General features: G+C 71.3%; 50 protein-coding genes and 2 pseudogenes (1 of these 52 only partly in view). 26 read left to right on the top strand and 26 right to left on the bottom strand.

Annotated elements, in window-relative coordinates:
* A pseudogene (locus ACWD5D_RS23650) lies at positions 1-124 on the bottom strand (two-component sensor histidine kinase) (its annotated part extends 195 nt beyond the left edge of the window); the annotation flags it as partial.
* Here ACWD5D_RS23650 and ACWD5D_RS23645 point away from each other — a divergent pair.
* On the top strand, positions 66-362 hold the full coding sequence (locus ACWD5D_RS23645) for a type II toxin-antitoxin system RelE family toxin (RefSeq protein WP_451374820.1): 297 nt from the start codon (positions 66-68) through the stop codon (positions 360-362). The pseudogene ACWD5D_RS23650 and the gene ACWD5D_RS23645 overlap by 59 nt on opposite strands.
* A 6-nt stretch (positions 363-368) precedes the next feature.
* On the opposite strand, the gene ACWD5D_RS23640 is transcribed toward ACWD5D_RS23645, so the two are convergent.
* Positions 369-941 (bottom strand): cob(I)yrinic acid a,c-diamide adenosyltransferase, encoded by a 573-nt coding sequence (locus ACWD5D_RS23640; RefSeq protein ID WP_451374723.1) that lies wholly within the window; start codon positions 939-941, stop codon positions 369-371.
* Between the two features lie 286 nt (positions 942-1,227).
* Here ACWD5D_RS23640 and ACWD5D_RS23635 point away from each other — a divergent pair, with 286 nt between their 5' ends.
* The 3 genes from ACWD5D_RS23635 (at position 1,228) to ACWD5D_RS23625 (ending at position 5,389) form a co-directional block, all read left to right on the top strand.
* Positions 1,228-2,076 (top strand): 3-hydroxyacyl-CoA dehydrogenase family protein, encoded by an 849-nt coding sequence (locus tag ACWD5D_RS23635; protein ID WP_451374722.1) that lies wholly within the window; start codon positions 1,228-1,230, stop codon positions 2,074-2,076.
* A gap of 157 nt (positions 2,077-2,233) precedes the next feature.
* Positions 2,234-2,557: an STAS domain-containing protein gene (locus ACWD5D_RS23630; RefSeq protein WP_366012458.1), complete on the top strand. Its 324-nt coding sequence runs from the start codon at positions 2,234-2,236 to the stop codon at positions 2,555-2,557.
* Between the two features lie 342 nt (positions 2,558-2,899).
* The gene (locus ACWD5D_RS23625) at positions 2,900-5,389 is read left to right on the top strand and encodes an ATP-binding protein (protein WP_451374721.1); all 2,490 of its coding nucleotides are present in this window, start codon (positions 2,900-2,902) and stop codon (positions 5,387-5,389) included.
* Positions 5,390-5,461: 72 nt separating this feature from the next.
* Here the strand turns inward: ACWD5D_RS23625 and nucS are convergent, their stop codons facing one another.
* Positions 5,462-6,133: an endonuclease NucS gene (nucS, locus tag ACWD5D_RS23620; RefSeq protein WP_451374720.1), complete on the bottom strand. Its 672-nt coding sequence runs from the start codon at positions 6,131-6,133 to the stop codon at positions 5,462-5,464.
* 298 nt (positions 6,134-6,431) lie between these two features.
* On the opposite strand from nucS, the gene ACWD5D_RS23615 reads away from it, so the two are divergent.
* Positions 6,432-6,824 carry an SCO5389 family protein gene (locus ACWD5D_RS23615; protein WP_451374719.1) on the top strand — a complete coding sequence of 131 codons (393 nt, stop codon included), beginning with the start codon at positions 6,432-6,434 and terminating at the stop codon, positions 6,822-6,824.
* Between the two features lie 109 nt (positions 6,825-6,933).
* Here the strand turns inward: ACWD5D_RS23615 and ACWD5D_RS23610 are convergent, their stop codons facing one another.
* On the bottom strand, positions 6,934-7,962 hold the full coding sequence (locus tag ACWD5D_RS23610) for an LLM class flavin-dependent oxidoreductase (RefSeq protein WP_451374718.1): 1,029 nt from the start codon (positions 7,960-7,962) through the stop codon (positions 6,934-6,936).
* Between the two features lie 222 nt (positions 7,963-8,184).
* On the opposite strand from ACWD5D_RS23610, the gene ACWD5D_RS23605 reads away from it, so the two are divergent.
* Complete coding sequence (locus ACWD5D_RS23605; protein WP_451374717.1) at positions 8,185-8,517, top strand: ATP/GTP-binding protein; 333 nt, start codon at positions 8,185-8,187, stop codon at positions 8,515-8,517.
* A 13-nt stretch (positions 8,518-8,530) separates the two neighbouring features.
* Here ACWD5D_RS23605 and ACWD5D_RS23600 read toward each other — a convergent pair whose 3' ends face one another.
* The 7 genes from ACWD5D_RS23600 to mce form a co-directional block, all read right to left on the bottom strand.
* A complete protein-coding gene (locus tag ACWD5D_RS23600) occupies positions 8,531-9,415 on the bottom strand; it encodes an ABC transporter permease (protein WP_451374716.1) in 885 nt (294 codons plus the stop codon).
* Positions 9,412-10,650 carry an ABC transporter ATP-binding protein gene (locus ACWD5D_RS23595; protein WP_451374715.1) on the bottom strand — a complete coding sequence of 413 codons (1,239 nt, stop codon included), beginning with the start codon at positions 10,648-10,650 and terminating at the stop codon, positions 9,412-9,414. Before ACWD5D_RS23595 ends, ACWD5D_RS23600 begins: the two co-directional genes overlap by 4 nt.
* A gap of 169 nt (positions 10,651-10,819) precedes the next feature.
* Positions 10,820-11,593, bottom strand: a complete 774-nt coding sequence (locus tag ACWD5D_RS23590) for an ABC transporter permease (RefSeq protein WP_451374714.1) — start codon at positions 11,591-11,593, stop codon at positions 10,820-10,822.
* 3 nt (positions 11,594-11,596) lie between these two features.
* A complete protein-coding gene (locus tag ACWD5D_RS23585; protein WP_451374713.1) occupies positions 11,597-12,550 on the bottom strand; it encodes an ATP-binding cassette domain-containing protein in 954 nt (317 codons plus the stop codon).
* An 82-nt stretch (positions 12,551-12,632) separates the two neighbouring features.
* Positions 12,633-13,568, bottom strand: coding sequence for a cellulose-binding protein (locus ACWD5D_RS23580; RefSeq protein WP_451374712.1), 936 nt, complete (start codon positions 13,566-13,568; stop codon positions 12,633-12,635).
* A gap of 183 nt (positions 13,569-13,751) precedes the next feature.
* Positions 13,752-17,600 carry a polarized growth protein Scy gene (gene scy, locus ACWD5D_RS23575; protein ID WP_451374711.1) on the bottom strand — a complete coding sequence of 1,283 codons (3,849 nt, stop codon included), beginning with the start codon at positions 17,598-17,600 and terminating at the stop codon, positions 13,752-13,754.
* A 209-nt stretch (positions 17,601-17,809) separates the two neighbouring features.
* A complete protein-coding gene (mce, locus tag ACWD5D_RS23570; protein ID WP_451374710.1) occupies positions 17,810-18,250 on the bottom strand; it encodes a methylmalonyl-CoA epimerase in 441 nt (146 codons plus the stop codon).
* A gap of 149 nt (positions 18,251-18,399) precedes the next feature.
* Here mce and ACWD5D_RS23565 point away from each other — a divergent pair, with 149 nt between their 5' ends.
* Both ACWD5D_RS23565 and meaB read left to right on the top strand, forming a co-directional pair.
* Positions 18,400-19,599 (top strand): acetyl-CoA C-acetyltransferase, encoded by a 1,200-nt coding sequence (locus ACWD5D_RS23565; RefSeq protein WP_451374709.1) that lies wholly within the window; start codon positions 18,400-18,402, stop codon positions 19,597-19,599.
* A 51-nt stretch (positions 19,600-19,650) separates the two neighbouring features.
* Entirely contained in the window at positions 19,651-20,607 is a 957-nt protein-coding gene (meaB, locus tag ACWD5D_RS23560) for a methylmalonyl Co-A mutase-associated GTPase MeaB (protein ID WP_451374708.1), read from the top strand.
* Between the two features lie 367 nt (positions 20,608-20,974).
* On the opposite strand, the gene ACWD5D_RS23555 is transcribed toward meaB, so the two are convergent.
* From ACWD5D_RS23555 to ACWD5D_RS23540, 4 genes are all read right to left on the bottom strand, one after another.
* Positions 20,975-21,451 carry a MarR family winged helix-turn-helix transcriptional regulator gene (locus tag ACWD5D_RS23555; protein ID WP_451374707.1) on the bottom strand — a complete coding sequence of 159 codons (477 nt, stop codon included), beginning with the start codon at positions 21,449-21,451 and terminating at the stop codon, positions 20,975-20,977.
* A gap of 92 nt (positions 21,452-21,543) precedes the next feature.
* Positions 21,544-22,350, bottom strand: a complete 807-nt coding sequence (locus tag ACWD5D_RS23550; protein WP_451374706.1) for an AIM24 family protein — start codon at positions 22,348-22,350, stop codon at positions 21,544-21,546.
* Positions 22,347-22,997 carry an AIM24 family protein gene (locus ACWD5D_RS23545; protein WP_451374705.1) on the bottom strand — a complete coding sequence of 217 codons (651 nt, stop codon included), beginning with the start codon at positions 22,995-22,997 and terminating at the stop codon, positions 22,347-22,349. The genes ACWD5D_RS23550 and ACWD5D_RS23545 overlap by 4 nt, the downstream gene beginning before the upstream one ends.
* Position 22,998: 1 nt before the next feature.
* On the bottom strand, positions 22,999-23,631 hold the full coding sequence (locus ACWD5D_RS23540; RefSeq protein WP_451374819.1) for an AIM24 family protein: 633 nt from the start codon (positions 23,629-23,631) through the stop codon (positions 22,999-23,001).
* A gap of 160 nt (positions 23,632-23,791) precedes the next feature.
* On the opposite strand from ACWD5D_RS23540, the gene ACWD5D_RS23535 reads away from it, so the two are divergent.
* From ACWD5D_RS23535 to ACWD5D_RS23500, 8 genes are all read left to right on the top strand, one after another.
* Positions 23,792-24,136 (top strand): DUF3817 domain-containing protein, encoded by a 345-nt coding sequence (locus ACWD5D_RS23535; protein ID WP_451374704.1) that lies wholly within the window; start codon positions 23,792-23,794, stop codon positions 24,134-24,136.
* A complete protein-coding gene (locus tag ACWD5D_RS23530) occupies positions 24,133-24,426 on the top strand; it encodes an MTH1187 family thiamine-binding protein (RefSeq protein ID WP_451374703.1) in 294 nt (97 codons plus the stop codon). Before ACWD5D_RS23535 ends, ACWD5D_RS23530 begins: the two co-directional genes overlap by 4 nt.
* 148 nt (positions 24,427-24,574) lie before the next feature.
* Positions 24,575-25,324: a hypothetical protein gene (locus ACWD5D_RS23525; protein WP_451374702.1), complete on the top strand. Its 750-nt coding sequence runs from the start codon at positions 24,575-24,577 to the stop codon at positions 25,322-25,324.
* Positions 25,324-26,010, top strand: a complete 687-nt coding sequence (locus tag ACWD5D_RS23520; RefSeq protein WP_451374701.1) for a DUF4166 domain-containing protein — start codon at positions 25,324-25,326, stop codon at positions 26,008-26,010. Before ACWD5D_RS23525 ends, ACWD5D_RS23520 begins: the two co-directional genes overlap by 1 nt.
* Positions 26,007-26,708 carry a TetR/AcrR family transcriptional regulator gene (locus ACWD5D_RS23515; RefSeq protein ID WP_451374700.1) on the top strand — a complete coding sequence of 234 codons (702 nt, stop codon included), beginning with the start codon at positions 26,007-26,009 and terminating at the stop codon, positions 26,706-26,708. The genes ACWD5D_RS23520 and ACWD5D_RS23515 overlap by 4 nt, the downstream gene beginning before the upstream one ends.
* 240 nt (positions 26,709-26,948) lie before the next feature.
* Positions 26,949-27,458, top strand: coding sequence for a MarR family winged helix-turn-helix transcriptional regulator (locus ACWD5D_RS23510; protein ID WP_451374699.1), 510 nt, complete (start codon positions 26,949-26,951; stop codon positions 27,456-27,458).
* Positions 27,459-27,501: 43 nt separating this feature from the next.
* Positions 27,502-27,840: a DUF3817 domain-containing protein gene (locus ACWD5D_RS23505; RefSeq protein WP_451374698.1), complete on the top strand. Its 339-nt coding sequence runs from the start codon at positions 27,502-27,504 to the stop codon at positions 27,838-27,840.
* An 85-nt stretch (positions 27,841-27,925) separates the two neighbouring features.
* Positions 27,926-29,626 (top strand): acyl-CoA mutase large subunit family protein, encoded by a 1,701-nt coding sequence (locus tag ACWD5D_RS23500; RefSeq protein ID WP_451374697.1) that lies wholly within the window; start codon positions 27,926-27,928, stop codon positions 29,624-29,626.
* A gap of 245 nt (positions 29,627-29,871) precedes the next feature.
* Here ACWD5D_RS23500 and ACWD5D_RS23495 read toward each other — a convergent pair.
* Positions 29,872-30,504: pseudogene (locus tag ACWD5D_RS23495) on the bottom strand (TetR/AcrR family transcriptional regulator); the annotation flags it as partial.
* A gap of 218 nt (positions 30,505-30,722) precedes the next feature.
* On the opposite strand from ACWD5D_RS23495, the gene ACWD5D_RS23490 reads away from it, so the two are divergent.
* From ACWD5D_RS23490 to ACWD5D_RS23475, 4 genes are all read left to right on the top strand, one after another.
* A complete protein-coding gene (locus ACWD5D_RS23490; RefSeq protein WP_451374696.1) occupies positions 30,723-31,691 on the top strand; it encodes a tetratricopeptide repeat protein in 969 nt (322 codons plus the stop codon).
* Positions 31,692-32,313: 622 nt separating this feature from the next.
* Positions 32,314-32,952: a DUF6230 family protein gene (locus tag ACWD5D_RS23485; protein WP_451374695.1), complete on the top strand. Its 639-nt coding sequence runs from the start codon at positions 32,314-32,316 to the stop codon at positions 32,950-32,952.
* Positions 32,953-33,069: 117 nt separating this feature from the next.
* A complete protein-coding gene (locus ACWD5D_RS23480) occupies positions 33,070-33,660 on the top strand; it encodes a DUF6114 domain-containing protein (RefSeq protein ID WP_451374694.1) in 591 nt (196 codons plus the stop codon).
* Positions 33,650-34,999 (top strand): hypothetical protein, encoded by a 1,350-nt coding sequence (locus tag ACWD5D_RS23475; protein ID WP_451374693.1) that lies wholly within the window; start codon positions 33,650-33,652, stop codon positions 34,997-34,999. Before ACWD5D_RS23480 ends, ACWD5D_RS23475 begins: the two co-directional genes overlap by 11 nt.
* A 92-nt stretch (positions 35,000-35,091) precedes the next feature.
* Here the strand turns inward: ACWD5D_RS23475 and pyk are convergent, their stop codons facing one another.
* The 3 genes from pyk to pta all read right to left on the bottom strand — a co-directional run bounded on the left by pyk (position 35,092) and on the right by pta (position 39,920).
* A complete protein-coding gene (gene pyk, locus ACWD5D_RS23470) occupies positions 35,092-36,522 on the bottom strand; it encodes a pyruvate kinase (RefSeq protein WP_451374692.1) in 1,431 nt (476 codons plus the stop codon).
* Between the two features lie 99 nt (positions 36,523-36,621).
* Complete coding sequence (locus tag ACWD5D_RS23465; RefSeq protein ID WP_451374691.1) at positions 36,622-37,833, bottom strand: acetate kinase; 1,212 nt, start codon at positions 37,831-37,833, stop codon at positions 36,622-36,624.
* Positions 37,830-39,920, bottom strand: a complete 2,091-nt coding sequence (gene pta, locus ACWD5D_RS23460; protein ID WP_451374690.1) for a phosphate acetyltransferase — start codon at positions 39,918-39,920, stop codon at positions 37,830-37,832. Before pta ends, ACWD5D_RS23465 begins: the two co-directional genes overlap by 4 nt.
* 225 nt (positions 39,921-40,145) lie before the next feature.
* On the opposite strand from pta, the gene ACWD5D_RS23455 reads away from it, so the two are divergent.
* Positions 40,146-41,171, top strand: coding sequence for an ATP-dependent 6-phosphofructokinase (locus tag ACWD5D_RS23455; RefSeq protein WP_451374689.1), 1,026 nt, complete (start codon positions 40,146-40,148; stop codon positions 41,169-41,171).
* On the opposite strand, the gene ACWD5D_RS23450 is transcribed toward ACWD5D_RS23455, so the two are convergent.
* The 4 genes from ACWD5D_RS23450 to ACWD5D_RS23435 all read right to left on the bottom strand — a co-directional run bounded on the left by ACWD5D_RS23450 (position 41,168) and on the right by ACWD5D_RS23435 (position 45,965).
* Complete coding sequence (locus ACWD5D_RS23450; protein ID WP_451374688.1) at positions 41,168-41,872, bottom strand: XRE family transcriptional regulator; 705 nt, start codon at positions 41,870-41,872, stop codon at positions 41,168-41,170. The two genes, ACWD5D_RS23455 and ACWD5D_RS23450, sit on opposite strands and share 4 nt — an antisense overlap.
* Positions 41,873-42,043: 171 nt before the next feature.
* Entirely contained in the window at positions 42,044-43,264 is a 1,221-nt protein-coding gene (locus ACWD5D_RS23445) for a cytochrome P450 family protein (protein WP_451374687.1), read from the bottom strand.
* Positions 43,265-43,632: 368 nt separating this feature from the next.
* Complete coding sequence (locus ACWD5D_RS23440; protein WP_451374686.1) at positions 43,633-44,331, bottom strand: response regulator; 699 nt, start codon at positions 44,329-44,331, stop codon at positions 43,633-43,635.
* Complete coding sequence (locus tag ACWD5D_RS23435) at positions 44,328-45,965, bottom strand: sensor histidine kinase (RefSeq protein WP_451374685.1); 1,638 nt, start codon at positions 45,963-45,965, stop codon at positions 44,328-44,330. The genes ACWD5D_RS23440 and ACWD5D_RS23435 overlap by 4 nt, the downstream gene beginning before the upstream one ends.
* A 125-nt stretch (positions 45,966-46,090) precedes the next feature.
* Here ACWD5D_RS23435 and ACWD5D_RS23430 point away from each other — a divergent pair, with 125 nt between their 5' ends.
* From ACWD5D_RS23430 to ACWD5D_RS23410, 5 genes are all read left to right on the top strand, one after another.
* Positions 46,091-47,482 (top strand): cation:dicarboxylate symporter family transporter, encoded by a 1,392-nt coding sequence (locus ACWD5D_RS23430; protein WP_451374684.1) that lies wholly within the window; start codon positions 46,091-46,093, stop codon positions 47,480-47,482.
* A 113-nt stretch (positions 47,483-47,595) separates the two neighbouring features.
* Positions 47,596-48,360, top strand: a complete 765-nt coding sequence (locus tag ACWD5D_RS23425) for a DUF2127 domain-containing protein (RefSeq protein ID WP_451374683.1) — start codon at positions 47,596-47,598, stop codon at positions 48,358-48,360.
* Between the two features lie 79 nt (positions 48,361-48,439).
* Entirely contained in the window at positions 48,440-48,904 is a 465-nt protein-coding gene (locus ACWD5D_RS23420; protein ID WP_451374682.1) for a MerR family transcriptional regulator, read from the top strand.
* A gap of 14 nt (positions 48,905-48,918) precedes the next feature.
* Complete coding sequence (gene trxA, locus ACWD5D_RS23415) at positions 48,919-49,233, top strand: thioredoxin (protein WP_451374818.1); 315 nt, start codon at positions 48,919-48,921, stop codon at positions 49,231-49,233.
* Positions 49,234-49,402: 169 nt separating this feature from the next.
* On the top strand, positions 49,403-51,676 hold the full coding sequence (locus tag ACWD5D_RS23410; RefSeq protein WP_451374681.1) for a HelD family protein: 2,274 nt from the start codon (positions 49,403-49,405) through the stop codon (positions 51,674-51,676).
* Positions 51,677-51,770: 94 nt separating this feature from the next.
* Here the strand turns inward: ACWD5D_RS23410 and glgB are convergent, their stop codons facing one another.
* The 3 genes from glgB to ACWD5D_RS23395 all read right to left on the bottom strand — a co-directional run.
* A complete protein-coding gene (gene glgB / locus ACWD5D_RS23405; RefSeq protein WP_451374680.1) occupies positions 51,771-54,323 on the bottom strand; it encodes a 1,4-alpha-glucan branching enzyme in 2,553 nt (850 codons plus the stop codon).
* Positions 54,320-55,738 carry a maltokinase N-terminal cap-like domain-containing protein gene (locus ACWD5D_RS23400; RefSeq protein ID WP_451374679.1) on the bottom strand — a complete coding sequence of 473 codons (1,419 nt, stop codon included), beginning with the start codon at positions 55,736-55,738 and terminating at the stop codon, positions 54,320-54,322. The genes glgB and ACWD5D_RS23400 overlap by 4 nt, the downstream gene beginning before the upstream one ends.
* Positions 55,739-55,831: 93 nt before the next feature.
* Positions 55,832-56,373, bottom strand: a 542-nt coding sequence (locus ACWD5D_RS23395; RefSeq protein WP_451374678.1) for an alpha-glucosidase C-terminal domain-containing protein, incomplete at its 5' end; no start/stop codon positions are given.

Raw genomic sequence — 56,373 nt, 5'->3', positions numbered from 1 at the left:
GATCGCGCCACACGGCGGCGGGCACCACCCCGCCGAGCACCGTCAGCATCCCGGTGATCCAGGGTATGCGCCGGGCGGAGGCGGGACGGCCGTACGGGACGGCCGCGTACATCAGGTCCGTGTACCGCCGCCGGCTCCGGACGATCGACCGGACGACAGCGCTGCGTATCCTCCACGCGCTCAGCCGCCTGGGTGACGACCCCTACCGTGACGACGCCGACGTCAAGAAGCTGTCCGGACACGACGGCTTGTCCCGTCTGTGTGTCGGCGCGTACCGGATCGCCTACCTGATCGACGACGGCAAGCTCGTCATCCTCGTGGTCGAGGTAGGGCACCGCAGGGACGTCTACCGGCGTTTGTGACGAGGGCTAACGCTCCCCGCCCGGCACCCACAGCACGTCCCCGACCTCCTTGTTGGCGATCCGCGCCAGGATGAACAGCAGGTCGGACAGGCGGTTGAGGTAGGTCGCGGTGAGGGGGTTCATCGTCTCGCCGTGGACCTCCAGGGCCGCCCAGGTGGAGCGCTCGGCCCGGCGTACGACCGTGCAGGCCTGGTGCAGCAGGGCCGCGCCCGGCGTCCCTCCGGGCAGGATGAAGGAGCGCAGCTTCTCCAGCTGCTCGTTGAAGCGGTCGCAGTCCGCCTCCAGCCGGTCGACGTAGAACTGCTCGACCCGCAGGGGTGGGAACTCCGGGTTCTCGACCACCGGCGTCGACAGGTCCGCGCCCACGTCGAACAGGTCGTTCTGGACCCGGGTGAGCACCGCGACGACCTGCTCGTCCAGCCCGCCCAGCGCGAGCGCGGTACCGATCACCGCGTTGGCCTCGTTGCTGTCCGCGTACGCGGAGATCCGCAGATCGGTCTTGGCGACCCGGCTCATGTCGCCGAGGCTGGTGGTGCCCTTGTCGCCGGTCCTCGTGTAGATGCGCGTCAGATTGACCATGTGACCAGCGTAGTTACATCCCGGCCGGGCGGAACACCCACCTCGGTGTCAGCCGCTCCGGAAAGCACCAACCGGCCCGGGCCCGCACGGAATTCGCCCCTCGGCCCGCGTGGCCGCGATCCCGCCCCGGCTGCCCGCGGGAGGGGTGCCGAGCCCGCCGCACGGGACGTGACCGGTGTCTCACGCCCTGAGACCGTGACACGCATTACTTACGGTCCTCAAGAAGTCGCGTGAGCGCTAGGGTCCGCCGAAGAGGCAACCGTAAACAGCGCGTAAGGGGAGTCGAGTGGCACGGAAGCTTGCCGTCATCGGGGCCGGACTCATGGGATCCGGGATCGCTCAGGTCGCCGCGCAGGCGGGCTGGGAAGTCGTTCTGCGGGACGTCACCGACGAGGCGCTCGAACGTGGCACCGACGGCATCAAGGCCTCGTACGACAAGTTCGTGAGCAAGGGGAGGATGACGGCCGAGGACGCCGAAGCCTCCCTGGCCCGCATCACCGCGACCACCGACCTGGACGCCGCCGCCGACGCCGACATCGTCGTGGAGGCCGTCTTCGAGAAGCTGGAGGTCAAGCACGAGATCTTCCGCGCGCTCGACAAGATCGTGCGCCCGGACGCCGTGCTCGCCTCCAACACCTCCGCCATCCCGATCACCAAGATCGCGGCGGCCACCGAGCACCCCGAGCGGGTCGTCGGTGTGCACTTCTTCTCGCCGGTCCCGATGATGCAGCTCGTCGAGCTCGTCCGCGGCTACAAGACCAGCGACGAAACCCTCGCCACCGCACGGGAGTTCGCCGAGTCCGTCGGCAAGACCTGCATCGTCGTCAACCGCGACGTCGCCGGGTTCGTGACCACCCGGCTCATCTCCGCGCTCGTCGTCGAGGCCACCAAGCTGTACGAGTCCGGTGTCGCGACGGCCGAGGACATCGACCTCGCCTGCAAGCTGGGCTTCGGGCACGCCATGGGCCCGCTGGCCACCGCGGACCTCACCGGCGTGGACATCCTGCTGCACGCCACCAGCAACATCTACACCGAGTCCCAGGACGAGAAGTTCGCCCCGCCGGAGCTGATGCGCCGGATGGTGGACGCCGGTGACATCGGCCGCAAGAGCGGGCAGGGCTTCTACACGTACTGATCCGCACAGGTTCGGACACCCACCCCGGGAGTGTCACTCCCGGGGGTGAATTCGGTATCGGTTCGCTTACAAGCAGCAACCGCTCTGCCACTCGCACAGTCAGACGTTGCACAGCACCGTCACGGAGTACGCCACACGCACTCAACGGGGAGCGCATATGTACATCAGGGGCGACCACGCCGAGCTGGTCGTCGGGGGCCGCCTCGACGTGCGCAGCGCCGCGGACGCCCGTACGGCCCTGCACTCGGCCGTCGACACCGGAGTCGGCGACCTGGTGCTCGACCTGTCCGAACTGGACTCCTGGGACGCCACCGGGCTCGGGGTGATCATGGGTGCCCACCGGCGGGCCGGCCGCTGCGGGCGCCGCCTGGTGCTGCGCGGGGTCCCGCTGCAGATGCAGCGCCTCCTCGTCGCCACCCGGCTGCACCGCATCCTCGCCATCGAGGGCGGCATCGGGGTCGAGTCGCTGCCCCGGGTGTGATCGCCGCGCAGCGGTGATCCGGCCACCGAGTGGTCCCGACGCCGGCCGGTGCCGCCGTCGCGCGGACGACGGGGGTGGACCGGGTGACGGGGGTGGACCGGGCGACGGGGAAGACGGGGACACAGCCGCCGAACCGTGCGTCGAGGGCAATCCTCGCCGGACCGTGACGTCTCGGGCCGCGCGGCACCCCGCCCTGTCGTGGATACTGTGCCAAGGTTTAGGGTTCGGTCGCCCGCTGCCCTGCAACCCTCGAGCGGGCCCGGACCATAAGCGACAGCGCGGTGTGCAGCCGGCCGGGAGGGGTCGACACCAGGCACACAACGCTTTTGGGGGCTTGAATCAATGGACCCGATGACTCCGGGACCCGAGGAGCACGGCCAGGCGTCGCACCGCCGCCCGGCCCGGGAATCTCTCACCTCCGACTTCGGCCAGAGCAGCACGCCGGGCCCCGCCCGCACGGTGGCGGTGGTCTCCGGCGACTTCCTGCTGACCGTCAACCCCGTGGACGGCAGCGAGATCGAGCCCTGCCCGCCGCACCGGCGCACCGAAGGGCACCGCAAGCGCACCGCCGAGGAGCGCGCCGAGGCCGAGCGTGCCGCCCGCCCGCCCGTGCCGCCCGGCCCGTCCCGGCCCGCGCTGTCCCTGCTGGAACGCCAGGACGAACGCGAGCGCCTGGTCCGGCTGCTGGCCCGCGGCCGCTCCGTCCGCCTCACCGGCCCCGGCGGCTCCGGCCGCAGCGCCCTGCTCGACCTCGTCGCCGAGGACTGCGTGGACCTCGCCCCCGACGGTGTGGTCCGGCTCTCCGGCTTCCACCGCACCGCCGAGGACCTCCTCCAGGACCTCTTCCACACCGTCTACGACGCCGAGCACCACCGCCCCGGACCGGACGAACTGCTCGGCCTGGTCCAGGCGATCGGCGCCGTCGTGGTGGTGGACGACATCGAGTTCGGCGCAGGCGCCCTCGAGGAGCTGCTCGACGCCACCCCCGAGTGCGCGTTCCTGTTCGGCGCCACCCCGGACGTCCCCGCGCCCTCCGCCGAGTCCGAGATCGAGGAGGTCTTCCTCGGCGGCCTGGACCGTGCGGCCGGCGTGGAGATCCTGGAGCGGGTCGTCGGCCGGGTCCTCACCGAGGAGGAGGCCAACTGGGCCGGCGACCTGTGGTTCGAGTCCGAGGGCCTGCCCCTGCGCTTCGTCCAGGCCGGCGCGCTGCTGCGCCAGCACGACCTGCTGCGCGCCAGCACCGGGGCGGTGGACGAGTACGGCGTCTTCGAGGACGTACGGCCCGCCGCCGACGCGGGGTTCGAGGTGCCGTACGACGCGCCCTTCGCCGCCGGCGGGGCCCCGGAGGTCCCGCTGCCCTCCCTCGGGGATGCCGCCGCGCCCGCCCCGCTGCTCGCCTCCCGGCTCAGCACCAGTGCGCGCGACACGCTGCGCTTCGCCGTCGCCCTCGGCGGTGAGGTGCCGCACCAGGCGCATCTGCCGGCGCTGATCGGCGACACCCACGCGGACGCCGCGCTCGGCGAACTCGCCGGCTGCGGACTGGTCTCCCCGGTCGGCTCCCGCTACCGCCTCGCGGCCGGTGTGCGCACCCAGCTGGAGGCCGCCGGGTACGACAGCGACGCGGCCGAGCGGGCTCTCACCGCGGCCCGGCACTACGCCTGGTGGGCCGGGCACCCCTCGGTGACCCCCGAGCGGGTGTCCGCCGAGGCGGACGCGGTGCTGGCCGCGCTCGCGATGGTGGTGCCGGCGACGACGGCTCCCGTCGAGGGCGAGGAGGCCCCCGCGGTGCACCTGGCCCGTACGGCCGCGCCCGCCTTCGCCGCGGGGCTGCACTGGGGCGCGTGGGAGCGTGCGCTGCGCTCCGGTGCGGAGGCCTCCCGGCTGGCCGGCGAGGTGTCCGAACAGGCTTATTTCCACCACGAGTTGGGCATTCTCGCGCTGTGCGGCGGCCAACTGGACCGGGCGCGTGCCGAACTGGAGGCCGCGAACGGGCTGCGGGGTGCGCTCGCCGACAAGCGGGGTGCCGTGTCGGGCCGGCGCGCCCTGGCCCTGGTCGCCGACCTCGCGGGGGACGTGCCCGGTGTGGTGTCGTCCTCGCCGGACGACGTGCCCGCCGCGCGCCTCGCCCAGCCCGCGTCACCGCCGGGCGGCTCTTCCTTCCCGGCGTACGACGCCTCCTTCCCGGCGTACGGCGCCGACGAGACCCTGGTCTCGTCCAGGACTCCGGCCGCCGAGTCCCGGGGCGGGATCCGCCGCATGGCCCGGCGCAACCTGGTGGCGGCCGGGTCGGGTGCGCTGCTGGTCGCCGTACTGGGCACGGTGATCACCCTCGGCATGACGTCCCACGAGAGCGTGGACAAGGACCCGGCCGGCAACGTCGACGCCACGCCGTCGGCCTCCCAGGGCCCGGGCGACGGCACACCCGGCACCGATCCGGCCGGTACCGGCGGCAACCCCGGCGGCACCGGCACGGCCTCCGGCAGCCCGACCAGCCCCGGCCCGGACGGCACGACGGACGCCCCGAGCCCGACCGCCCCGTCGGCGAGCCCTTCCGCCACGCGGAGCACGGGCGGCGGAGCCACGACGCCGACCCCCTCCACGTCGAGGCCGACCCACCCGAGCACGCCGCCTGCGACCGGAACGCCCTCGTCGACCCCGCACCCCAGCTCGTCGTCCTCCTCCTCCAGCCCGCCGAGTTCTTCTCCCCCGCCGTCGTCGAGCCAGTCCTCCTCCCCGGCCAGCAGCACCTCGGCCAGCGGCCCGGCCTCCGGCTCCCCGGCGGCGTCGAGCAGCTCGGCGGGCGCACCGTCCGCCGGCGGACCGGTGATGTAGGGCGGCAAGGCGACGAAGGGGCCGGGCCGGTGCGATCGAGCACCGGCCCGGCCCCTTGTCGGAGCGGTCCCGTCAGAACAGGCGGAGCTTGTCGTCCTCGATGCCCCGGAGGGCGTCGTAGTCGAGGATCTGGCAGTCGATGCCGCGGTCGGTGGCGAGGACGCGGGCCTGGGGCTTGATCTCCTGGGCCGCGAAGACGCCGCGGACGGGGGCGAGATGGGGGTCCCGGTTCAGCAGGTCGAGGTAGCGGGTGAGCTGCTCCACACCGTCGATCTCGCCGCGGCGCTTGATCTCGATGGCGACCGTCCCGCCGTCCGCGTCCCGGCAGAGGATGTCGACCGGGCCGATCGCGGTCATGTACTCGCGGCGGATGAGGGTGTAGCCCTCGCCCAGCGTCTCGATGCGGTCGGCGAGCAGTTCCTGGAGGTGCGCTTCCACGCCGTCCTTGATCAGCCCCGGGTCCACGCCGAGTTCGTGCGAGGAGTCGTGGAGGATCTCCTCCATCGTGATGATCAGTTTCTCGCCCGCTTTGTTGATGACGGTCCAGACGCCCTCGTCCTCGCCGGTGCCCTCCTTCAGTGTGCAGGGCGGCGACATCCAGTTGAGGGGCTTGTAGGCCCGGTCGTCCGCGTGGATGGAGACGCTGCCGTCCGCCTTGACCAGGATCAGGCGGGGCGCCGAGGGCAGGTGGGCGGTGAGCCGGCCGGCGTAGTCGACCGAGCATCGGGCAATGACGAGACGCATGGTCGGCAACGCTACTCGACGCACACGGGTGCACGCGATTCGCCCGCCCCGCTCCACCTCTCACCCACCCCGGAGGCACACGGAGTCACCCCATTCATCCCTGGAAACTCTTGTTTCTCCGTGGCCGATTGTGGGCGCAAAGGGATCGTTCCATATACGCAATCTGCTGGTGTGGTCACCGACCGTTGCCTACCGTAGGAACGGGAGGTCGCGCCCCGTGTACTGAGCGTGTTCGACTTCGCGATCTCCCTTACCTGTCCGGCAACCCCTGCTCCACGGGGGTGCGAGAGGAGAACCCATGTCGCTCGACGTCTCACCGGCCCTACTCGAACAGGCCGAGCGAGGCGAGGTCGACGACGCAGCGTTCGTCGACTGCGTCCGGACCTCCCTGCCCTATGCATGGGAGATGATCAGCTCCCTGGTGGCCCAGCTGAAGGTGGACGGCGGAGCCTTCGCCGACAACCAGACGCCCCCGCCGGACGAGCAGGCGCGTGGCCAGCTGCTGCGCGCACTCGCGAGTGACGCCATACGCGGCGCGCTGCAGCGGCACTTCGGTGTGCGGCTGGCCTTCCAGAACTGCCACCGGGTGGCGGTCTTCCCGCCGGACGCCTCGGTGGACGAGACGTTGGCCCGCTTCACCTCGGTGCGCAGCCAGTTGCTGAACCAGTCGCCGGAGTTCCGGGACTGCTGAGGCAGTCCCGGTCCGCGATCCAGTGAGCCGCTTGCTTGCCGCTCCACCCGCGGGAGGTGCATTCAGTACTGGGGCGGCAAGCCCCCCGGCGGCAGGGAGCCGGCGCCGGTCAACGCAGCTGGGGCAGTACCTCGGTGCCGAGGCGCCGCAGGTTCTCCTCCGTCGCCGCGAGGTCGCCCGAACCCTCGGTCAGCAGGGCGAAGCGGGAGATGCCGGTGCGCTCGGAGGTGGCCGCGAGCCGGTCGGCGGCCAGCCGCGGTGTGCCCACCGGGTGCAGCCCGCAGAGCAGTTCGGTGTAGGCGACCGGGTCGCGCATCGCGCGCACCCGTCCGTCGACCGTCACATGCGCGTCCAGGCCCTGTTTGAGCCAACTCGGCATCGCCTTCAGCAGGGTCTCCTCCGCGTCGGTGCGCCGGTCGGCGAGCTGGCAGACGCCCGCCGAGACGTGCGCGGCGCCCGCGATCTCCTCGGCCGGCCGGCCCGACTCCCGCGCGGAGCGCCGCCACAGGGCGACCATCTCGGCCTTCTCCTCGTCCCCGACGTGCATCCCCAGGAGCATCGGCAGCCCGCGCTCGGCGGCCAGCCGCACGCTCGCCGGCGAGGTGCAGGCGACGACGACCTCGGGCCCCGGGGTCTCCGACAGCGCCTCCGAGGGACGCGGTACGACGGGCACCTCGCGGAAGGAGTACCGCTCGCCCGAGGCCGACACCGCCGGTTCGCGCAGCCAGCGGACCAACAGATCGAGGGATTCGGGGAATCCGTGTTCGTACGCACCGAGTCCCGCGCCGAACACCTCCAGGTCCACCCACGGCCCGCCGCGCCCCACGCCCAGCGTGAACCGTCCGCCGCTGGTCAGGTGCAGCAGCGCGGCCTGTTCGCCGAGGGCGACGGGGTGCGCGGTGGGCAGCACGCTGACCGCCGTGCCGACGCGGATGCGGCGGGTGCGGCCGAGCAGCAGGGCGGCCAGGGTGACCGCGGACGGACAGGTGCCGTACGGTACGAAGTGGTGCTCGGCCAGCCATACCGCGTCCAGCCCGGCCTCCTCGGCGACCTCCGCCGAGCGGACCGCGCGGTGCAGTGCCTCCCCGGGACCCTGGCCCGGGAACTGGGCCGCCAGCACAAAACTTCCCACGTGCATCGCTTTTCCTGCTTCCTTGGCTCCGACCGGAGCTCCCCCGCCCGGCATAACCGTCTGACACGTGCCCAGGACACGGCTTGACGGGGAGATTTGCGGATTGTCTGCAGAATCGGTCGCCCCTGAAGGGGACTTGTACGGGTTGGTTCCCTACGCGTACCCCTGGAGGCGCCGCGTACGCTGGATGCAGCCCGTGCTTCCTGTATCAGCCCCGAGAGGTGTCCCGTGTCCCCGCGTCACAACCGACCGAAGGCAGCCGGCTCGTCCGGCCGGAGCGCCGAGGACGACTCGGCCGGCCGCTACGGCGGCTGGCAGTCCACGGAGAGCTGGCAGGGCGAGGAGTGGAGCGTGCGCCATGTCGCCGGGGCGAGCGCGGAGGGCAAGACGTACCGCTGCCCCGGCTGCGACCAGCTGATCCCCTCCGGTGTCCCGCACGTGGTGGCCTGGCCGGAGCACGCGGGCGTCGACGACCGCCGGCACTGGCACAAGGCGTGCTGGAACGCGAAGGACCGCCGCACCACGCGGGTGCAGCGGCCCCGTAACGCGCCGAAGTTCTGAAGGCCGGCGCGGGCTACACGTCCCGGCTCTCCAGCAGCGCGTAGGCGCCCGCGTAGGCCGCCGCCGTCACACCCAGGATGATCCACAGCGGGTCCCAGCCCGTCGGTCCTGACTGGCTCAGGGTGTTGTCGTAGAAGACGCCCATCTGGCTCGGGATCGAGTACTCGAGCAGCGCCTTCTGCACCTTCTCCAGCGAGGACGCGTTCATGAACAGCGCGATCACCAGCGGGGCGAGCACCGTGCCGATCATGATCGTGATGGCGCCGGCCGAGTGCCGGATGATCGACCCGATGAGCAGCGAGATCAGGCCGAGCAGCGCGATGTAGAGGCTGATGCCGACCGTGGCCTTCATCCACTCGCCGCTGGACGGGGTGCGCGCGCCGTGGTCCTTGAGCATCGACGCGTGCACCATCGCCACGAACGACACGGTCACCAGCGTCACGACGAAGGCGATGACGAAGAACACGATCGACTTCGCGGCCAGCACCCGGCCCCGGCTCGGGCACGCGGTCATCGTCGTACGGATCATGCCCGTGCCGTACTCGGAGGCCGTGGTCAGCACGCCGAGCGTGATGACGCACATCATGCCGACCAGCACGCCGAAGAAGCCGAGGGTCAGCGGGCTCTGGCCGCCCAGGTCGGAGCTGGAGCCGCGGACCGCCACACCGGCCAGCAGGCCGATGCCGATCACGAGCAGCACGAACACGCCGAGCGTCCACATCGTCGAACGCACCGACTTGATCTTCGTCCACTCCGAGGCCAGCGCGTAGCCGAGGTGGGTGCGCACGACCGGGATCGGCGAGTTGTAGCCGGGGTACGAACCGCCGGGCGCCGCCTGCCAGTCGGATGCGGGGGCGGCGGAGGGGGCCCCCGGCATCGGGGGCTGGTGGGTGCTCATCGGGCGTCCTCGGGCTTGGTCAGGTCGGAGGCGGGGGCGGCGGCCGGCGGCTGTGCCGGGGGAGCGGCGGCCATCGGAGGCTGCTGGGGCTGCGCGGCGGGCGCGGCGTACGGGTTCGGGGCGCCCGCGCCGGGAGCGCCGTACGCGCCCACGGGCGCACCGCCGTACAGAGCCGCGGGCGCGCCCTGCGGCGCGTACGGCCGGCCGTCCTGCTGGGGCGGCGGCGGGGCGTACCAGCCCGGCTGGCCCTGGCCGGGGACCGGCATGGGCGGCTGGGCGCCGGGCGGCAGCGGCTGCTGGAGGCCGCTCTTCTGGTCGATGGTGGAGCGGTAGTCGACGGCGCCCTGCGTCATGCGCATGTACGCCTCCTCCAGCGAGGCCTGGTGCGGCGACAGCTCCCACAGCCGGACGTCCGACTCATGCGCGAGGTCGCTGATGCGGGGCAGCGGCAGCCCGGTCACGCGCAGCGCGCCGTCCTGCTCCGGCATCACATGGCCGCCCGCCTCGGTGAGCGCGACGGTCAGCTTCTCGCGCTGCTGCGGCTCGGTGTCCGGGGTGCGCACGCGCGCGAAGTCTGCGGAGTTGGCCGAGATGAACTCCTTCACACTCATGTCGGCCAGAAGCTGTCCGCGCCCGATCACGATCAGATGGTCGGCGGTCAGCGCCATCTCGCTCATCAGGTGCGAGGAGACGAAGACCGTGCGGCCCTCGGCGGCCAGCGCCTTCATCAGGTTGCGGACCCACAGGATGCCCTCGGGGTCGAGGCCGTTGACCGGCTCGTCGAAGAGCAGCACCTGAGGGTCGCCGAGCAGGGCGGCGGCGATGCCGAGGCGCTGGCCCATACCGAGGGAGAAGCCCTTGGAGCGCTTCCTCGCCACGCCCTGGAGGCCCACGACCCCGAGCACCTCGTCCACGCGCCGGGCCGGGATGCCGGACAGCTGGGCGAGGCTCAGCAGGTGGTTGCGGGCGGACCGGCCACCGTGCACCGCCTTGGCGTCGAGCAGCGCACCGACCTGGCGCGGGGCGTTGGGCAGCTTGCGGTACGGGTAGCCACCGATGGTCACCGTGCCGGAGGTCGGGTTGTCCAGTCCGAGGATCATCCGCATGGTCGTCGACTTGCCCGAGCCGTTGGGCCCGAGGAAGCCGGTCACGGCGCCGGGCCGCACCTGGAAGGAAAGGTTGTACACGGCGGTCTTGTCGCCGTAGCGCTTGGTCAGGCCTGCAGCCTCGATCATGCTCCGCACCCATCGAAAGGTTCAGGACAGCGGGGCACACGCCCCCGTAAGGGTTAGGAGGATATCCGGGCGCTGACGGTTCCGCTCAAAAGAAAGTAAAGCCAGAGGGTCGCGGAACGTGAACATGGGGCGTGGACCGGGGCCGTGGGCATGGGCCGTGAGCGTGGCCTCACTGGGCGTCCCGCCGCCTCAGCAGGACGTACCCGCCCGCCACCGCCGCGATCACCCACAGCGCCATGATCCCGAGCCCGCCCCACGGGCCGTACGGAGTGTCGTCGCCGATCCTCGGCACCACCTGCATGATCCGGCTGCCCGCCTGGTCCGGCAGGAAGCGGCCGATCTTCCTCGTCGCGTCGACGTTGCCGAGGATGTTGGAGATCAGGAAGAAGAACGGCATCAGGATGCCGAGCGAGAGCATCGGCGAGCGCAGCATCGCGGCGACGCCCATGGAGAACACCGCGATCAGGGTCATGTACAGCCCGCCGCCGATCACCGCGCGCAGCACCCCGGTCTGCCCGAGGTCCGTCCGCAGCGGGCCGAGCGCGGCCTGCCCGAGGAAGAACGCGGCGAAGCTGGTGACCATGCCCACGAGCAGGGCCAGCGCGGCGGCCACGGCGATCTTGCAGAACAGGAAGGTGCCGCGGCGCGGTACGGCGGCGAGCGAGACGCGGATCATGCCGGTGCTGTACTCGTTCGAGACGACCAGCACCCCGAACACGATCATGGCGAGCTGACCCAGGGTCATGCCCGCGAAGCTGATCACCGTGGCATCGAAGTCGAGCCGTTCCCGCACCGGCAAGTCGCCGTACTGGCTCTTCGACAGCGCCGAGATCAGCACCCCGAGGCCGACGGTCACCACCAGCGCCAGGGACAGCGTCCACACCGTCGACGCCACGGACCTGATCTTCGTCCACTCGGACCGGATCACCTGCACGGCCGCCATGGCTCAGGCCCCCTTCCAGTCGGCGCCCCAGTCCCGGGGGACCGGAGCGGGCCCGGTGTGCGCGTGGTACTCCACCGACTCCGCGGTCAGCCGCATGAACGCCTCCTCCAGCGAGGCCTGCTGCGGACTCAGCTCGTGCAGCACGATCCCGTGGCGCGTGGCCAGCTCCCCGATCCGCTCCGCCTTGCCGCCCTCCATCTCCAGCGCACCGCCGCCCGCCTCCACGACGGTGATCCCGTCCGCGTGCAGCACGTCGAGCAGCCGCTCGCGCTGCGGCGAGCGGACCCGGACGTACGAGCGCGAGTTCGCGCGGATGAAGTCGGCCATCGAGGTGTCCGCGAGCAGCCGGCCCTGCCCGATGACCACCAGGTGATCGGCGGTCAGAGCCATCTCGCTCATCAGATGGCTCGACACGAACACGGTCCGGCCCTGCGCCGCCAGCGACTTCATCAGGGTGCGGATCCAGTGGATGCCCTCCGGGTCCAGCCCGTTGACCGGCTCGTCGAACATCAGGATCCGCGGGTCCCCGAGGAGCGCGGCCGCGATGCCGAGCCGCTGCCCCATTCCGTAGGAGAAGCCCTTGGCCTTCTTCCGCGCCACCGTCGTGAGCCCCACCGTGTCCAGCACCTCGCCCACCCTGCGGCTGGGGATGCCGTTGCTCTGCGCCAGGCACAGCAGGTGGTTGTGGGCACTGCGGCCGCCGTGCACGGCCTTGGCGTCCAGCAGGGCGCCGACGTACGTCAGCGGGTCCTCGAGCTGGTCGTAGTGCTTGCCGTCGATCCGGACGTCACCGGCGGTGGGGTGGTCGAGCCCGAGGATCATGCGCATGGTGGTGGACTTCCCCGCCCCGTTGGGGCCGAGGAACCCGGTCACGATGCCCGGCGTGACCGCGAAGCTGAGCCGGTCCACCGCGACCGTCTCGCCGTACCGCTTGGTCAGCCCCTCCAGCTCGATCATGCGGCCACGCTAGAACGGGACAAAGCCCCCTGCCACTTGGGACAGGGGGCTTCGACTCGCTCAGCGGCCGTACGTCGAGGCGTTACCGGGTCTGCTGCGCCGGAACCCCACGGGAAACCGGCTCGTCGTCGCCGGGCGCACCGGCGGCGGCGACGGCCGCGCCGGTCAGCGTGGCGAGCATCTCGCGGACGTTCGTCAGCTGGGCGTTGATGCTGTCGCGGCGGTTGGTGAGCGCCGCCAGCTCGCGCTCCGATTCCGAGCGGATGCGGTCGGCCTTGGCGTTGGCGTCGGCCACGATGTCCTCGGCCTGGCGCTGGGCCGTCTCCACCGTCTGGCGGGCGCGGCGCTCGGCGTCGGTGCGCAGCTTCTCGGCCTCCAGGCGCAGCTGCTCGGCGCGGTGCTCGATCTCGGCGAGACGCTTCTCGGCCTTGGCCTGGCGCGACGCCAGGTCGCGCTCGGACTGCTCGCGGCGCTTGGCCAGGTTCGTCTCGAAGTCGGCGGCGGCCTGCGCGGCCTTGGCGCGGGTCTCCTCGAAGAGGGCGTCCGCCTCCTCCCGCTTCGACTGCGCGTCCTTCTGCGCGTCGGCACGCAGCTGGGAGGCCTCGCCCTTGGCCTTCTCGACGATCCGGACGCCCTCGTCCTCGGCCTTGGACTTGCGCTCGGCGGCGAACGACTCGGCGTCGTTGCGGACCTGCTGGGCGGCCGACTCGGCGAGCTCGCGGTGCTGCTCGGCCGCGCGCCGCGCCTCCTCACGCAGATCCTTCGCCTCTTCCTCGGCGAGACGCAGGATCTTCTCGACCCGCGCGCCGAGACCGGCGTACGACGGCTCCGCGTCGGTCACCTGGGCCTGGGCGTTCTGCGTCTCGAGGTGCAGCTCCTCGATGCGCTTCTCCAGAGCGGTGACGCGCGAGGTGGCCTCGTCGTGCCGGGAGCGCAGCCGGGCGATGTGTTCGTCCACCTGAGCGCGGTCGTACCCACGCCGCACAAGCTCGAAGCCGTTGGGGGAAATGTCGCTCATGGGGTTCCTGTCGAATGAGACCGGTGAGGTGATAGGTGGAATCCTAGGCGCCGAAGCGGTGTGTCATCGAGCGGATACGTGTTTGATCTGGAGAATGACACCTCTTTCGGGTGGCCACCCCTCGGACAGCTTGCCAGACAGCAGGACAAAGCCCCCAGAAGACACCGGAACGCGCCCGGGGCGCTAGCCGTCTGACGACTTGCCACCCGATCGGGGGGCGCCCACGCTGGCACCGGCCTTGACCCCGCCGTCCTTGCCGCTCGCCGGAGCCTCGAAGGACTCCAGCGCCTCCAGGACGTCCTGTACCCGCGAGATCTCGGCGTTGATGTCCTCGCGCCGGCGCACCAGGACCTCCAGCTCGCGCTTGCCCTCCTCGACCGTGCGCCGCGCCTCGTGGATCGCCTCGGCCTTCAGCTCCTCGGCCTCCTTGACGAGGCTGGCCTTCTTCTGCTCGGCCTCCTTGAGCAGCCCCTCCGCCTTCTTGACGGCGGCGATGCGCACCTTGCCGGCCTCGGAGCTGGCCTCGGAGACCAGCTCCTTGGCCTTCGCCTGCGCCTTGGCCAGCTGCTCCTCGGACGCCTTGATGAGCGCGTCGCAGCGGTCGCCGGTGGACTTCATCGTCTCGGCGGCCTCGCGGCGGGCCCGCTCGTGCAGCTCCTCGATCTCGCCGGTGATCCGGTCGCGCAGCTCCTCCGCGCGCTCCCGGATGGCGGTCGCGTCCCGGCGGGCACCGACCAGCAGCTCGTCCGCGTCGGTCCGGGCCTTCTCCACCCGGGAGTTGCCCTCGACCGTCGCCTCGGAGACGATCCGGTCGGCCTCCGTGCGGGCCGCGCCCACCATCGTGTCCGCCTGCGACTCCGCGTCCGCGGTGGTCTGCAGCGCCTGCTGCTGGGACTCCGTGAGCAGCCTGTCGGCCTCGGCCGCGGTCTCCGTGATGAGCGTGTCGACCTGCTCGGCCGCCTCCGAACGCCGCTTGTTGGCGTCCTTGCGGGCCTCGTCCAGGGTCCGCTCGGACTCCTCGCGCGCGGAGTTGACGAGCCGCTCGGCCTCCGCCTCCGCGTCCGCCTTGACCCGCTCCGCCTCGGCGCGCAGCCGCTCCGCGTGCTGCTGGGCCGAACCGACCGTGTCGGCGGCCTCCGCCCGCAGCCGCTCGGCGTCGCCGGTCGCGTCCGCGATCAGCTGCTCCGCGGTGGCCACGGACTCCGCGCGCACCCGCTCGGCCTCGGCGTTCGTCTCCGTCTGGAGACGTTCGGCCTCTCTGCGGGCCTCGGTGATGAGGGTGTCCGCCTGCGTCGCCGCGTCCGAGCGGATGCGGTTCGCGTCCTCGCGGGCGTCCGCCCGGGTCCGCGACGCCGCCTGGTCGGCGTCGGCCAGCGCGTCCGACGCCTCGGTGCGCACCCGCTGGGAGTACTCCGACGCGTCCGTACGCAGCCGCTCGGCCTCCGCGATCGCCTCCGCGACCGTGCGCTCGGCGAGCGCCTTGGCGGCCTCCGTCTCCTCGTTCGCCTCCCGGCGCAGCCGCGTGGCGTCCTCGCTCGCGCGCTCCCGCTCGGCGTAGGCGTCGGCGCGGACCCGGTCCGCCTCCTCCTCGGCCTCCCGCCTCGTACGGTCCGCCGCGTGCTCGGCGGCCGAGCGCAGCCCGGCGATCTCCTCGTGGGCCTGCTCGTGCAGCCCGGTGACGGAGTCCCGAACCTGCTGGGCGTGCTGCTCGGCCGCGGACACCATCTCGGTGGCGCGCCGGTCGGCCTCCTCGACCAGCCGGGTCGCCTCGGTCTGCGCGTCCTCGACGCGCTTGCGCGCCGAGGCCAGCAGCTCCTCGCTCTGCTCGCGGGCCCGCGAGCGCTCCTGGTCGGCCTCCGCGCGGGCGCCGCCGAGCAGTTCCTCCGCCTCACGGCGGCGCCGGACGGCCTCCTCCTGGGCGGCGGCCAGCGTCTCGGACGCCTCGGCGCCCAGCCGCTCGGCGGCGTGCTGCGCCTCCGAGCGGACCCGGTCGGCGGTGTCCTGCGCCTCGGCCTTGAGCCGCTCCGCCTCCGCCGCGGCCTCCGACCGCAGCCGTACGGCGACGGCCTCGCCCTCGGCACGCGAGGTGGACGCGTCCGCCGCGGCCTCCGTGCGCAGCCGGTCGGCCTCGGCCTCGGCCTGGTGCTGGAGCGTGCGGATGCGCTCCGCCGCCTCCGAGCGCAGCCGCTCGGCCTCCTCGCCGGCCTCCCGGCGGATACGGGCCGCCTCCTCACGGGCGTCCGTGAGTGCCAGCTCGGCCGCCGTCAGCCGCTCCTGGGCCTCCGCCTGCAGCCGCGTCAGTTCACCGGCGGCCTCGGCGCGCCGGGCCTCGACCGCCCGCTCGGCCTCCTCGCGCAGCTCGCGCGCGGCGTTCTCGGCCTCCGCCACCAGCGCCTCGGCCTGCTCGCCGGCCTCCGTGCGGTGCCGCTCGGCCTCCGCGCGGGTGCGCTCCAGGGTCTCCTCGGCCTGCCGGCGCAGCGTGGTCGCCCGCTCGATGGCCTCGGTGCGCACCTTCTCGCTGTCCGCGGTCGCGGTCCCCCGCAGCTCGTCGGCGTCGGCCTTGGCCTTGGCCAGCAGTTCCTCGGCGGACTTGGCCGCCTCCTCGATCTGCGCCACCGCCTCCCGGCGGGCCTCGGCGCGGATCGACTCGCCCTCGTCGACCGCGTCGGAGCGCAGCTGTTCGGCCTCGCCGCGCAGCCGGCGGGCCTCCTCCTGCAGCTCGACCGTCTTGGCGCGGTACTCCTTGGTGTCGTCCTTCGCCGCGCCCTTGAGCTGCTCGGCGATGTCGTGCGCCTCCGCGCGCAGCCGGTCGGCCTCGGTCTCGGCCTCGGTGCGGATCCGCTCGGCCTCCTCGGCCGCGGCCCTGGTGGTCTTCTTGGCGTCCTCGGACGCCTTGTCGAGGACCTCCTCGGCGGTCTTCGCCGCCTTCGACAGCTGGCTGGCCGTCTCCTCGGCGGTGACGCTGCGCGCCTTCTCGGCCGCCTCGGCGGCGATCTTCTCGGCCTCGGCGCGCGCGTCGGCGACCAGTTGCTCGGCCTCGGACCGGGTGGTGTCGGCCTCCTTGGTGGCCTCCTCGACCAGCCGGGCGACCTGTTCCTTGGCCGTACGCGTGCGTGCCTCGCCCGCGGCCTCGGCGCTCGACAGCGTCTTGGCGGCGGCCTGCTCGGCCTCCGTGACCAGCTTCTCGGCCTCGGTCCGCGCCTTGCGCAGCGCCTCCTCGGCCTGCGCCATCCGCTCCTCGGCGGCCCGGCTCAGCTCGGCGGCCTGCCGGCGGGCGGTGTCCGACTCGCTCGCGGTGGAGGAGCGCAGCTGCTCGGCGTGGTCGGTGGCCTCCTGGGCCTGCGCGGACGCGGCGTTCAGCAGCCGCTCGGCGTCCGTGCGGGCGCGGCGCAGGAGCTGCTCGGCCTCCGAGCGGGCCGCCTCGGCGTCGTTCTCCAGCCGCTCCCGGGCCTCCCGGGTCAGCCGCTCGGCCTCGGCGCGGGCGGCCGTCATGGCCTGGTCGGCCTCGGCGCGGGACTCTTCCAGCAGGCGGCGGGCCTGCGCCTCGGTGCGGGCGCGCAGCTGTTCGGCCCACGCCACGTTCTCGTTGACGTGCGACTCGACGGTCTGCCGGCGCTCGGCCAGCTCCTGGTCAAGCTGCTGGCGCCGGGTCACCGCCTCCTGGTGCAGCTCGGACTGGAGCTGGGCGGCCTGCTCGGCGTGCTCCTGGAGGATGCGCTGGGTCTGCGCGCGGACCTGGCTCAGCTCGCGTTCGGCGTCCTGGCGCAGCTGATCGGCCTGCATCTGGGCATTACGGAGCAACTGTTCGGCCTGATAGCCGATGTCGCCGCCCTCGTAGGAGGGTCGGGTCATCAAGGTGCGGCGCGCCTCGTGCAGCTTGGCGCGCAGCACCTCGACCTGGTAGCCGAGGTCCTCGGCGTGCTGGATCGCCTTTTCCCGCTCGGTCTTCAGCCGCTTCATCTCGGCCTCGAACCGAGAGAGGTGGTCGACGTCAGCCGCCGGCTCTCGCTCCTGGCTCTCGTAGCCCCGCACTGCGCGGTCCCATCCGTCCCCTGGTCAGCTTCTGCAACGAGCTCCGTCCATCCGCCGAACGGGGCCCCCGGGGGAATGGTGTCAGATCAACGGCGGAGCATGGGCTGCTGCCCCGACGCACGTCCCCCGAAACCCGGACCCCGGCATGCGGCCGCCCCCCGCCTACAGAGACGACCGACCCCAACCCTACCGGCCCTTATGTACGCGGGTCAGTGCTCAGGTGACTCAACAGGGGCCGAAGTGACCAGTTCTGTCAGGACACCGTGGCAGTCCTTGGGGTGCAGGAAGGTGATCCGCGACCCCATGGAACCGCGCCGCGGCTCGTCGTACAGAACCCGCACGCCCTTGCCGCGGACGTCCGCGGAGTCCGCGTCCACGTCCGCCGTGCCGAAGGCGATGTGGTGCACACCCTCGCCGTTCTTCGCCAGCCACTTGCCGACCGCGGAGTCCTCCCGGGTCGGCTCCAGGAGCTGCAGGTAGGAGGCGCCGCCGTCGGACGTCTCGTTGATCTTGAGCATGGCCTCCCGTACGCCCTGCTCCTCGTTGACCTCGGTGTGGAACACCTCGAAGCCGTAGGTTTCCTTGTAGAACTCGACAGTGGCGTCGAGGTCGTGGCAGGCGATCCCGATGTGGTCGATTCGCGTCAGCATGGACTCAGTGGAGCGCTCATGAGGTGGTTACGCAACGTGCGCGCGATCACATGGACGGCCCGATGACGGCACGGAGTGCCACTCAGTACATTCGAAGTAAACCCTCGTTCACTCCTCGGCTGTACAAGCCGGTAAGGGGATCGCAGCTCATGTCTTCTGGAACGAACACCTCTGTGATCGTCGCGGGCGCGCGTACGCCCATGGGGCGGTTGCTGGGCTCCCTGAAGTCCTTCTCGGGAGCCGACCTCGGCGGCTTCGCGATCAAGGCCGCCCTCGACCGTGCGGGGATCGGCGGCGACCAGGTGCAGTACGTGATCATGGGCCAGGTGCTGCAGGCCGGTGCGGGCCAGATCCCGGCCCGCCAGGCGGCCGTCAAGGCCGGCATCCCGATGAACGTCCCCGCGCTCACCATCAACAAGGTGTGCCTCTCCGGTCTCGACGCCATCGCGCTCGCCGACCAGCTGATCCGCGCGGGCGAGTTCGACATCGTGGTCGCCGGCGGCCAGGAGTCCATGACCAACGCCCCCCACCTGCTGCCGAAGTCCCGCGACGGCTTCAAGTACGGCGCCGTCGAGATGGTCGACGCGATGGCCTACGACGGCCTGACCGACTCCTTCGAGGGCATCGCCATGGGCGAGTCGACGGAGAAGCACAACACCCGCCTCGGCATCCAGCGCCCCGAGCAGGACGAGATCGCCGCGCTCTCCCACCAGCGCGCCGCCGCCGCGCAGAAGAACGGCGTCTTCGAGGCCGAGATCACCCCGGTCGAGATCCCGCAGCGCAAGGGCGACCCGATCCTGTTCAGCAAGGACGAGGGCATCCGCGCCGACACCACCGTGGAGTCCCTGGGCAAGCTGCGCCCGGCCTTCGCCAAGGACGGCACGATCACGGCGGGCACCTCGTCGCAGATCTCCGACGGCGCCGCCGCCGTGGTCGTGATGAGCAAGGCCAAGGCCGAGGAGCTCGGCCTTACGTGGCTCGCGGAGATCGGCGCCCACGGCAACGTGGCCGGCCCGGACAACTCCCTGCAGTCGCAGCCCTCCAACGCCATCCAGCACGCCCTGAAGAAGGACGGCCTGGAGGTCTCCGACCTGGACCTCATCGAGATCAACGAGGCCTTCGCCGCGGTCGCCGTCCAGTCAATGAAGGACCTCGGCGTGTCCACGGAAAAGGTGAACGTCAACGGAGGCGCCATCGCCCTGGGTCACCCGATCGGTATGTCCGGCGCCCGCCTCGTGCTCCACTTGGCGCTGGAGCTCAAGCGCCGGGGCGGCGGCGTCGGCGCGGCCGCGCTGTGCGGTGGCGGCGGCCAGGGTGACGCGCTCATCGTGCGGGTGCCGAAGGCCTGACCGCGGTACGCGTGAGTTCAGAGTTACGTCGGTGAAGTGAACGGAGCTGTGATGCAGGACGTCTCCTCTCTGGTGGCCCAGGCCAGGGAAGGCCGGCCGCGGGCCGTGGCCCGGCTGATCTCCCTGGTGGAGGGGGCGTCCCCGCAGCTCAGGGAGGTCATGGCGGCACTGGCTCCGCTGACCGGCAACGCCTACGTGGTCGGCCTGACCGGCTCCCCGGGCGTCGGCAAGTCCACCTCGACCTCCGCACTCGTCACCGCGTACCGCAAGCAGGGCAAGCGGGTCGGCGTCCTGGCCGTCGACCCCTCGTCCCCGTTCTCCGGCGGCGCCCTCCTCGGCGACCGCGTGCGCATGTCGGAGCACGCCTCCGACCCGGGCGTGTACATCCGTTCGATGGCCACCCGCGGTCACCTCGGCGGCCTGGCCTGGTCCGCCCCGCAGGCGATCCGCGTCCTCGACGCGGCGGGCTGCGACGTGATCCTGGTCGAGACGGTCGGTGTCGGTCAGTCCGAGGTGGAGATCGCCTCCCAGGCGGACACCTCCGTCGTCCTGCTGGCTCCCGGCATGGGCGACGGCATCCAGGCGGCCAAGGCCGGGATCCTGGAGATCGGAGACGTCTACGTCGTCAACAAGGCCGACCGTGACGGCGCCGACGCCACGGCCCGCGAGCTGAACCACATGCTCGGTCTCGGCGAGGCCCGCGGCCCCGGCGACTGGCGCCCGCCCATCGTCAAGACCGTCGCCGCCCGCGCCGAGGGCATCGACGAGGTCGTGGAGGCCCTGGAGAAGCACCGGGCCTGGATGGAGGAGCGGGGCGTCCTGGCGGAGCGCCGGCTGGCCCGCGCCTCCCGCGAGGTCGAGACCATCGCGGTGACGGCCCTGCGCGAGCGCATCGGCGACCTGCACGGCGACCGCCACCTCGGCGCCCTGGCGGAACGGATCGTCGCCGGCGAACTGGACCCCTACCGCGCCGCCGACGAACTGGTGGCGAGCCTGACGGAGGGCTGACACCGGAACCGCCGCCCCGGCCGCCCCGGCCGCCCCGGCCGCCCCGGACGGGGCACGGCAGTGGGCTTGGCTGTCTTCGGCGGGGCGCTGCCGCCGGTGGGCCGTTGCGGGGTCGGGCGGTGCAGTCGGCCCGGCTGCTCCCGACCGGGTACTGCAGTCGGCCTGGCCGCTCCTGACCGGCCCCTGCGTTCGGTGCGGTTGGCTGTCTCCGGCGGGATACTGCCGTCGGTGGGCCGTGTCGGCTCGGGCGGTGCAGGTTCCCCCCGCTCGGGTGTAGTCGAGGGCCCGGGGGAGGGGCCGCGCCGGCACCGGGCCGCGCGACCCTCCCCCCGCCCCACTTACACCCCGTTCAGTTCGTCAGCAGGCGTCAAGGACGTCCCCGCTGCCCTCTCAGATGGTCGGCGATCGGCTTGAGCGATGCCTCCAGCTCGGCCAGCGCCTCGGGCGAGAGGAGATCGATGAAGTGCCGGCGCACGGACGCCACGTGGTACGGCGCGACCTTCTTCATCGTCTCCATGCCATGCTCGGTCAGCACGGCGAAAAGTCCCCGCCGGTCGGACTCGCAGTTCTCGCGGCGCACCAGGGCCGCGTTCTCCATCCGAGTGATCTGGTGCGACAGCCGGCTCTTGGACTGCAGCGTGGCCGAGGCCAGGTCGCTCATGCGCATCCGTACGCCGTCCGACTCGGACAGATTGACGAGGATCTCGTAGTCGTTCATCGTCAGGCCGAAAGGCTGCAGATCCTTTTCGAGCTGGTACGTCAACAGCCTGTTGACCTCCAGGTGGGTGCGCCAGGCGCACTGCTCCGCATCGGTCAGCCAGCGCGTGGCCGTCTCGGTCTCCATGAATGAAGTCTACCTAAGATGTTGAATGGCGAACTACTTCGGATGATGTGACGGTGCGCACGCGTTCGATGTCACACTCCGCAGATTACCGCTCACAGACCGAAGCGACGCTGGAGATCTCCGAGCTGTCCGGGAAGGCGCGGTGCACCCGACGGACCCGGACCGTGTCCACCCGGCGCCGGTCCGCCACCACCGGGAACCCCCGGTTCGGACGGAACCGCCCCCGTGGCCTGCTCGGCCATCAGGGCCTCGCTCGACTGCAGCAGGACCGTCCCGGCTCCCACGAACTCGAACTGATGCTCCTCCCCGGAGGCGCCCCCGAGGCCCGTCATCGCACGTAGACCGCCCATCACGCCCGTCAGGTACCCGTGGTCGTAGTGATGACACGGTGACGGGCAGTCGGCCCACCCGACCAGCGCCTGGGGGTCCACCCGGATCGGAGGTTCCATGAACACCACCGGACCGTTAGATGCGGCCACGAACTTTCCGGTTCCGATGAGGGTCAGAAAGCCCGGCACGATCGACTGTTTGAGTGCGAGACTTGGCTGAAAAGCGAGCAGATTGCCCGCGCGAATGGTCAAGTTCCCGTCGTCCAGGTCATAGGAATTGACGTCGAAGGCCCGGTCGGCGAGCAGCATCTTCCCCGAGCCCTCCGCCACGACCCAGTCGCTCGCGTGCAGTGGCGAATGGAACGAGGTGCGTACGAGCCGGTCGAGCCGCCCGTGCCCGATGCCGTTGAACTCGATCGCCCCGTAGTAGGCGATCATCTTCCCCTTCTGCAGGAACCACTGCCCGCTCTTGAGCTCGACGCAGAACGTGTAGCTGTTCACGTTGTCGTCGACGGGCAGCGTCATGGGGTCGTACACGACCGGGCCGCCGGCGGTTCCGTACGCGCTCAAAGCTTCTCCTCCGATGCCTGGACGTACACCGTGCCGCTGCCGCTCAGCTCCAGCTGGAAGGCCTCGCCGGAGCCGCGGCCCACCATGTCGCGCCAGCCGAGCGCGGTGGAGAGCTTGTTGCGGACGTCGCCGTGGTGGGCGACGTAGGCCTGCGGGTCCACATGGACCGGGCGCTGGGGGGTGATCGGCACCTCGAAGACACCGCCGTGCGCCATCACGGCCACCGAGCCGTGGCCCTGGAGGGTGGTGGTGAACAGGCCCTGCCCGGTGACCTGGCCCCGGACCAGGCCCATGACACCGCCCTGCGAGCCCATGAACATCGTGCCCTGCTGGAGGGTGCCCTCGAAGGCGAGGAGCCGGTCGGCCTCGACGTACAGGGTGTCGCCGGAGAGGTTGACGACATGCACGTGGTGGCCGCCGTGCCCGAAGAAGACGGTGCCGCTGCCCTCGACGCTCATCAGCGGGGTCGCCTCGCCGGCCACCCGTCGCCCGATCATGGACATGAGCCCGCCCTGGCCGCCCTGGATGTTGGGGGTGAAGGACACGTCCCCCTTGTAGGCGAGCATCGCCCCGCGCTGGCTGAACAGCCGCTGCCCGGGCAGCACGGTCGCCTCGACCATCTTGGAGTTGATCTCCCGGAAGCTCATCTCACAGATCCCCCGCGATCGTGTTCCGCTCGCTGGGCTGCACGTAGACCAGACCGTCGCCCTCGAAGCGGATCTGGAACGCCTCGCCGCCGCCCTCCCCGAACAGCGTGCGGAACGTCACACCGGACTGGAACGACTGCCGGACGTCGCCCTGATGGGCGATGTAGGCGCCCGGGTCGACGGTCAGCGGGTACTGCTGGCTGACCCGGAGCACCACCGCCGGCCCGTCCGAGAGGATGGCCGCCTGGCCGTGGCCCTCGACGGTCGTGGTGAAGAGCCCGTTGCCCTGCGCGGCGCCGCGCATCCCGGTGAACGTCGTGCCGGTCCGCAGTCCCGCGTCCGTCGCGAGCAGGTTGCTCGACTCGACGTAGAGCTTGTCCCCCTGAAGGGCGACCAGGTTGATCTCCGAGGCCCGGTCCGCGAACCAGCAGGTCCCCTGCCCCTTCACCTCCATCACCGTCATCTGCTCGCCGGTCAGCCGCCGGGTCACCATCCCGCGCAGCCCCTCGCCGCCGCCCGTCAGTTTCTTGAAGGTCATCTGCCCGTCGTACGCGACCATCGAGCCGTTCTTCGCCTTCACGGCATCCCCGGTCATGTCGACGGCGAGCACCTTGCTCCCTTGGAGCCGGAACATCGCCACGCTGCGAAAGTAGCGGCCACGCGGGTGGACCGAACAGGGCCCCCGGGTGGAGACCCACCCTGAGCGAACCCCTAGGGCGAGGGTTTGTCACAATGGGGGACCGCTTGTGCTTGCGTTCACAAACAGTGGACGTCTCTCCCACCGAAGGTGACCCGTGGACATCAAGACCGCCACCGCCCTCCGCCGCCTCCGTCTGGTCTCGGCCCCGGAGGCCGTGTCCTTCCTGATCCTCCTCGTCTGCTCGGTACTGAAGCGGACCACGGACTTCGACGCGGTCCGCGAGATGGGTTCGGTGCACGGCATCCTGTTCATCCTCTACGTGATCTTCTGGGCGGACGCCTGGAACCGCGCCAAGTGGTCGCTGAAGACCGCGGCCCTCTACTTCGTCCTCTCGGTGCTGCCCACCGGCGGCTTCTTCGCCGAGCGCAAGCTGCGCCGTGAGTCCGAGTCCGCGGTCATCGCCGCCCGCGCCCGCAAGGAAGGGATCGTCAACGCATGATCGTCGCCTTCTCCGTGACGCCCCTGGGTGTCGGCGAGGACGTCGGGGAGTACGTCGCCGACGCCGTCCGTGTGGTCCGCGAGTCGGGCCTGCCCAACCGCACCGATGCCATGTTCACCTCCATCGAGGGGGAGTGGGACGAGGTCATGGACGTCGTCAAGCGTGCCGTGGCCACCGTCGAGGAGCGGGCGCCGCGCGTCTCGCTCGTCCTCAAGGCCGACATCCGGCCCGGTGTGACCGACGGCCTCACGTCCAAGGTCGAGACCGTCGAGCGCCATCTGGCGCAGTAGCGACCCGCCGAACTCGGCGCAGACCCCGGCCCGTTGGGGCCGGGGTTTTCTCGTGCCCACTCTTTGAGCGATCGCTCAAACGGTGTACGTTGCATACCAGATGCTTTTGAGCGGTCGCTCAAATATGACTCTGACGTGGGGGAACACCATGGGTCTCTACATAGAGACACGTATCCGCGCCGACCTCGACGAACTGTGGGCTCGCACTCAGGACCCCGCCCAGCACCGGCGCTGGGACCTGCGGTTCACCGAGATCGACTACCTCCCGCGCGCGGAGGGCGAGCCGCAGCGTTTCCGCTACGCCGTCCGCCTGCTGCCGTTCCTCACCGTGTCCGGCACCGGCGTCGCCGCCGGTGAGAAGGAGCGCCCCGACGGCACCCGCACCTCCGCCCTGCGCTTCAGCTCCCCGCACCCCCTCTCCCTGCTCGCCGAAGGCAGCGGCTACTGGCGCTACGTGCCCGATGGCGACGGCGTCCGCTTCCTCACCGGCTACGACTACCGGCCCCGCTGGGGCGCGTTCGGCGCCGTCGCCGACCGGCTGGTGTTCCGGCCGCTCATGGGCTGGGCGACCGCCTGGTCCTTCGACCGGCTGCGACTGTGGCTGGAGCGCGGGATCACCCCCGGGCGGGCCCTGGTCAACTGGCTTGCCGAACTGGCGGTTCGGGCAGTGGTGCTCGTCGTGTGCCTGACCGGACTGGGGCTGGGTCCCGTCATAGGGGCCTTCGGGGCGCTCGCCGTCTTCGTGCTCTACTTCTGCCCCGTCCTGCTCGTGGTCGCCGTGTCACTGGCGCTCCTCAAGGCGCCGCTCGGCTGCACCCCGGCCGCTCGCCGCTGCCTGCGCAGCCCCCTCGTCCAGACCGGCACACCCCGGATCCTGCGCACCTTGGAGGAGCGCTGATGGCGACGGCCTCGATGTTCCGCACGGTCATGGGCGACGCCTTCGACCGTCTCCACCCCGAGCTCCGGCGCCGCTTCTCGGTGGGCCTGCCCGGCGGGGAGGCCTGCACCGGCCGGGGTGTGATGCACCGGATCTGGCACGGGCCGGCCTTCGTGAAGCCGTTCCTGGCGCTCGGCACCACCCGCAACATCCTGGTGCCCGAGGCCGGCCGGAACGTCCCCTTCGTCATCGAGAACGTGCCGTACGCCGACACCTTCGGCCGTGAGACGGTGAGCTTCGTGCGCACTTTCGACCTGCCCGGCCGCCCCCGGCGCTTCGACGCCCAGATGGTGCTCAGCCCCAAGGGCGACCGCGTCCTCGACTACCTGGGCACCCACCAGCACCTCGCCAGCGAGCTCCACTTCGCCGCCGAGCCCGACGGATCCCTCCTGATCCGCTCCGGCGAACACCGCTTCCGGGAGGGACCGGTGGACGTCCGTGTGCCCGAACTCGTCGGTGCCACGGCCGAGGTGCGGGAGTCGTACGACGACGCGGCCGGCCGTTTCCGTATCCGTGTCCGGGTGGTCAACCGCTACTTCGGTCCGCTCTTCGGCTACGAGGGCTCCTTCACGGCGTCGTACGCGTCCGTGCGCGGCCCCGGGGTGCGGGCGGGGCTGCGGCCGGTGCGGGAGGAGGCGCGGGCATGACGCCGGAGCGGGCGGGGCGGGGGGCCTCGGGGAGCGAGCCGGTCAGGGCCGGGACCGCCAAGTCCCAGGAGACGAGGACCAGGCTGCTGGAGGGCGCCCTGCGGGTGCTCACCGAGCAGGGCATCGCGAAGACGTCCGCCCGTACGGTCGCGGCGGCCGCCGGGGTCAACCAGGCGTTGGTCTTCTACCACTTCGGATCCGTGGACGAACTCCTCGCGGCGGCCTGCCGGTACGGGGCCGAGCAGACCGTGGCGCGGTACCGGGAGCGGTTCGCCGCGGTGGGATCGCTGTCCGAACTCCTCGCCGTCGGCCGGGAGATGCACGAGCAGGAGCGCGCCGTCGGCCATGTGGCCCTGCTCGGGCAGCTGATCGCCGGGGCCTCGACCCACCCCGTGCTCGGGCCGGCCACGACCGCGGGGCTCGATCTGTGGATCACCGAGATCGAGCAGGTGCTGCGGAGGGTGCTGGCGGCGACGCCGTTCGGTGAGTGCGCCGATCCGGCGGGGCTCGCCCGTGCGGTCGCCGCGTCGTTCGTCGGGATCGAGCTGTACGAGGGGGTGGACGAGGCCGGGGCGCATGCGGCGCTGGACGCGCTGGAACAGCTGGGCGCGCTGGTCGCCGCACTGGAGGATCTGGGGCCGGTGGCGCAGCGTGCGGTGCGGTATCGCTTGCGCGGCGTCGGTAGGGGGGCGCCGTAGGGGGACGGGTGCGTTTTCGGGTGCGGCGGCGTTGTGGCCGGTCGCGCCCACGCGGCGGAGCCGCATATCGAACACAGCCCCGCGCCTCTGGGGGGGGTGGTGGCCGTCGGGACGAGGTTCGGGTGTCTTGGGTCGTTGTGGCTGGTCGCGCGGTTTCTCGGGCTCCTGGGCGGGAGGCCTGGTGACCGAGGGTCGAGACGGGGCTGCTCGGGATATGACCGGCCGGTAGGGTCTGATGCCGTGCCGAAGCCTCTCAGCCTTCCCTTCGACCCCATCGCCCGTGCCGACGAGCTCTGGAAGCAGCGCTGGGGAAACGTGCCCGCGATGGCCGCGATCACCTCGATCATGCGGGCGCAGCAGATCCTGCTTGCCGAGGTCGACTCCGTGGTCAAGCCGTACGGACTGACGTTCGCGCGGTACGAGGCGCTGGTGCTGCTCACCTTCTCCAAGGCCGGTGAGCTGCCGATGTCCAAGATCGGTGAGCGGTTGATGGTGCACCCCACGTCCGTGACGAACACCGTCGACCGGCTGGTGAGGTCCGGCCTGGTGGCCAAGCGCCCCAACCCCAACGACGGTCGCGGCACCCTCGCCGTCATCACCGACAAGGGCCGCGAGGTGGTCGACGCGGCCACCCGCGACCTGATGGCCATGGACTTCGGCCTCGGGGCGTACGACTCGGAGGAGTGCGGAGAGATCTTCGCGATGCTGCGCCCGCTTCGGATCGCGGCACACGACTTCGAAGAGGGGTGACCCGGGGCAAGATCTCCCGGAACGGGTCGTTACGCTCGTCGGCATGAAGAAGAGCGTGCTGACCCGCTACCGCGCCCTGGCCTACATCACAGGTGTACTGCTGGTGCTCCTGTGTCTGAGCATGATCGCGAAGTACGGGTTCCACATCGACGGTGCCGCCGCCGTCACCCGCGTCGTGGCCATCGCCCACGGCTGGCTCTACGTCGTCTACCTGGTCTTCGCCTTCGACCTGGGCTCCAAGGCGAAGTGGCCGGTCGGCAAGCAGCTGTGGGTGCTGCTCGCCGGCACCATTCCGACCGCCGCCTTCTTCGTCGAGCGGAAGATCAGCCGCGAGCTGGACTCCACGGTCCAGGGACAGGCTCCGGCGGTCGCCAAGGTGTGAGACGCACCGCCGTACGGGTGCCTTCCGGTGCCGTACGGCGGTTGCCCATCGACATTTACTAGGACGTCCAAGTAAATTCGTGGGTATGGACGCTCACGCCATCGAGGAAGGCCGCCGGCGCTGGCAGGCCCGCTACGACGCCGCGCGCAAGCGCGATGCCGACTTCACCACGCTCTCCGGCGACCCCGTGGAGCCGGTGTACGGGCCCCGGCCGGGAGACACGTACGAGGGATTCGAGCGGATCGGCTGGCCAGGGGAGTACCCCTTCACCCGCGGTCTGCATCCGACCGGCTACCGCGGCCGTACCTGGACGATCCGGCAGTTCGCCGGGTTCGGCAACGCCGAGCAGACCAACGAGCGGTACAAGATGATCCTCGCCGCCGGTGGCGGGGGTCTGTCGGTCGCCTTCGACATGCCCACGCTCATGGGCCGCGACTCCGACGACCCGCGCTCGCTCGGCGAAGTCGGGCACTGCGGGGTCGCCATCGACTCGGCCGCCGACATGGAGGTCCTGTTCAAGGACATCCCGCTGGGCGACGTCACGACCTCCATGACCATCAGCGGGCCCGCCGTGCCCGTCTTCTGCATGTACCTGGTCGCCGCAGAGCGGCAGGGTGTGGATCCGGAGGTGCTCAACGGGACCCTCCAGACCGACATCTTCAAGGAGTACATCGCCCAGAAGGAGTGGCTCTTCCAGCCCGAGCCGCACCTGCGGCTGATCGGCGACCTGATGGAGTACTGCGCGGCGGGCATCCCCGCCTACAAGCCGCTGTCCGTCTCCGGCTACCACATCCGGGAGGCGGGCTCGACGGCCGCGCAGGAGCTGGCGTACACGCTCGCGGACGGCTTCGGCTACGTGGAGCTGGGGCTCTCGCGCGGCCTGGACGTGGACGTGTTCGCGCCCGGACTGTCCTTCTTCTTCGACGCCCACCTCGACTTCTTCGAGGAGATCGCCAAGTTCCGGGCGGCCCGGCGGATCTGGGCGCGCTGGATGCGGGACGTGTACGGCGCGAAGAGCGAGAAGGCGCAGTGGCTGCGGTTCCACACGCAGACCGCGGGCGTCTCGCTGACCGCGCAGCAGCCGTACAACAACGTGGTCCGTACGGCCGTCGAGGCGCTCGCGGCGGTGCTCGGCGGGACGAACTCGCTGCACACCAACGCGCTGGACGAGACCCTCGCCCTGCCCAGCGAGCAGGCCGCCGAGATCGCGCTGCGCACCCAGCAGGTGCTGATGGAGGAGACCGGGGTCGCCAATGTGGCCGACCCACTGGGCGGTTCCTGGTACGTCGAGCAGCTGACGGACCGGATCGAGGCGGACGCGGAGAAGATCTTCGAGCAGATCAAGGAGCGGGGCCTGCGGGCCCACCCGGACGGACAGCACCCGATCGGTCCCATCACCTCCGGCATCCTGCGCGGCATCGAGGACGGCTGGTTCACCGGCGAGATCGCGGAGGCGGCCTTCCGCTACCAGCAGGCGCTGGAGAAGGACGAGAAGAAGGTCGTGGGCGTCAACGTCCACACCGGGTCGGTCACCGGGGACCTGGAGATCCTGCGGGTCAGTCACGAGGTGGAGCGGGAGCAGGTGCGGGAGCTCGCCGGGCGCAAGGCCACGCGCGACGAGGGGGCCGTGCGGGCGGCACTGGACGCGATGCTGGCCGCCGCGCGGTCCGGGACCAACATGATCGAGCCGATGCTGGACGCCGTACGGGCCGAGGCGACGCTGGGCGAGATCTGCGGGGTGCTGCGGGACGAGTGGGGCGTGTACACCGAGCCCGCGGGCTTCTAGGCGCCCTGTGGCGGCCCGGCCGCACCCGGGGGCTCCGTCCCCCGGTTTCCCGGCCCTCCCGCCCGCCAGAGCGCGACCGACGGCCGGGAAGCGGCCACTCAACCCGTCCCGGCCGCCTCGGTTGTCTCAGCCGTCCCGGCCGTCCCGGCCGTCCCGGCGGTCCCACCGGTCCCGGCCGTCCCACCGGTCCCGGCCGGCTCGGCGGGCCGGGCACCGTCCGTCCCTTCCGTCCCGTCCGCCCCGGTCGGCTGCGCGGCCTGCGTTCCCGCCGCGCTCAGGCCCAGCAGGAGGACCCGGGTGAAGCTGCGGACCCACTCCTCGTCCGCCGGCTTTCCGCTGACCAGCGTGCGGTGGACCACCGCGCCCGCGACCATGTCGAAGATCAGGTCCGCCGTGCGGGCGGACTCCGCCGGGTCCGGTTCCGAGGGGAGCTCGCCGCGGCACTGGGCGCGGGTGCGGCCCTCCAGGACCAGGCGCCGCTGCCGGCCGACGATGGAGCCGCGGATGCGCTCGCGCAGGGCTTCGTCGCGGGTCGACTCCGTCACCACCGCCATCAGGCCGCTCTTGGCCTCCGGGCGGGCCAGGATGGCAGCGAACTGGAGGACCACGCCCTCGATGTCGGCGGCCAGGCTGCCCCGGTCGGGAAGCTCGAGTTCGTCGAAGAGTTCGGCGACCGCGTCGACCACCAGCTCGTTCTTGCCGGCCCAGCGCCGGTACAGCGTCGTCTTGGCCACCCCGGCCCGTGTCGCCACGTCCCCCAACGTGAGCTTGGACCAGCCCAGTTCGACCAGAGCCTCACGCGTGGCGGCCAGGATCGCGGCGTCCGCCTCGGCGCTGCGCGGGCGCCCGGAACGGCTGGCTGGGGTGCGGCTCTGCATCCCCCGACCATAACCGGCGCGTTCTGTGCGGTCGTGAGGGAGATCACCGGGGGATGGTGTCGCGGAGTCCCCTCCTGCCATTACGCTACGACTCGTATCGAAAGCTCGTGAGGGACGTACGCGAGCGACGAGCGCCGACGTGGGGTGGGGACCCGGCGTCACATCACATCTCACATCGCTTTTTTCTTTCATACGCGGGAACGGGGGAGGATAGACGCATGCAGCCACGGAACATGTCCATGAGCGGCGTCGTCGACCTCGCCGCGGTGAAGGCGGCCCAGGAGGCCAAGGCCAAGGCCGAGCAGACGCGCGCAGAGGCCGCCCGGCAGGGCGGCACGGGGGCGATCTCCCCGGCCGATCTCGTCATCGACGTCGATGAGGCGGGATTCGAGCGGGACGTCCTCCAGCGGTCCGCCGAAGTGCCGGTCGTCATCGACTTCTGGGCCGAGTGGTGTCAGCCCTGCAAGCAGCTGAGCCCGGTCCTGGAGCGGCTGGCCGTCGAGTACGACGGCCGCATCCTCCTCGCCAAGATCGACGTCGACGCCAACCAGATGCTGATGCAGCAGTTCGGGATCCAGGGCATCCCGGCGGTGTTCGCCGTTGTCGCCGGGCAGGCGCTGCCCCTCTTCCAGGGCGCGGCCGGCGAGGAGCAGATCCGGCAGACCCTGGACCAGCTGGTGCAGGTCGCCGAGGAGCGGTTCGGCCTGACCGGCCTGACCGTCGATCCGGACGCCGAGGCGGGCGCCGTCGCCCAGGAGGTGCCGGCGGGGCCGTACGACGCCCTGCTGGAGGCCGCAGTGCAGGCCCTGGACGCGGGCGACCTGGGCGGGGCCGTCCAGGCGTACAAAAACGTGCTCAGTGACGACCCGGCCAACACTGAAGCCAAACTCGGGCTCGCGCAGGCCGAGTTGCTCCAGCGCGTGCAGAACATGGACCCGCAGCAAGTGCGCAAGGACGCGGCCGAAAAGCCGGCCGACGCGGACGCCCAGATCGCCGCGGCCGACCTGGATCTGGTGGGCGGTCATGTCGAGGACGCCTTCGGGCGGCTCATCGAGGCCGTGCGGCGCACGGTGGGTGACGACCGGGACGCCGTGCGTCGTCGGCTGCTGGAGCTGTTCGAGGTCGTGGGCCCCGAGGACCCGCGTGTGGTGGGGGCGCGAAGGGCGCTGGCGCGCGCCCTGTTCTGACCAGTCGCTAAACACCACGGCTTGTGATGCCGAGGTGAAAGATTTGCCGACGAACCGTCAGGACGGCTCTGCTTTACCAAATCTTGGTAATCGCAGGGGCTGTTACTCGGAGTAAATCAAGGCCGTTGATCTGTCTGGTTTCACCCAGGGATCAACGGCTTTGTTCTGCCCATGGGCGGCACCCTGTGTCGCATCCCGAAAGCGTTGGGTCGCTGCTCGGTTATCCGTCCGTTACTAGCCAGTAACGAACCCCCTTGTGTCCGGGGCGAGAATGCACCACGATCGGCGACGCTCGGTCCATTCCCGTCCCCCGACAGCCGGTTGGGTCGCGGGAGATCCTGGGTCCCCACCGAGCAGAGCCGGCGGCAGTGGCGCCGGCTCTAGGGCAGGGGGGTCTTCGCCTCACCGGTGAAGCCTGTCCGGAAGGTTGTGCGTGATGCGTGTCAGGCGCGACCAGTGGTTGTCGCTCGGGGGTGATCGCCGGTGATTCGGGCGCTGTTCGCGCCACCGAGTGCAGGCGCTCTCCTTCCCGAGGACGTAGCACTTCTCCCATCCCTGTCCGGCTGAGCCGCCGACCGGCTCGAGCCGGGACCAGGAGATGTACGTCCGAGAAGGAGGAAATATGGAGTCCCAGGTGCGTGGCGGGACCAGATGGAAGCGCTTCGCTGTGGTCATGGTGCCCAGCGTCGCCGCTACGGCTGCGATAGGTGTCGCCCTCGCGCAGGGCGCTCTCGCTGCTTCGTTCAGCGTTTCCGGTCAGTCGTTCAAGGTGAGCGCGGACCGGCTCGAAGGCAAGGGCTTCGAACAGTACGGGGCCATCGACAACGGTTACACCCTGGACGGCAAGAAGACCGCCCACCCGGTGGCCGTCTCGGCGTTCAACCACGCCGAGATCACCAACCTGTGCCAGTCCGTCGTCACCCCGGACGTGCCGATCTTCGGCAAGGTCAGCCTCATCCTGCGGGCCGGCGGCGCCGGCGCGAAGCACGTCCAGGCCGACCGGATCTACATCGACGTCGCGGACCTCAACGCCGACGCGACCTTCAACAACATCGACATCGGTGTTGCCGCCAAGGACGCCGGCAAGGGTCCGGGCATGAAGGGTGGCGGCGAGCAGGCCAACCCGTACGGCTTCGCGCAGCAGGCCGACTCGGCCACGCTGCTCAACGTGAAGCAGACGGCTTGGGCGACCACCGCCGGTACTTTCGAGCTCAGCGGGCTGCACATGTCGCTGTCCACGGAAGGCAAGGAGTGCTACTAAGCACTCGCTGACGGGCGGGGGAGCCTCTGGCGCCCCCGCCTGTCCCTACTCCGGCCGCGTCTTCACGCGCGGCACACATCACCACCACAGCAACGCCGCACCAGGGAGCTGTTTTCCATGAGCGCCGAGACCCCTGCCGCCGCACCCGGCCAGTTCACCCACCGGAGGCAGCAGTTCCGCGCCTGGCGGGGTGACCGTCCGTTCTGGGCCGGTCTGTACGTCCTGCTCAGCGGCCTTCCGATCATCTACTTCCCGTACTTCCACCTGCAGGTGGGCCACCTGACCCTGGCGATGGCGACCACGGCGGGGGCGGGATCCCTGATCATCGGCGTGCTCCTCATCGTCCTGGGCATCAGCCTCTGGTTCCAGAAGCACATCCGGACCTTCGCGGGTGTCGCGTCGATCCTGCTGGCGCTGGTGTCCCTCCCCGTGTCCAACTTCGGTGGCTTCATCGTGGGCTTCCTGCTCGCCCTCGTCGGCGGCGCGATGGCCATCTCGTGGGCCCCGGGCGGGACGCCGCAGTCGGAGCCGCCGGCCAAGGCCGCCCCGGGCGAGGGTGACGCCCCGGCGACCGCACCGCTGCCCCACCAGGCCGCGGCCGGGATGAACGATGGGGGCCCCTCCCAGGCCTTTGGGGCACTGGGGGCGAACGACCTGTCAGGAACGAGCCCGGCCAACGGGGCGAACGGGAGGCACAGTGCCGGCTGACGAGGTGACCCACGGGACCGATGTGGACGGGTCCCGTGAGAGAACCAGGGCCCGCCACGCGGCACCCAAGAAGCCGCTGTTCACCAGGTTCCACATGCCGGCGGGCAAGGCGATAGCCTCCGTGGCCATGCCCACGGCGGTGCTGGTGGGTCTGGGCTTCACGTCCTCGCTCGCCCTCGCCGACAACGGCGGTGGCACGGCGACGGCCAACAGCCAGAAGGCTTCCGACTACAAGGACTGCGTCACGGCGCTGGACGGGGCCGAGGACGCCTCCGCCTCGCCCTCGCCGTCCGCGAGCGAGTCCGCCGACAAGGCCACGCCGAGCCCGTCGGCGTCCGCCGACGCGAAGGACACCAAGGACGCCAAGGACACCAAGGGTTCGGGCACGACCTCGCCCTCGGACCCGGGTTCCGGCGACACGGCCACGCCCGAGCCGACGGCGACCCCGGGCTCCGGTGGCACCAGCACGCCCTCCCCGTCGGCGTCCAAGAGCAGCGGCGGTCTGCTCGGGGCCGTCGGTGACACGCTCGGTGGCCTCCTCGGGGGCGGCGGCGACGACTCCGGCACGTCCGCGAGTCCGACGCCGTCCGCGTCCCCGTCCGGTACGTCCGCCAAGTCGCCCTCGACGGACTCCTCGGCGTCCCCGGGCAAGACCGGCGGCACCCTCACGGACACCGTCGGCAAGGTCACGGACACCGTCGGCAAGGTCACGGACACCGTCGGCAAGACCGCCGGCAAGGTCACGGACACCGTCAAGGACACCACCGACGCGGTCTCCAAGACGGCGAAGGGCGCCACCGACGCGGTCGGGGGCGCGGCCTCGTCGGCCACGTCCGGCGCCGCCGCCGGTGCCGTCCCGGACAACTGCGAGAAGGCCACCGGCGACGTCGGCGGCGTCGACAACCAGGTGCCGGTGGCGGACGACCCCTGGTACCTGAACGCCAGCTCGCTGCTGCTCAAGGGCGCCGACTACCAGGGCATCGTCGAGGTGAAGAGGGCCAACGGCACCACCAAGAAGGTGCTCAAGTACGTCATCTCCGGCGGTACCGACATCGGTGACCTGCACCAGACGGTGAACGACAAGCTGTCGGGCAAGACCTACCACGTGCAGGCGGCATCCGGTTCGACGTCGACCATCCGCGGCGGCGACACCGTGATGTACACCGAGAGCATCTCGGGCAACCTGTTCGGTCTGGTCCCGTTGACGTTCAGCCCGGACAGCCCGCCCCCGCTGAACCTCCCGCTGATCTACTTCACCAACGTGAAGGTGGTCCAGGCCGCCCAGTTCGGTGGCAATCTGCACGTGCCCGGGATGCACGTGTACACCACCGACAACTGATCGGTCCCGCAAGCCCGTCCGGGAGCCGCAAACGCCGTGGCCCGGCCCTCCTCACGGAGGGCCGGGCCACGGCGTTTCGCGCTGCGGGAGTGTCAGCGGACCTCGCCGCCGCCGACGTGGTGGACGCGCACCATGTTGGTGGTGCCGGGGACGCCGGGGGGCGAGCCGGCGGTGATGATCACCGTGTCGCCCGCGTTGAAGCGGTTGAGCTTGGCCAGCTCCTGGTCGACCATCTCCACCATCTCGTCGGTGGTGTTCACGAACGGCACCACGTGCGACTCCACGCCCCAGCTGAGGGTCAGCTGGTTGCGGGTGCCCTCGTCGGTGGTGAAGGCGAGGATCGGCTGGGCCGCGCGGTAGCGGGACAGCCGGCGGGCGGTGTCACCGGACTTGGTGAAGGCGATCAGGCCCTTGGCGCCGAGGAAGTCGGCGATCTCGCAGGCCGCGCGGGCCACCGAACCGCCCTGCGTGCGCGGCTTCTTGCCGGGCACGAGCGGCTGGAGGCCCTTGGAGAGCAGCTCCTGCTCGGCCGCCTGGACGATCTTCGACATCGTCTTGACGGTCTCGACCGGGTAGGCGCCCACGCTCGACTCGGCGGACAGCATGACCGCGTCGGCGCCGTCCAGGATCGCGTTGGCCACGTCGGAGGCCTCGGCGCGGGTCGGGCGCGAGTTGGTGATCATCGACTCCATCATCTGGGTCGCCACGATCACCGGCTTGGCGTTGCGCCGGCACAGCTCGATCAGGCGCTTCTGCACCATGGGGACCCGCTCGAGCGGGTACTCGACGGCGAGGTCACCGCGGGCGACCATCACGCTGTCGAACGCCATCACGACGTCTTCCATGTTCTCCACCGCCTGAGGCTTCTCCACCTTGGCGATGACCGGGACGCGGCGGCCCTCCTCGTCCATGACCTTGTGGACGTCGTGGATGTCCTTGGCGTCGCGGACGAAGGACAGCGCGACCATGTCGCAGCCCATGCGGAGAGCGAAGCGCAGGTCCTCGACGTCCTTGTCGGACAGCGCGGGCACGTTGACGGCCGCGCCGGGAAGGTTGATGCCCTTGTGGTCGGAGACGACACCGCCCTCGATGACGATCGTCCGCACCCGGGGGCCCTCGACGTCCAGCACCTTCAGCTCGACGTTGCCGTCGTTGATCAGGATCTGGTCGCCGCGCGAGACGTCGCCCGGCAGCCCCTTGTAGGTCGTACCGCACATGTGCTTGTCGCCCGGGACGTCCTCGGTCGTGATGACGAACTCGTCACCGCGCTCCAGTTCGACCGGACCCTCGGCGAAGGTCTCCAGGCGGATCTTCGGGCCCTGCAGGTCGGCGAGGACGCCGATGGCCCGGCCGGTCTCCTTGGACGCGGCCCGGACGCGGTCGTACCGCGCCTGGTGGTCGGCGTGGGTGCCGTGGCTGAAGTTGAACCGGGCCACGTTCATGCCCGCCTCGATCATGGCGACGAGCATCTCGTGGGTGTCGACCGCGGGGCCGAGAGTACAGACGATTTTCGAACGGCGCATGGGGCGATCCTATCGGTTTGTTTCGCTGCGGAATATTCCGTCTGGCGGAAGATACAAATGGGCGGACATGCGCTCAGGCGTGTTACTGCGCTGTATTGCTCAGCTGCTCTTTTCGACCAGCTCATACGTCTCTGTGGCGATCTCCAGTTCCTCGTCGGTGGGTACCACCGCGACCGCCACCCGCGCGGAATCGGGCGAGATCAGCCGCGGACCGTCGCCGCCTGCGGCGTTCCGCTCGGCGTCGACCTCCAGGCCCAGGCCTGCCAGGCCCGCGATCGCGGCCTCGCGCACCGGCGCCGCGTTCTCCCCGACGCCCGCCGTGAAGGCGACGGCGTCCACCCGGCCGAGTACCGCGTAATAAGCGCCGATGTACTTCTTGATCCGGTGAATGTAAATGTCGAAGGCGAGCCGGGCCTCTTCGTCATCCTCGTCGATGCGGCGGCGGATCTCGCGCATGTCATTGTCCCCGCACAAGCCGAGCAGGCCGCTCCTCTTGTTGAGAAGAGTGTCGATCTCGTCCATGGACATTTTGCCAACGCGCTCCAAATGGAAGATGACCGCGGGATCCAGATCGCCGGAGCGCGTCCCCATCACGAGCCCCTCCAGTGGCGTCATCCCCATGGAGGTGTCCACGCACCGGCCCTTCTCCACCGCCGCGGCGGAGGCGCCGTTGCCGAGGTGCAGCACGATCACGTTCACCTCGGACGGGTCCTTGCCCAGCAGCCGCGCCGTCTCCCGGGAGACGTACGCGTGCGAGGTGCCGTGGAAGCCGTAGCGGCGGATGCGGTACCGGTCGGCGATCTTCGGGTCGATCGCGTAGCGCGCCGCCGACTCCGGCATCGTCGTGTGGAACGCCGTGTCGAACACCGCGACCTGCGGCAGATCCGGGCGCAGCGCCCGCGCGGTGCGGATGCCGGTCAGGTTGGCCGGGTTGTGCAGGGGAGCGACGGGGATCAGCCGCTCGATCTCGGCGAGCACGGCGTCGTCGATCACGGTGGGCTCGGTGAAGAACATGCCGCCGTGCACCACCCGGTGCCCGATCGCGGCCAGCTCCGGCGAGTCCAGGCCGAGACCGTCCCGGCCCAGTTCCTCGCCGACCGCCTTCAGGGCCGCCTGGTGGTCGGCGATCGGGGCCCGGTGCTCGCGGGTCTCGCCGCTGACCAGGCAGGTGTGCTTCAGCCGCGAGGTCTGCTCGCCTATGCGCTCGACCAGACCCACCGCCAGCCGGCTGCCGTCCCGCATGTCCAGCAGCTGGTACTTCACCGACGACGAGCCGGAGTTGAGGACGAGGACACGGGTGGGGGAGCTCACTGCCGGTACGCCTTCTCGTTCGGGTGCTGGGCCTGGATCGCCGTGATGGCGACGGTGTTGACGATGTCCTGGACGAGCGCGCCCCGGGACAGGTCGTTGACCGGCTTGCGCAGACCCTGCAGTACCGGGCCGACGGCGATCGCGCCGGCCGAGCGCTGCACGGCCTTGTAGGTGTTGTTGCCGGTGTTGAGGTCGGGGAAGATCAGCACACTGGCCTGCCCCGCGACCTCGGAGCCGGGAAGCTTGGTCGCGGCGACGGAGGGCTCCACGGCCGCGTCGTACTGGATCGGCCCCTCGATCTTCAGGTCGGGGCGGCGCGAGCGCGCCAGTTCGGTCGCCTCGCGCACCTTGTCGACGTCGGCTCCGGAGCCCGACGTGCCGGTGGAGTACGACAGCATCGCGATCCGCGGATCCACGCCGAACCGCGCGGCCGTGCCCGCCGACTGGACGGCGATGTCCGCCAGCTGCTCGGCGTTCGGGTGCGGATTGACCGCGCAGTCGCCGTAGACGAGCACCTTGTCGGCCAGGCACATGAAGAAGACGGACGACACGATCGAGGAATCCGGAGTGGTCTTGATGATCTCGAAGGCCGGCCGGATGGTCGCGGCCGTGGAGTGCGCCGAACCGGACACCATGCCGTCGGCCAGGCCCTCCTCGACCATCAGGGTGCCGAAGTAGTTCACGTCGGAGACGACGTCGTAGGCCAGCTCCACCGTGACGCCCCGGTGCGCCCGCAGTTTGGCGTACTTCTCGGCGAAGGAGTCGCGCAGCTCGGAGGTGGCCGGGTCGATCAACTGGCTGTCGCCGAGGTCGATGCCGAGGTCGGCGGCCTTCTTGCGGATGCGGTCGACGGGGCCGAGCAGGGTCAGGTCGCACACGTCCCGGCGCAGCAGCACCTCGGCCGCGTGCAGCACCCGCTCCTCGGTGCCCTCCGGGAGCACCACCCGGCGCCGGTCCGCGCGGGCCTGCTCCAGCAGCTTGTGCTCGAACATCATCGGGGTGACCCGGTCGCCGCTCGGCGCCGAGACCCGGCGGGCGAGTTCCGTGGTGTCGGTGTACCGCTCGAACAGGCCGAGCGCGGTCTCCGCCTTGCGCGGCGTGGCCGCCGTCATCTTCCCCTCCAGGGAGAAGAGGTGCTCAGCGGTGGGGAAGCTGTTGCCGGCCACCGAGAGCACCGGGGTGCCGGGCGCGAGGCGGGCGGCGAGGGTGAGGATCTCCTCGCTCGGCACCTCGTTCAGGGTCAGCAGCACACCGGCGATCGGCGGGGTGCCGGCGCTGTGCGCGGCCAGCGAGCCGACGACCAGGTCGGCGCGGTCCCCGGGGGTGACGACCAGAGCGCCCGGGGTCAGGGCGCGCAGGAGGTTCGGCAGCATCGCGCCGCCGAAGACGAAGCCCAGCGCGTCGCGGGCGAGCCCGGACTCGTCGCCGAGCAGCACCCGGGCGTCGAGGACCTGGCCGATCTGCGCGACCGTCGGCGCGGACAGCGCGGGATCGTCGGGCAGCACGGAGGTGGGGACCGGGAGGCGGCCGGCCAGCCGCTCGGCTATCTCGTCGCGGTCCTCGCGGGCCACCCGGTTGGCGACCATGGCCAGCACGTCGCAGCCCAGGCCGTCGTAGGCGCGGTACGCGTTGCGGGTCTCGGCCAGCACGGACTCCGCCGTCTGCCTGCGGCCGCCCACCACCGGGATCACGGACGCGCCGAACTCGTTGGCCAGCCGCGCGTTCAGGGCGAGTTCGTCCGGCAACTGGGTGTCGGCGAAGTCGGTGCCGAGGACCAGGACGACGTCGTAGTCGCGGGCCACCAGGTGGAAGCGGTCGACCAGCGTGGAGACCAGTTCGTCCGTGCCCTGCTCGGCCTGGAGCGCGGACGCCTCGTGGTAGTCCATGCCGTACACCGTGGCGGGGTCCTGGGCGAGGCGGTACCGGGAGCGCAGCAGCTCGAACATCCGGTCGGGCCGGTCGTGCACGAGCGGCCGGAACACCCCCACCCGGTCGATCTGCCGGGTCAGCAGCTCCATGACTCCCAGCTCGACGACCTGGCGGCCGTCGCCGCGGTCGATCCCGGTCACGTACACGCTGCGCGTCACGCGTGCTCTCCGATCCTTCTCGTCCTTATCGCGGGTCGGTCCCTGTCACAAAAATCGCCCACCGAGGTGAGCAGAACCCTCTTGACGGTACCCCTGAGGGCAGCTACGGCGCCCGTCAAGTCGGCGTGGATCCCCTCCCTCCCCGTACGGTCGTCCGGGTTCCGGGGAGCGTGAAAGAATCGAGACGGCTCACCGGTACCGACAGCGAGCAGGAGACACAGCACGATGCGCATCGGAGTTCTCACCGCAGGCGGCGACTGTCCCGGCCTGAACGCCGTGATCCGGTCGGTCGTGCACCGCGCGGTGGCGCAGTACGGCGACGAGGTCATCGGCTTCGAGGACGGTTACCGGGGCCTGCTCGACCGCCACTACCGCGGCCTGGACCTGGACGCGGTCAGCGGCATCCTGGCCCTCGGCGGCACCATCCTCGGCTCCTCCCGGCTGGAGCGCGACCGGCTGCGCGAGGCCTGCGAGCGGGCCACCGACATGGTCGAGGAGTTCGGCATCGACGCGCTGATCCCGATCGGCGGCGAGGGCACGCTCACCGCGGCCCGCATGCTGTCCGACGCGGGCCTGCCCGTCGTCGGCGTCCCGAAGACGATCGACAACGACATCTCCGGCACCGACCGCACCTTCGGCTTCGACACCGCCGTCGGCGTCGCCACCGAGGCCATGGACCGGCTCAAGACCACCGCCGAGTCCCACCAGCGCGTGATGGTCGTCGAGGTCATGGGCCGGCACGCCGGCTGGATCGCCCTGGAGTCCGGCATGGCCGCCGGCGCCCACGGCATCTGCCTGCCCGAGCGCCCCTTCGACCCCGCCGACCTGGTCAAGATGGTCGAGGAGCGGTTCTCCCGCGGCAAGAAGTTCGCCGTCGTCTGTGTCGCCGAGGGCGCCCACCCCGTCGAGGGCACCATGGACTACGGCAAGGGCGAGATCGACCAGTACGGCCACGAGCGCTTCCAGGGCATCGGCACCGCGCTCGCCTACGAACTGGAGCGGCGCCTCGGCAAGGAGGCCAAGCCGGTCATCCTCGGCCACGTCCAGCGCGGCGGCGTCCCCACCGCGTACGACCGTGTCCTCGCCACCCGCTTCGGCTGGCACGCCGTCGAGGCCGCCCACCGCGGCGACTTCGGCCGGATGACCGCGCTGCGCGGCACCGACATCGACATGGTGCCGCTCGCCGACGCGGTCACCGAGCTGAAGACGGTCCCGCAGGACCGGATGGACGAGGCGGAGTCGGTCTTCTAAGCGGAGTCGGTCTTCCAAGGGGCGGCGAGCGCCCAGAAGCGCTCGACGATCCCGTCGAGGAACTCGCGGCCCGAGTCGCCCGAGGCGGTGGCCGCCCTGTTTCCGCCCCAGTTGAGGCTGGCCACCATCTGCCCCTGGTAGTCCGTGTGCAGCCGCTGCAGGGCGTCCTCCAGCAGTCGCCGGTCCAGGGGCACCAGCTTGGCGACCGGCCGCACATAGGCCTGCCAGCGCGTGGTCACCGCGCTGCGCAGCAGCTCGGCCAGCTTCCCGTCCTGTTTGGTCACACTGACGAAGTCCGGCAGTGACAGATCCAGCACCCCGGCGAGGGCGGCGGACTGGCGTTCGTTGCCGCGCCAGTCGTCACTCTCCTCCATGCGCAGATACACGCGGTGCTCCAGGCCGGCCGCACGAGCCACGTCCTCGCTGGCGAGCTCGCGGGAGACGCGGTGCTCCCGCAGCGTGCGGGGCCGGCCGATCAGTTCGGCGGGGGAGCACCACAACACCCCTGCGAGAGCCGTGAGTTCGGGGCTCGAGGGAGCGACCGCGCCCCGCTCCCAGGCGGTCACCAGATCGGGCGTGACATAGGGCAGACCGTACGAGGCCCGCATGCCGTAGGCGACATGTTCGGGGCCCATGCCGAGTGCGGCGCGCAGTCTGCGGGCGGCCGGGGCGTTGAACGGGAGAGCTGGGGGTTGGCGCACCTCGCACAAGCTAGGGGCACGGGACCGCGCTGACCACGGTCCGTTCGAACGAGATCACACATCGTAGATTCGTACGTCTCGACCCCGCCGGCGGCCGTGGCACCCGGTGTCATCACCGGCGTCGGATGGATCACCCATGCGCCGACCGCCCGCCGGACCGGGATACGGCGGTCACCGCAGCCGTACGGGGATCTCCCGCCAGCCGGTCGCGATGAAGGACGGCACCTGACGGAGTTCCTCGGAGGAGAGGCCGAGGCTCAGGCCGGGGAAACGCTCGAAGAGCGCGGGCAGGACCGTACGGGCCTCCATCCGCGCGAGCGGGGCGCCGATGCAGCGGTGGACGCCGACGCCGAACGCCAGGTGGTCGTCCGTGGCGCGAGCCGCGTCGAACACGGCGGCGTCCTCGCCGTACCGCTCCGGGTCCCAGCCCGCCGCGCCGAACGTGGTGATGATGGCGTCCCCGGCCGGAATCGTGACACCCGCGACCTCCAGCTCCGTCACCGCGAACCGCAGGGGCATCTGGGCCAGCGGCGGGTGGGTCCGCAGCGTCTCCTCGATCACCGCGTCCCAGGTGATCTCGCCCGCGCGGACCTTGGCGAGCTGCTCCGGGTCACGCAGCAGGGCCACGACCGCGTTGCCGATCAGGTTCACCGTCGTCTCGAAGCCGGCGCCGATGACCAGCGTCAGGGCGTTCATCAGCTCCTCCTCGCTGAGCCGGCCGCCCTCCTCGTCCCGGGCCCGGAGCAGTTCGGTGGTCAGATCGTCGCCGGGGTGCTCGGTGCGGTGTTCGACCAGCGCCTTCCCCAGGGCCAGACGATTCTCCGCGATGAACGCCGCGTGCTCCGCGGTGGCGACCGGGGCGATGATCGCGTACATCAGCCGACGGGTCGGCTCCATCAGGAACTCGGGGACACCGACCAGCTCGCATATCACCCGCATCGGCAGCGGATAGGCGAGCTCCTCGATCAGATCGACGGTCTCGGCGTCCTGGGCCGCCAGTTCGTCCAGGAGTTCGGTGACGATCGCCCCGACCCGGGGGCGCAGCGCCTCGGTGCGGCGGTTGGTGAAGCTGGGGGCGATCAGGCCGCGCAGCCGGGCCCGGTAGGTGCCGTAGGTCGCGAGCATGTGGTCGATGGCGGACCATGTGCGCACCCAGCCCCAGGCGGGGTGCTCGTCGAAGCGCGACCAGAGGTTCCAGTGCAGCCGGGCGTCCCGGCTGACGTTCGGGTCGAGGATCAGCCGGCGAAGGGTGTCGTAACCGGTGGGCGCCCAGGCGGGGATGCCACCGGGCAGTTCCACGGGGACGATCGGACCGAGGGCGCGCAGCCGGGCCGTCTCGGCGGGGATGTCGGCGCCGAAGGGGTCGATGACGACGCGGTCGATCGTGGTCACTGCGGATCTCCAGACTGTTCGCGGCAAACCGGGCGGGAGCGGACGCGCGGACGACGAACGGACCGGGAGGGGGAAAACGGTGGCCCGGACGGGAGGTGGCGGCCGGGACGGAAAGCTGTGGCAGGCGTGGGGAACGGGGGTCGTGACCGGTCCGGGGACCGTGGCCGGGGCGTCGCGCTCGCCAGCCAGTACACATCGCGCTCGCGCGGCAGCCCACAGTGAACGCACAGGCTCTGCCCGAACCGCCCCCGGGGCTGCACGCTGGGGCGGCGGAAGGGTTTCTCCGATCGACGCGGGGCGGTCGTGGCGGTGGGCGGCGCTTCTGAAGGCGCCCCGCCGTCGTGTCGGGGGCCGGACGGCACTCCCCGTCAGCGGCCCGACGGCGCCCCCCGCACCCACCGGTACACCAACTCCGGCCTTCCCACCTGCCCGTACAGCGGACTCCGCCCGGCCCTGCCCGCGTCCACCAGGTGCTCCAGATACCGGCGGGCGGTGATCCGAGAGATCCCGACCGCCTCCGCGACCCCGGCCGCGGTGAGCCCCGCCGGCGCCTTCCTCAGCGCCACCGTCACCCGCTCCAGCGTCGGCCCGCTCAGCCCCTTCGGGAGAGCCGCGGGCGAGGGTGCCCGCAGGACGGCGAGGGCCCGGTCCACCTCGTCCTGGCCGCTGGCCTCTCCCGCCGCCGCGTGGAACTCGGCGTACCGCACCAGCCGGTCCCGCAGGGTCGCGAAGGTGAAGGGCTTGAGCACGTACTGGACGACGCCCAGGGAGACCCCCTCGCGGACGACGGCGAGGTCGCGCGCCGAGGTCACCGCTATCACGTCGGCGTGATGCCCGGCCGCCCGCAGCGACCGCGCGAACTGGAGGCCGTGCACGTCCGGCAGATGCAGGTCCAGCAGCAGGAGGTCCACCGCCGTACGGTCCAGGATCCGCCGCGCCTCCGCGCCGGTGTGCGCCTTGCCGACCGCGACGAACCCGGGCACCCGCCCGACGTACATCACGTGCGCGTCGGCGGCCACCGGGTCGTCCTCCACCACGAGGACCCGGATCGGCCGGGGGTCCGTCATGCGTCCCCTCCCCGGGCCGGGGAGTGCCCGGCCGTCGTGCGCAACGGCAACCGCACCTCGAACACCGCGCCACCCTCCTCCGACTCCGCCACCGCCAACGTACCGCCGAGCAGGGTGACCGCCTGGCGGACCAGGGCGAGCCCCAGACCCCGTCCGCCCGGTCCGGCCGGCTTCGTCGAGAACCCCCGCTGGAACACCAGGTCCGCGTGGGCGGGGTCGACACCGGGTCCGGTGTCCGCCACCCGCAGCACCAGCTCGGTGTCCGAGGCGTACGCCGTCACGGTCACCCGGGCCCGCGCGCTTCCCAGCGCGGCGTCGACCGCGTTGTCGATCAGGTTGCCGAGGATCGTCACCAGGTCCCGGGCCGCGAGGCCCGGCGGGAGCACGCCGTCGTCCAGCCGGCTGTCCGGCGACATCACCAGCTCGACGCCCCGCTCGTTGGCCTGTGCCGTCTTGCCCAGCAGCAGCGCGGCCAGCACCGGCTCGCCCACCGCCGCCACCACCTGGTCGGTGAGCGCCTGCGCCAGCTCAAGTTCCGCCGTCGCGAACTCCACCGCCTCCGCGGCCCGGCCCAGCTCGATCAGCGAGACCACCGTGTGCAGCCGGTTGGCCGCCTCGTGCGCCTGGGAGCGCAGGGCCTGCGTGAAACCCCGCTCGGAGTCCAACTCGCCCATCAGCGACTGGAGTTCGGTCACATCGCGCAGGGTGGCCACCGTGCCCCGGCGCTCGCCGCCCGACACCGGCGAGGTGTTGACCACCAGCACGCGCGACGCGGTCAGATGCACCTCGTCCACGCGCGGCAGGGACGACAGCAGCGCACCCGTCAGCGGTGCCGGCAGGCCCAGGTCGGCGACCGAGCGCCCGACCACGTCCTCGTCGGGGCCCACGCCCAGCAGCTCCCGCCCGCCGTCGTTGATCAGCGCCACCCGGTACTGCCCGTCCAGCATCAGCAGCCCCTCGCGCACCGCGTGCAGCGCCGCCTGGTGGTAGTCGTGCATCCGGCTCAGCTCGGACGCGTTCATGCCGTGGGTGTGCCGGCGCAGCCGCGCGTTGATCACGTAGGTGCCGACCGCGCCCAGCAGCAGCGTCCCGCCGGCCACCCCGAGCAGGGCCGTGACCTGGTCCTGGACCCGTGCGCTGATCGCCTCCACCTTGATGCCGGCGCTGACCAGGGCGACGATCCGGCCGTTCTCCTCCACCGGGGTCACCGCGCGCACGGACGGGCCGAGGGTGCCGGTGTACGTCTCGGTGAAGGTGTGGCCGTGCTGGGCGGGGCCGATACGGCCGAGGAAGCGCTTGCCGATCTGCTCGCGGTCGGGGTGGGTCCAGCGGATGCCCTGCGGAGTCATGATCGTCACGAAGTCGACGTCCGCGTCCCGCATGACCTGGAGCGCGTACGGCTCCAGCTCGGCCGAGGGGTCGGAGGTGTGCAGCGCCGAGCGTACCGAGGGGGCGTCCGCGATGGACCGGGCCACCGCGACGACCTGGCGGACCGCCGCGTCCTCGGCCTGCCGCTGGTCGCTGACGTAGGTGAACAGCGCGTACCCGGCCACCACCATCGCTATCAGCACGGCCTGCATGGCGAACAGCTGGCCCGCCAGGCTGCGGGGTCGGGGCGGATACGGGAAGCGCATGTCAGCAGTGTGCCCCCCGGGTTAAGCATGAACTAAATGAACGGAAGGGTGACCGCCCTCACAGTCCGGGAGATAGTCACGGCATCCCCCACAACCCCCGGGCGTGAGCCGCACTCCGGCGGGTGATGCCGACGAAGACGTCAAGGAGGGCAGCCGTGGCCGCCACTTCCCCCGATACGGCCCCAGCCGCACCCGCCGTGAAGCGGGACCGTACCCACTATCTGTACATAGCCGTGATCGTGGCGGTCGCGCTCGGTATCGCGGTGGGCCTGATCTGGCCCGACGCCGGGGTCGAGCTGAAGCCGCTGGGCACCGGCTTCGTGAACCTGATCAAGATGATGATCTCGCCGATCATCTTCTGCACGATCGTGCTCGGCATCGGATCCGTCCGCAAGGCCGCGAAGGTCGGCGCGGTGGGCGGTATCGCGCTCGGCTACTTCCTCGTGATGTCGCTGGTCGCCCTCGGCATCGGCCTGGTCGTCGGCAACGTGCTGCACCCGGGCGACGGGCTGCACCTCACGAACGCCCTGAAGGCGACCGGGCACGAGCAGGTGTCCCCCGACGCGCTGCCGCCGGTCGACTTCGTCCTGTCGATCATCCCGACGACCTTCGTGTCCGCCTTCACCGAGGGCCAGGTTCTGCAGACCCTGCTGATCGCGCTGCTCGCCGGGTTCGCGCTCCAGGCGATGGGGTCGGCCGGGCAGCCGGTGCTGCGCGGCATCGAGCACATCCAGCGGCTGGTCTTCCGCATCCTGTCCATGGTCATGTGGGCCGCGCCGATCGGCGCGTTCGGCGCCATCGCGGCGGTCGTGGGCTCCGCCGGTCTGGACGCGCTGAAGAGCCTCGCCGTGCTGATGCTCGGCTTCTACGTCACCTGCGTGCTGTTCGTCTTCGTCGTGCTGGGCGCGCTGCTGCGGATCGTGACCGGGCTGAACATCTTCTCGCTGTTCAAGTACCTCGGCCGCGAGTTCCTGCTGATCCTGTCGACGTCTTCGTCCGAGTCGGCGCTGCCGCGGCTCATCGCGAAGATGGAGCACCTGGGCGTCAGCCGGGCCGTCGTCGGCATCACCGTGCCGACGGGCTACTCCTTCAACCTCGACGGCACGATGATCTACATGACCATGGCGTCGCTGTACATCGCCGACGCGCTCGGTACGCCGATGTCCGTGGGCGAGCAGATCCCGCTGCTGCTCTTCCTGCTGCTGGCGTCCAAGGGGGCCGCGGGGGTCAGCGGTGCCGGTCTGGCGACGCTCGCGGGCGGTCTCCAGTCGCACAAGCCCGCGCTCGTCGACGGGGTCGGGCTGATCGTCGGCATCGACCGGTTCATGAGCGAGGCGCGTGCGCTGACGAACTTCGCGGGCAACTCCGTCGCCACGGTGCTGATCGGTACGTGGACGAAGGAGATCGACCGGGATCGGGTCAAGCGGGTACTGGCCGGCGAGGTGCCGTTCGACGAGACGACGCTGCTGGACGAGGAAGGGGCGACCGGGGCGCCCAAGGAGCTCGCGGCCGCGTAGTTCGGCCTCGCTCCCATCGGCCGGCGTGCCGTTCCGGGTCGACCGGAACGGCACGCTCGTGTGTGGCGTCAGTACGTGTGACGAGTCAGTACGGGTAAGCGGAGGCACGGGGGATGACGATCGACTGGGACCGGCGGCACTGCGCGCGCAAAGGGCACGTGACCTACGCGCCCGACGATCCGAGACTGCGGGTACGGCTGCACGCCCAGACCGCGCTCGGCGACGTGTGGCGCTGCCTGCGCTGCGGCGACTTCGTGCTCGGCGAGCCGTACGGCTCGGGACCGGCCGCCGACGCGCCGCTGGTGCCGCGCGGCAAGGTGCTGCGGGACCTGTTCATCCTGCGCTTCCTGGCGATCGAGCGGGCCGTGCGCGGCGTGTTCATCGTGCTGGTCGCGGTCGCGGTGTGGAAGTTCAGCAACAGCCAGGACGCGGTGCGCCGCCTCTTCGACGAATACCTCGACGTATTCCGCCCGGTCTTCAGGCACTTCCACTACGACCTCGACCACTCACCGGTCGTCGGCTCCCTCCAGAAGGCCTTCGGTTACCGGCACTCCACGCTGCTCATCGTGGCGGGCCTGCTGCTGGCCTACGCGCTGATCGAACTCGTCGAGGCGGTCGGCCTCTGGTACGCCAAGCGATGGGCGGAGTATTTGACCGTCGTCGCCACCGCCGCTTTTCTCCCGCTCGAGATCTACGAACTCACCGAGCACATCAGCTGGCTGAAGATCACCACTCTTGTCCTCAATGTCCTCGCCGTTCTCTACATCGCCCTCACCAAACGCCTCTTCGGCCTGCGCGGCGGTCGCCGGGCCTTCGACGAGGAGCGGCACAGCGCCTCCCTGATGGAGGTGGAGGAGTCGGCGGGCGTGCCCGTCTGACCGCGCTTCCCGCCCGCCGCGGGGCGGATGGAAAACGCCGCTTGCCCTGACGCCGACGTCAACGCCTACCGTCGTACCCATGCGAATCGGCGAGCTGGCCGCACGGGCCGGGACCACCACCCGCACCCTGCGCTACTACGAGGCGCGGGGACTGCTGCCCGCCCGGCGCGACGACAAGGGACACCGCACGTACGACGAGGGCGACGTCCGGCTGCTCGAACAGATCCGGACGCTGCGGGACTTCGGGTTCGACCTGGAGGAGACGCGGCCGTTCGTGGAGTGCCTGCGCGCCGGGCACCCGGAGGGCGACTCCTGTCCGGCCTCGCTCGACGTCTACCGGCGCAAGCTGGACGAGCTGGACGCGCTCGTCGAGCAGCTCCGGCAGGTGCGGGAGACCGTCGCGGGGCGGCTGGTGCGGGCCATGGGGGTCCCCCCGCTCGAGCGAAGCCGAGAGTGGGGGACGGCCCGGGACGAGCTGGCCGCCGAGGCGCTGGTTCCGGGGGGCCCGGAACCCCTGTGCGAGCTGGGAGGGCTGACACGGTGAGCTTGGTGAGCGGACTGGCCGAGGTGACGGACGCGGACTTCGAGGCGGAGGTGATCGGCTCGGACCTCCCGGTCCTGGTGCAGTTCACGGCGGACTGGTGCGGGCCGTGCCGGCAGCTGGCGCCGGTACTGAAGGACATCGCCTTCGAGGAGGGCGACCGATTGAAGGTCGTCCAGCTGGACGTGGACCGCAATCCGGGGACGACGGTCTCCTACGGTGTGCTGTCCACTCCGACCCTGATGGTCTTCCGGGACGGTGAGCCGGTGCGGTCGATGGTGGGCGCGCGGCCCAAGCGCCGGCTGCTGGAGGAGCTGGCCGACGTGCTGTAAAGCGGATCCGCCCACGAAAAAATCCCCTGAGCAATTGCGCTCGGGGGATTTCGCTGCGTATATTCGGTGGTTCGCGACTTCAATTCGATGCGGTCGCGGAGAAGTTCACTGAGCAGAGTATATCCGGGCGGGAGCGGAATTGTCAAACACCGAATTTCCAGACGATGAATTGCGCCACGAGCAGGAATTCATCGACGGACTGTACGCGCGCGTCGACGTGCTGCGTGGCGAGGCCGAGACCTCGGTCGCGGACGCGCTCGCCCAGGGCGACAAGCCCATGCAGGCCCGACTGGAGCGGGACATCCTGGTCGCCGAGCGCTCGGGGCTGCTCGCCGCGCTGAACGCCGTCGACGGCTCGCTCTGCTTCGGCCGGATCGACCTTTCCCCCACTCTCGGCTCCGCTCGAGCGGGGGGACCCCCATCGGCTGCCGTCCACCACATCGGCCGGATCGGGCTGCGCGAGGACGACGCCGAACGCACCCCGCTCCTCGTCGACTGGCGGGCCGACGTCGCCCGCCCCTTCTACCTGGCCACCGGCCACACCCCGATGGGCCTGCGCCGCCGCCGGCACATCACCACCCATGACCGGACCGTCACCTCCCTGCACGACGAGATCCTCGACCTCGGCGACGCGACCCGCACCGGGTACGAGGACCCGAGCGGCGACGCCGTCCTGCTCGCCGCGCTGAACTCGGCCCGCACCGGCCGCATGAGCGACATCGTGCAGACCATCCAGGCCGAGCAGGACGAGATCATCCGGGCCCCGCACCGCGGCGTGCTCGTCGTGGAGGGCGGCCCCGGCACCGGCAAGACGGCGGTGGCCCTGCACCGGGCCGCCTACCTCCTCTACGAACACCGGGAGCTGCTGGCCCGCCGGGCCGTGCTCATCGTCGGACCCAACCCGGCCTTCCTCGGCTACATCGGCGAGGTGCTGCCCTCGCTCGGCGAGACCGGTGTGCTGCTGGCCACGGTCGGCGAGCTGTTCCCCGGCGTGAAGGCGACGGCGACCGACAGCCGGGAGGCGGCCGCGGTGAAGGGCCGCGCCGACATGGCGGACGTGCTCGCCGAGGTCGTGGGCGACTGGCAGTCGCTGCCCGATCCGGTGATCGCGATCGAGCACGACCGCGAGATCCTGATGCTCGACGACGGACTGGTGAAGGTGGCCCGCGAGCGCGCCCGCGCCGCCCGGCTGCCGCACAACGCGGCCCGGGAGCACTTCGAGGGCCACATCCTCAACACGCTCACCGAGCTGTACGCCGAGCGCGTGGGCACCGACCCGTACGACGGCGGCAGCCTGCTGGACCCCGCCGACGTCACCCAGATCCGCGACGAGCTCGCCGAGAACCCCGAGGTCTGGGCCGCCATCGACCAGTTGTGGCCCCGTCTGACGCCCGAGCGCCTGGTCGCGGACTTCCTCGCCGACCCCGTCGGCTACGTATCCGACGACGACGTGGCCGCCATCCGCCGCCCGGTGACGCGGCAGTGGACCGTGGCGGACGTGCCGCTGCTGGACGAGGCGGCCGAACTGCTCGGCGTGGACGAGCGGGCGGCACGCGCGCGGGCGGAGCAGGAGCGGGAGACCCAGGTCGCCTACGCGCAGGGCGTGCTCGACGTCTCGTACGCCTCCCGGACCTACGAGTTCGAGGACAAGGAGGACGGTGACCCGGACGCCTCCGAGGTGCTCTCCGCCCACGACATCATCGACGCCGAGCGGTTCGCCGAGCGGCAGGAGGAGGCGGACCACCGCAGCGCCGCCGAGCGGGCCGCGGCCGACCGCACCTGGGCCTTCGGCCACATCATCGTGGACGAGGCGCAGGAGCTGTCGCCGATGGCCTGGCGGCTGCTGATGCGGCGCAGCCCCACCCGCTCGATGACACTCGTCGGAGATCCGGCGCAGACGGCGGAGGCGGCGGGCGTCGGCTCGTGGTCGGAGATCCTCCGGCCGTACGTCGAGGACCGCTGGGAGCACACGCGCCTCGGCGTCAACTACCGCACGCCGGCGGAGATCATGGACCTCGCGGCAGCCGTCGTCCGTGCCGAGAACCCCGACTTCGAACCGCCGAGCTCGGTGCGTTCGACCGGGGTACGGCCCTGGGTGCGGGACGCGGGCGACGACCTGCCCGGCGCGGTCGCCGAGGCGGTCCGGGAACTGACCCCCGCCGAGGGCCGGCTCGCGGTCATCGCCCCGCGCCACCTGCACCGCGGGCTGGCCGCGGAGCTGGACGGGGTGACGGCGGACGCGGAGCCGGACCTGACCCGGACCGTCGTCCTCCTCGACCCCCGCCAGTCCAAGGGCCTGGAGTTCGACTCTGTCCTGGTCGTCGAACCGGCCCGCTACGGCACCAGCGACCTGTACGTGGCCCTGACCCGCGCCACCCAGCGCCTCGGGGTCCTGCACACGGGAACGCTGCCGCGCGGGCTGGCCGACACACCGGCGGAGTGACACCGGCCGCCGGATGAACCAGCCTCCTGGTGAGGGGGCGAAGGGGCGGAGCCCCTGGGGACGGGAAGGGCTTGGACGGCAGGGGCGAGAACCCCTAGGCCGGCCTCAGCCACACGGTCGCCAGGGGCGGCAGGGTCAGCCGGATGCTCGCGGGGCGGCCGTGGGCGCCTTGTGGCTCCGGCTTGACCGGGTGAGGGTGGACGACGTCGCTGCCGCCGTACTTCGCCGTGTCGGTGTTCAGCACCTCCAGCCAGGCCGGGACGTCGTCGGGGACGCCGACGCGGTAGTCGTGGCGGACCACCGGAGCCAGGTGGGAGACGGCCAGCAGGGGGTTCCCGTCGGCGTCGTGGCGGAGGAACGCGAACACGTTGTCGTCCGCCGCGTCGCCGGCGATCCACTGGAAGCCCGCCGGGTCGGTGTCGCGCTGCCACAGCGCCCGGGTCGAGCGGTACAGCGCGTTCAGGTCCCGTACGAGATCCCGCACACCCCGGTGGTCGGCCTCGGCGCCGTAGGACGGATCGAGCAGCCACCAGTCCGGGCCGTGCGCCTCGGACCATTCCGCGCCTTGGGCGAACTCCTGCCCCATGAAGAGGAGTTGCTTGCCGGGGTGCGCCCACATGAAGCCCAGGTAGGCGCGGAGCGCCGCGCGCTGCTGCCACCAGTCGCCGGGCATCTTCGAGACGAGGGACCGCTTGCCGTGCACGACCTCGTCGTGGGAGATGGGCAGGACGTAGTTCTCGCTGTACGCGTACACCATCGAGAACGTCATCTCGTGGTGGTGGTATTTGCGGTGCACGGGATCGTGCTGCATGTACTCCAGCGAGTCGTGCATCCAGCCCATGTTCCACTTCAGCCCGAAACCCAGCCCGCCGAAGCCGCTCGGGCCCCTGTGGTGCGTGGGCCGGGTGACCCCGTCCCAGGCGGTAGACTCCTCGGCGACCGTCACCACCCCCGGGCAGCGCCGGTAGACGGTGGCGTTCATCTCCTGCAGGAACGCCACCGCGTCCAGGTTCTCCCGGCCGCCGTGCTCGTTCGGCGTCCACTGGCCCGGCTCGCGCGAGTAGTCGAGGTAGAGCATGGAGGCGACGGCGTCCACCCGCAGCCCGTCGATGTGGAACTCCTCGCACCAGTACACGGCGTTGGCCACCAGGAAGTTGCGCACCTCGCGGCGCCCGAAGTCGAACTCCAGCGTGCCCCAGTCCGGGTGGGCCGCCCGCAGCGGATCGTGGTGCTCGTACAGCGGGCGCCCGTCGAACTCGGCCAGCGCCCACTCGTCCCGCGGGAAGTGCGCCGGCACCCAGTCCATCAGGACGCCGATGCCGGCCTGGTGCAGCCTGTCCACCAGGTACCGGAAGTCGTCCGGGGTGCCGAGCCGGGCCGTGGGGGCGTAGAAACCGGTGACCTGGTAACCCCAGGAGCCGCCGAAGGGATGCTCGGCGACCGGCATCAGCTCCACGTGCGTGAAACCCATGTCGGTGACGTACGCGGGGAGTTGCTCCGCCAGTTGGCGGTAGGTCAGACCGGGGCGCCAGGACGGCAGATGCACCTCGTACACCGAGAAGGGCGCCTCGTGAACGGGCGGATCGCCCCGGCGGGCCATCCACCGCGCGTCGCCCCACTCGTACTCCGAGTCGTCCACGACGGAGGACGTGGCGGGAGGGACCTCCGTACGGCGGGCCAGCGGGTCGGCGCGCAGGGTGCGGGAGCCGTCCGCGCGGGTGATCTCGAACTTGTACAGCTCGCCCGCGCCGATGCCGGGCACGAACAGCTCCCACACCCCGGAGGAGCCGAGCGAGCGCATCGGGAACCCGGACGCGTCCCAGAAGTTGAAGCTCCCCGCGACCCGCACACCCCGGGCGTTCGGCGCCCACACCGCGAACCGGGTACCGGTCACGCCCTGATGGGTCATGACGCGCGACCCCAGCGCCTGCCACAGCTGCTCGTGCCGGCCCTCACCGATCAGGTGCAGGTCCAGCTCGCCGAGCGCGGGCAGGAAACGGTAGGCGTCCTCGGTCTCGTGGACGGTGCCGTCGTACGTCACGAGCAGCCGGTGGGCGGGGACCTCGGTGAGCGGGAGCAGCCCGGAGAAGAAGCCGTCCCCGTCGTCGTGCAGCTGTGCCGTGAGGTCCCCGGAGACCACGGTGACCGCCTGCGCGTACGGCCTGAGGACCCGGAAGGCGACCCCACCGGGGACCGGGTGCGCGCCCAGCACGGCATGGGGGTCGTGGTGGGTGCCGTTCAGCAGCCGCTCCCGGTCGACGGCGTCGACGGCGGGGGAGACGGCGACGGGCAGCGGGTACTCGGGCGCGGAGGACGCGGCCCCGCTCCTGCCGGACCGCTTCTTCGCGGAGGCCGGCTTCTTCGCGGGTACGGGCTTCTCGGCTTCGGCCGCCTTCTGCGCGGGCACGGGCTTCTTCGAGGCGGCGGGCTTGTGATCGGGTGTCGCCTTCTTCGAGGCGGCGGGCTTGCGATCGGGTGTCGCCTTCTTCGAGGCGGCCGTCTTCTGTACGGGCACCGGCTTCTTCGAGGCGCCCGGCTTGCGGTCGGGCGCCGCCTTCTTGGAGGGCGTCGGCTTCGGCTGCTTCGGCACGGCCGCGTTCTCGGGGGTGGCCGAACTCTTGGAGGTGGCGGGCTTCTTTGACGTCACGGACGAGTCTCCCGGGCGGGTCGGGTCGGGTCGGACGTGGCGAGGCGGCGGACGGCCGCGAGGGGGACGGGGAGCCAGTCGGGGCGGTGCCGGGCCTCGTAGACGACCTCGTAGATCGCCTTGTCGGTCTCGAAGGCCCGCAGCAGCACCGGGTCGGTGCGCGGGTCCCGGCCGCTGACCTCGGCGTACCCGGAACAGTAGGCGGCCCGGCAGGCGCGGGCCCAGTCCGGTGCGGGCGGGGTCGCCGAGCGGGCCGCGTAGTCGAAGGAGCGGAGCATCCCGGCGACGTCCCGGGCCGGCGGTTGGGGCATGCGCCGCTCGGCCGGCGGCCGGGCCGGCTCGCCCTCGAAGTCGATCAGCGACCACTGTCCCGACGGCGAGCGCAGGCACTGGCCGAGATGCAGATCGCCGTGGACACGCTGGGCGGTCCACGTACGGCCCTCGTCGGCGAGCCGGCCCAGCGCCTCGAAGGCGGACCGCAGCCCCGGCTCGTGGGGGCGCAGCGCCGGCACCGCCTGGGCGGCCGCCGTGAGCCGCTCGGTCATGCCGTCCGCGAGCGGCCCCAGCTGGGCGTGGCCCAGGGTGACCGTGGGCAGGGCGCGGGCGAGGGCGGTGTGCACCTCGGCGGTGGCCCGGCCGAGCGCCCGCGCCTCTGCCGTGAAGTCCTCGCCCTTGGCCAGCTTGTCCAGTGCCAGCTCCCAGCCGTCGTCCGCGCCGCTCACGAACGGCTGGAGCACGGCCAGCACGTACGCCTCGCCGTCCAGCTCGGCACGGAGCCAGGCCGTCGGCGCGGGCACCCGCGCGCAGCCCTCGCGGGCCAGCGCGAGCGGTAGCTCCAGGTCGGGATTGACGCCGGGCACGACCCGGCGCAGCAGCTTCAGGATGAACGTATCTCCATAGACGACCGACGAGTTGGACTGTTCGCCGGTCATCAGCCGGGCCACGAGTCCCTCCCGGATCTCCTGGCGCGGGTCCCCTTCGAAACGGAGCCCGCCGACGCGGGCCCGGGTGCGCAGGGCCTCCAGGAGCACCTCGGCGGGCCGGGAGTCGTGCAGCGCCTCGTACACCGTGCGGCCGGCGAGCGGGCCCTCGGTGACATGGCCGATCAGCGCGGGCGCCAGCCGGGGCGGCAGCGCCTCGCGCACGCCTATCAGCAGCTGGTAGCAGTCCCCGGGATGCGGCGCGGCGCCCGGCACGGACGGCTGGTGGACGCGCAGCAACAGGTGGAGGAGGCCCAGGCGGCCCTCGGCGGGCAGCAGTTCGGTGACGGCCACGGGTGTGAACCCGGTGACCGGGCGGCCCTTGCCGGCGAACCAGCGCTGTCTCGGCAGCCACTGGCGCAACAGGGGATCGAGCGAGGCGAGAAGGTGTGCGGTCGTGCTGGAGGTGTCGGACGGGTTGACCGCTTCCGCCATGGGCGTCACGTCCCTTCCCCGGATCGTCGGGGTGTTACTGATGCGTGCCCCGGGTGGGGCGGCGGAAACCGCCGGCCGCCCCACCCGGCCGCACTAGGAGGCGTCCCGGCGCAGCCGGAACCAGTAGAAGCCGTGCCCCGCCAGGGTCAGCAGGTACGGCAGCTCGCCGATCGCCGGGAACCGCACCCCGCCGAACAGCTCGACCGGATGCCGTCCGCCGAACCGCCTCAGGTCCAGCTCCGTGGGCTGCGCGAACCGCGAGAAGTTGTGCACGCACAGCACCACGTCATCCTCGCCGCCCTCGCCGCCCTCGGAAAGGGGGGCCTCCCGCAGGAAGGCGAGGACCGCCGGGTTGGAGGACGGCAGTTCGGTGTAGGACCCCAGTCCGAAGGCGGGGTTCTGCTTGCGGATCTCGATCATGCGGCGCGTCCAGTGCAGCAGCGACGACGGCGAGGACATGGACGCCTCGACGTTGGTGACCTGGTAGCCGTAGACCGGGTCCATGATCGTCGGCAGGAACAGCCGTCCGGGATCGCTGGACGAGAAGCCGGCGTTGCGGTCGGGGGTCCACTGCATGGGGGTGCGGACGGCGTCGCGGTCGCCGAGCCAGATGTTGTCGCCCATGCCGATCTCGT

The organism is Streptomyces sp. NPDC002520, from assembly GCF_053595235.1.
Note: the sequence above shows the minus strand (reverse complement) of the source record. Positions and strands in the feature narration are given on the sequence as shown.

Coding starts and splice junctions, on each gene's coding strand:
- ACWD5D_RS23435 (WP_451374685.1), bottom strand. CDS start 45,965: ATGCGCTTCCCGTATCCGCCCCGACCCCGCAGCCTGGCGGGCCAGCTG.
- mce (WP_451374710.1), bottom strand. CDS start 18,250: ATGCTGACGCGAATCGACCACATCGGGATCGCCTGCCACGACCTCGAC.
- ACWD5D_RS23485 (WP_451374695.1), top strand. CDS start 32,314: ATGGAGTCCCAGGTGCGTGGCGGGACCAGATGGAAGCGCTTCGCTGTG.
- ACWD5D_RS23645 (WP_451374820.1), top strand. CDS start 66: ATGCGCCGGGCGGAGGCGGGACGGCCGTACGGGACGGCCGCGTACATC.
- ACWD5D_RS23565 (WP_451374709.1), top strand. CDS start 18,400: ATGTCTTCTGGAACGAACACCTCTGTGATCGTCGCGGGCGCGCGTACG.
- ACWD5D_RS23640 (WP_451374723.1), bottom strand. CDS start 941: ATGGTCAATCTGACGCGCATCTACACGAGGACCGGCGACAAGGGCACC.
- ACWD5D_RS23400 (WP_451374679.1), bottom strand. CDS start 55,738: ATGGCGGAAGCGGTCAACCCGTCCGACACCTCCAGCACGACCGCACAC.
- pyk (WP_451374692.1), bottom strand. CDS start 36,522: ATGCGCCGTTCGAAAATCGTCTGTACTCTCGGCCCCGCGGTCGACACC.
- meaB (WP_451374708.1), top strand. CDS start 19,651: ATGCAGGACGTCTCCTCTCTGGTGGCCCAGGCCAGGGAAGGCCGGCCG.
- ACWD5D_RS23480 (WP_451374694.1), top strand. CDS start 33,070: ATGAGCGCCGAGACCCCTGCCGCCGCACCCGGCCAGTTCACCCACCGG.
- ACWD5D_RS23595 (WP_451374715.1), bottom strand. CDS start 10,650: ATGATCGAGGCTGCAGGCCTGACCAAGCGCTACGGCGACAAGACCGCC.
- ACWD5D_RS23525 (WP_451374702.1), top strand. CDS start 24,575: ATGGGTCTCTACATAGAGACACGTATCCGCGCCGACCTCGACGAACTG.
- ACWD5D_RS23455 (WP_451374689.1), top strand. CDS start 40,146: ATGCGCATCGGAGTTCTCACCGCAGGCGGCGACTGTCCCGGCCTGAAC.
- nucS (WP_451374720.1), bottom strand. CDS start 6,133: ATGCGTCTCGTCATTGCCCGATGCTCGGTCGACTACGCCGGCCGGCTC.
- ACWD5D_RS23600 (WP_451374716.1), bottom strand. CDS start 9,415: ATGAGCACCCACCAGCCCCCGATGCCGGGGGCCCCCTCCGCCGCCCCC.
- ACWD5D_RS23610 (WP_451374718.1), bottom strand. CDS start 7,962: ATGCACGTGGGAAGTTTTGTGCTGGCGGCCCAGTTCCCGGGCCAGGGT.
- ACWD5D_RS23490 (WP_451374696.1), top strand. CDS start 30,723: ATGCAGCCACGGAACATGTCCATGAGCGGCGTCGTCGACCTCGCCGCG.
- ACWD5D_RS23520 (WP_451374701.1), top strand. CDS start 25,324: ATGGCGACGGCCTCGATGTTCCGCACGGTCATGGGCGACGCCTTCGAC.
- ACWD5D_RS23540 (WP_451374819.1), bottom strand. CDS start 23,631: ATGTTCCGGCTCCAAGGGAGCAAGGTGCTCGCCGTCGACATGACCGGG.
- ACWD5D_RS23615 (WP_451374719.1), top strand. CDS start 6,432: ATGTCGCTCGACGTCTCACCGGCCCTACTCGAACAGGCCGAGCGAGGC.
- ACWD5D_RS23545 (WP_451374705.1), bottom strand. CDS start 22,997: ATGAGCTTCCGGGAGATCAACTCCAAGATGGTCGAGGCGACCGTGCTG.
- ACWD5D_RS23585 (WP_451374713.1), bottom strand. CDS start 12,550: ATGATCGAGCTGGAGGGGCTGACCAAGCGGTACGGCGAGACGGTCGCG.
- ACWD5D_RS23555 (WP_451374707.1), bottom strand. CDS start 21,451: ATGGAGACCGAGACGGCCACGCGCTGGCTGACCGATGCGGAGCAGTGC.
- ACWD5D_RS23625 (WP_451374721.1), top strand. CDS start 2,900: ATGGACCCGATGACTCCGGGACCCGAGGAGCACGGCCAGGCGTCGCAC.
- ACWD5D_RS23505 (WP_451374698.1), top strand. CDS start 27,502: ATGAAGAAGAGCGTGCTGACCCGCTACCGCGCCCTGGCCTACATCACA.
- ACWD5D_RS23580 (WP_451374712.1), bottom strand. CDS start 13,568: ATGAGCGACATTTCCCCCAACGGCTTCGAGCTTGTGCGGCGTGGGTAC.
- ACWD5D_RS23425 (WP_451374683.1), top strand. CDS start 47,596: ATGACGATCGACTGGGACCGGCGGCACTGCGCGCGCAAAGGGCACGTG.
- ACWD5D_RS23430 (WP_451374684.1), top strand. CDS start 46,091: ATGCCGACGAAGACGTCAAGGAGGGCAGCCGTGGCCGCCACTTCCCCC.
- ACWD5D_RS23440 (WP_451374686.1), bottom strand. CDS start 44,331: ATGACGGACCCCCGGCCGATCCGGGTCCTCGTGGTGGAGGACGACCCG.
- ACWD5D_RS23630 (WP_366012458.1), top strand. CDS start 2,234: ATGTACATCAGGGGCGACCACGCCGAGCTGGTCGTCGGGGGCCGCCTC.
- ACWD5D_RS23530 (WP_451374703.1), top strand. CDS start 24,133: ATGATCGTCGCCTTCTCCGTGACGCCCCTGGGTGTCGGCGAGGACGTC.
- ACWD5D_RS23500 (WP_451374697.1), top strand. CDS start 27,926: ATGGACGCTCACGCCATCGAGGAAGGCCGCCGGCGCTGGCAGGCCCGC.
- ACWD5D_RS23515 (WP_451374700.1), top strand. CDS start 26,007: ATGACGCCGGAGCGGGCGGGGCGGGGGGCCTCGGGGAGCGAGCCGGTC.
- ACWD5D_RS23420 (WP_451374682.1), top strand. CDS start 48,440: ATGCGAATCGGCGAGCTGGCCGCACGGGCCGGGACCACCACCCGCACC.
- ACWD5D_RS23590 (WP_451374714.1), bottom strand. CDS start 11,593: ATGGCGGCCGTGCAGGTGATCCGGTCCGAGTGGACGAAGATCAGGTCC.